The organism is uncultured Spongiibacter sp., assembly GCF_964011655.1.
Lineage (GTDB): Bacteria > Pseudomonadota > Gammaproteobacteria > Pseudomonadales > Spongiibacteraceae > Spongiibacter > Spongiibacter marinus.
Window position 1 is genome coordinate 1 of sequence record NZ_CAXGPO010000020.1, and the last position, 49816, is coordinate 49816.

The 49816-nt window shown below is 55.7% G+C and carries 44 protein-coding genes; 16 read left to right on the forward strand and 28 right to left on the reverse strand.

All coding sequences use genetic code 11. The features are described from left to right. Nucleotides 1-226 (forward strand): hypothetical protein (locus ABNS66_RS10190; protein WP_348655311.1); only part of this gene is annotated, 226 nt, incomplete at its 5' end. Between the two features lie 294 nt (nucleotides 227-520). Here ABNS66_RS10190 and ABNS66_RS10195 read toward each other — a convergent pair. The 5 genes from ABNS66_RS10195 to ABNS66_RS10215 all read right to left on the reverse strand — a co-directional run bounded on the left by ABNS66_RS10195 (nucleotide 521) and on the right by ABNS66_RS10215 (nucleotide 6037). Then, nucleotides 521-1435 carry a Dam family site-specific DNA-(adenine-N6)-methyltransferase gene (locus tag ABNS66_RS10195; RefSeq protein ID WP_348655312.1) on the reverse strand — a complete coding sequence of 305 codons (915 nt, stop codon included), beginning with the start codon at nucleotides 1433-1435 and terminating at the stop codon, nucleotides 521-523. Continuing rightward, entirely contained in the window at nucleotides 1435-2277 is an 843-nt protein-coding gene (locus ABNS66_RS10200) for an EcoRV family type II restriction endonuclease (protein ID WP_348655313.1), read from the reverse strand. Before ABNS66_RS10200 ends, ABNS66_RS10195 begins: the two co-directional genes overlap by 1 nt. 873 nt (nucleotides 2278-3150) lie before the next feature. Further along, a complete protein-coding gene (locus ABNS66_RS10205) occupies nucleotides 3151-3336 on the reverse strand; it encodes a hypothetical protein (RefSeq protein WP_286839719.1) in 186 nt (61 codons plus the stop codon). A 63-nt stretch (nucleotides 3337-3399) separates the two neighbouring features. Beyond that, nucleotides 3400-3804 (reverse strand): nuclear transport factor 2 family protein, encoded by a 405-nt coding sequence (locus tag ABNS66_RS10210; protein ID WP_286839722.1) that lies wholly within the window; start codon nucleotides 3802-3804, stop codon nucleotides 3400-3402. Nucleotides 3805-3865: 61 nt separating this feature from the next. Further along, entirely contained in the window at nucleotides 3866-6037 is a 2172-nt protein-coding gene (locus ABNS66_RS10215; protein WP_286839724.1) for a TonB-dependent receptor, read from the reverse strand. Between the two features lie 149 nt (nucleotides 6038-6186). Here ABNS66_RS10215 and ABNS66_RS10220 point away from each other — a divergent pair, with 149 nt between their 5' ends. Next, on the forward strand, nucleotides 6187-7218 hold the full coding sequence (locus tag ABNS66_RS10220) for an alpha/beta fold hydrolase (RefSeq protein WP_286839725.1): 1032 nt from the start codon (nucleotides 6187-6189) through the stop codon (nucleotides 7216-7218). Here ABNS66_RS10220 and ABNS66_RS10225 read toward each other — a convergent pair. After that, complete coding sequence (locus ABNS66_RS10225; RefSeq protein WP_286839728.1) at nucleotides 7215-8078, reverse strand: CoA ester lyase; 864 nt, start codon at nucleotides 8076-8078, stop codon at nucleotides 7215-7217. The two genes, ABNS66_RS10220 and ABNS66_RS10225, sit on opposite strands and share 4 nt — an antisense overlap. 144 nt (nucleotides 8079-8222) lie before the next feature. On the opposite strand from ABNS66_RS10225, the gene ABNS66_RS10230 reads away from it, so the two are divergent. The 7 genes from ABNS66_RS10230 to ABNS66_RS10260 all read left to right on the forward strand — a co-directional run bounded on the left by ABNS66_RS10230 (nucleotide 8223) and on the right by ABNS66_RS10260 (nucleotide 15959). Next, entirely contained in the window at nucleotides 8223-9452 is a 1230-nt protein-coding gene (locus ABNS66_RS10230; RefSeq protein WP_286839730.1) for an imelysin family protein, read from the forward strand. A gap of 4 nt (nucleotides 9453-9456) precedes the next feature. Continuing rightward, nucleotides 9457-10683 (forward strand): di-heme oxidoredictase family protein, encoded by a 1227-nt coding sequence (locus tag ABNS66_RS10235; protein ID WP_286839732.1) that lies wholly within the window; start codon nucleotides 9457-9459, stop codon nucleotides 10681-10683. Then, nucleotides 10684-11802 carry an imelysin family protein gene (locus ABNS66_RS10240; RefSeq protein WP_286839734.1) on the forward strand — a complete coding sequence of 373 codons (1119 nt, stop codon included), beginning with the start codon at nucleotides 10684-10686 and terminating at the stop codon, nucleotides 11800-11802. Between the two features lies 1 nt (nucleotide 11803). Continuing rightward, the gene (locus ABNS66_RS10245; protein WP_286839735.1) at nucleotides 11804-12925 is read left to right on the forward strand and encodes a DUF1513 domain-containing protein; all 1122 of its coding nucleotides are present in this window, start codon (nucleotides 11804-11806) and stop codon (nucleotides 12923-12925) included. Nucleotides 12926-12938: 13 nt separating this feature from the next. Continuing rightward, nucleotides 12939-14333 (forward strand): multicopper oxidase family protein, encoded by a 1395-nt coding sequence (locus ABNS66_RS10250; protein WP_286839736.1) that lies wholly within the window; start codon nucleotides 12939-12941, stop codon nucleotides 14331-14333. An 86-nt stretch (nucleotides 14334-14419) separates the two neighbouring features. After that, nucleotides 14420-14983 carry a hypothetical protein gene (locus tag ABNS66_RS10255; RefSeq protein ID WP_286839738.1) on the forward strand — a complete coding sequence of 188 codons (564 nt, stop codon included), beginning with the start codon at nucleotides 14420-14422 and terminating at the stop codon, nucleotides 14981-14983. Continuing rightward, on the forward strand, nucleotides 14967-15959 hold the full coding sequence (locus tag ABNS66_RS10260; protein WP_348655314.1) for a diguanylate cyclase: 993 nt from the start codon (nucleotides 14967-14969) through the stop codon (nucleotides 15957-15959). The genes ABNS66_RS10255 and ABNS66_RS10260 overlap by 17 nt, the downstream gene beginning before the upstream one ends. A gap of 88 nt (nucleotides 15960-16047) precedes the next feature. Here the strand turns inward: ABNS66_RS10260 and ABNS66_RS10265 are convergent, their stop codons facing one another. The 14 genes from ABNS66_RS10265 to ABNS66_RS10330 form a co-directional block, all read right to left on the reverse strand. Beyond that, nucleotides 16048-17751 carry a wax ester/triacylglycerol synthase family O-acyltransferase gene (locus tag ABNS66_RS10265; RefSeq protein WP_286695782.1) on the reverse strand — a complete coding sequence of 568 codons (1704 nt, stop codon included), beginning with the start codon at nucleotides 17749-17751 and terminating at the stop codon, nucleotides 16048-16050. 181 nt (nucleotides 17752-17932) lie between these two features. Next, entirely contained in the window at nucleotides 17933-18886 is a 954-nt protein-coding gene (locus ABNS66_RS10270; RefSeq protein WP_286838817.1) for a rhodanese-related sulfurtransferase, read from the reverse strand. 1 nt (nucleotide 18887) lies between these two features. Then, nucleotides 18888-19214, reverse strand: a complete 327-nt coding sequence (locus tag ABNS66_RS10275; RefSeq protein WP_204995833.1) for a BolA/IbaG family iron-sulfur metabolism protein — start codon at nucleotides 19212-19214, stop codon at nucleotides 18888-18890. 30 nt (nucleotides 19215-19244) lie between these two features. Next, entirely contained in the window at nucleotides 19245-19571 is a 327-nt protein-coding gene (locus ABNS66_RS10280) for a TfoX/Sxy family protein (RefSeq protein WP_286695784.1), read from the reverse strand. Then, the gene (locus ABNS66_RS10285; protein ID WP_286838815.1) at nucleotides 19564-20604 is read right to left on the reverse strand and encodes an aminotransferase class I/II-fold pyridoxal phosphate-dependent enzyme; all 1041 of its coding nucleotides are present in this window, start codon (nucleotides 20602-20604) and stop codon (nucleotides 19564-19566) included. The genes ABNS66_RS10280 and ABNS66_RS10285 overlap by 8 nt, the downstream gene beginning before the upstream one ends. Next, entirely contained in the window at nucleotides 20601-21560 is a 960-nt protein-coding gene (gene cbiB / locus ABNS66_RS10290; RefSeq protein WP_286838813.1) for an adenosylcobinamide-phosphate synthase CbiB, read from the reverse strand. Before cbiB ends, ABNS66_RS10285 begins: the two co-directional genes overlap by 4 nt. Nucleotides 21561-21636: 76 nt before the next feature. Then, on the reverse strand, nucleotides 21637-22395 hold the full coding sequence (locus ABNS66_RS10295; RefSeq protein ID WP_204995836.1) for an amidohydrolase family protein: 759 nt from the start codon (nucleotides 22393-22395) through the stop codon (nucleotides 21637-21639). A gap of 115 nt (nucleotides 22396-22510) precedes the next feature. Further along, nucleotides 22511-23761 carry a glycosyltransferase family 4 protein gene (locus ABNS66_RS10300; protein ID WP_286838812.1) on the reverse strand — a complete coding sequence of 417 codons (1251 nt, stop codon included), beginning with the start codon at nucleotides 23759-23761 and terminating at the stop codon, nucleotides 22511-22513. Nucleotides 23762-23781: 20 nt separating this feature from the next. Beyond that, nucleotides 23782-27513: a cellulose synthase subunit BcsC-related outer membrane protein gene (locus tag ABNS66_RS10305; protein WP_286838809.1), complete on the reverse strand. Its 3732-nt coding sequence runs from the start codon at nucleotides 27511-27513 to the stop codon at nucleotides 23782-23784. Next, entirely contained in the window at nucleotides 27510-28625 is a 1116-nt protein-coding gene (gene bcsZ, locus ABNS66_RS10310) for a cellulose synthase complex periplasmic endoglucanase BcsZ (RefSeq protein WP_286838807.1), read from the reverse strand. Before bcsZ ends, ABNS66_RS10305 begins: the two co-directional genes overlap by 4 nt. Beyond that, nucleotides 28622-30889, reverse strand: coding sequence for a cellulose biosynthesis cyclic di-GMP-binding regulatory protein BcsB (gene bcsB / locus ABNS66_RS10315; RefSeq protein WP_286838805.1), 2268 nt, complete (start codon nucleotides 30887-30889; stop codon nucleotides 28622-28624). Before bcsB ends, bcsZ begins: the two co-directional genes overlap by 4 nt. After that, nucleotides 30886-33435, reverse strand: a complete 2550-nt coding sequence (gene bcsA, locus ABNS66_RS10320; RefSeq protein ID WP_286838804.1) for a UDP-forming cellulose synthase catalytic subunit — start codon at nucleotides 33433-33435, stop codon at nucleotides 30886-30888. The genes bcsB and bcsA overlap by 4 nt, the downstream gene beginning before the upstream one ends. Beyond that, on the reverse strand, nucleotides 33432-34175 hold the full coding sequence (gene bcsQ / locus ABNS66_RS10325; RefSeq protein ID WP_286838803.1) for a cellulose biosynthesis protein BcsQ: 744 nt from the start codon (nucleotides 34173-34175) through the stop codon (nucleotides 33432-33434). Before bcsQ ends, bcsA begins: the two co-directional genes overlap by 4 nt. Nucleotides 34176-34261: 86 nt before the next feature. Beyond that, entirely contained in the window at nucleotides 34262-34504 is a 243-nt protein-coding gene (locus tag ABNS66_RS10330; protein WP_286838802.1) for a hypothetical protein, read from the reverse strand. 172 nt (nucleotides 34505-34676) lie between these two features. On the opposite strand from ABNS66_RS10330, the gene bcsE reads away from it, so the two are divergent. From bcsE to bcsG, 3 genes are read left to right on the forward strand one after another with little or no spacing between them, the layout of a single operon-like run. Then, on the forward strand, nucleotides 34677-36254 hold the full coding sequence (bcsE, locus tag ABNS66_RS10335) for a cellulose biosynthesis protein BcsE (protein WP_286838801.1): 1578 nt from the start codon (nucleotides 34677-34679) through the stop codon (nucleotides 36252-36254). 6 nt (nucleotides 36255-36260) lie between these two features. Further along, the gene (locus ABNS66_RS10340) at nucleotides 36261-36458 is read left to right on the forward strand and encodes a hypothetical protein (protein WP_204995845.1); all 198 of its coding nucleotides are present in this window, start codon (nucleotides 36261-36263) and stop codon (nucleotides 36456-36458) included. Continuing rightward, on the forward strand, nucleotides 36455-38071 hold the full coding sequence (gene bcsG / locus ABNS66_RS10345) for a cellulose biosynthesis protein BcsG (protein ID WP_286838798.1): 1617 nt from the start codon (nucleotides 36455-36457) through the stop codon (nucleotides 38069-38071). The genes ABNS66_RS10340 and bcsG overlap by 4 nt, the downstream gene beginning before the upstream one ends. 43 nt (nucleotides 38072-38114) lie before the next feature. Here bcsG and ABNS66_RS10350 read toward each other — a convergent pair whose 3' ends face one another. Together ABNS66_RS10350 and ABNS66_RS10355 are read right to left on the reverse strand one after the other, a co-directional pair. Then, complete coding sequence (locus ABNS66_RS10350) at nucleotides 38115-38486, reverse strand: TM2 domain-containing protein (protein ID WP_204996051.1); 372 nt, start codon at nucleotides 38484-38486, stop codon at nucleotides 38115-38117. 85 nt (nucleotides 38487-38571) lie between these two features. Continuing rightward, a complete protein-coding gene (locus ABNS66_RS10355) occupies nucleotides 38572-39252 on the reverse strand; it encodes a class I SAM-dependent methyltransferase (protein WP_286838796.1) in 681 nt (226 codons plus the stop codon). Nucleotides 39253-39370: 118 nt separating this feature from the next. Here ABNS66_RS10355 and ABNS66_RS10360 point away from each other — a divergent pair, with 118 nt between their 5' ends. Then, the gene (locus tag ABNS66_RS10360; RefSeq protein ID WP_348655315.1) at nucleotides 39371-40324 is read left to right on the forward strand and encodes a 2Fe-2S iron-sulfur cluster binding domain-containing protein; all 954 of its coding nucleotides are present in this window, start codon (nucleotides 39371-39373) and stop codon (nucleotides 40322-40324) included. 47 nt (nucleotides 40325-40371) lie between these two features. Here ABNS66_RS10360 and ABNS66_RS10365 read toward each other — a convergent pair whose 3' ends face one another. The 3 genes from ABNS66_RS10365 to ABNS66_RS10375 form a co-directional block, all read right to left on the reverse strand. Beyond that, complete coding sequence (locus ABNS66_RS10365) at nucleotides 40372-42546, reverse strand: 3-hydroxyacyl-CoA dehydrogenase NAD-binding domain-containing protein (protein WP_286838793.1); 2175 nt, start codon at nucleotides 42544-42546, stop codon at nucleotides 40372-40374. Between the two features lie 65 nt (nucleotides 42547-42611). Further along, nucleotides 42612-43811: an acetyl-CoA C-acetyltransferase gene (locus tag ABNS66_RS10370; protein ID WP_286838791.1), complete on the reverse strand. Its 1200-nt coding sequence runs from the start codon at nucleotides 43809-43811 to the stop codon at nucleotides 42612-42614. Nucleotides 43812-43962: 151 nt separating this feature from the next. Continuing rightward, nucleotides 43963-45018, reverse strand: coding sequence for an AraC family transcriptional regulator (locus tag ABNS66_RS10375; RefSeq protein WP_286695799.1), 1056 nt, complete (start codon nucleotides 45016-45018; stop codon nucleotides 43963-43965). Between the two features lie 197 nt (nucleotides 45019-45215). Here ABNS66_RS10375 and ABNS66_RS10380 point away from each other — a divergent pair, with 197 nt between their 5' ends. After that, nucleotides 45216-45689 (forward strand): hypothetical protein, encoded by a 474-nt coding sequence (locus tag ABNS66_RS10380; RefSeq protein WP_204995852.1) that lies wholly within the window; start codon nucleotides 45216-45218, stop codon nucleotides 45687-45689. A 49-nt stretch (nucleotides 45690-45738) separates the two neighbouring features. On the opposite strand, the gene ABNS66_RS10385 is transcribed toward ABNS66_RS10380, so the two are convergent. Then, nucleotides 45739-47136, reverse strand: coding sequence for a HAMP domain-containing sensor histidine kinase (locus ABNS66_RS10385; RefSeq protein ID WP_204995853.1), 1398 nt, complete (start codon nucleotides 47134-47136; stop codon nucleotides 45739-45741). Then, on the reverse strand, nucleotides 47123-47800 hold the full coding sequence (locus tag ABNS66_RS10390; protein ID WP_027873707.1) for a response regulator transcription factor: 678 nt from the start codon (nucleotides 47798-47800) through the stop codon (nucleotides 47123-47125). Before ABNS66_RS10390 ends, ABNS66_RS10385 begins: the two co-directional genes overlap by 14 nt. A 200-nt stretch (nucleotides 47801-48000) precedes the next feature. Between ABNS66_RS10390 and ABNS66_RS10395 the strand changes: the two genes are divergently transcribed. Both ABNS66_RS10395 and ABNS66_RS10400 read left to right on the forward strand, forming a co-directional pair. After that, entirely contained in the window at nucleotides 48001-48474 is a 474-nt protein-coding gene (locus ABNS66_RS10395) for a hypothetical protein (protein WP_204995854.1), read from the forward strand. Nucleotides 48475-48546: 72 nt separating this feature from the next. Continuing rightward, nucleotides 48547-49026: an RDD family protein gene (locus ABNS66_RS10400; protein WP_286838789.1), complete on the forward strand. Its 480-nt coding sequence runs from the start codon at nucleotides 48547-48549 to the stop codon at nucleotides 49024-49026. A 9-nt stretch (nucleotides 49027-49035) separates the two neighbouring features. Here ABNS66_RS10400 and lptG read toward each other — a convergent pair. Then, a partial coding sequence (gene lptG, locus ABNS66_RS10405) for an LPS export ABC transporter permease LptG (RefSeq protein ID WP_348655316.1) occupies nucleotides 49036-49816 on the reverse strand: 781 nt, incomplete at its 5' end.

The following is a 49816-nucleotide window of genomic DNA, read 5'->3' on the forward strand; positions in this document are numbered from 1 at the left end:
GGTTAACTGGAAATCTCATCTTGGTCATGGTTCCAAAATCGGGGGAAAGGTCACCTGCTGGAAAATTGCTAGACAAAGCCCCAGACCAAATAAGTATGTGCCGCAAGCACCGATAAAGCGCATGGGGTTGGGCTTATCCATTGTTTTAGGAAGCAAGATTCCTGCGGCAAAAAGATATCTGCAACCTGTAACGAGAACCACAAACCACCAAACCCAACTTGGTTGAGGAGACAGGCTGAGAATATAGATAATAACCATTAAGGCGGGGGCAAACTCGGCCGTATTTGAGTGAGCACGAACCCATTTGTGCAAAGTATCTTCTGGGTCAGGGGAATGACCTATGAGTGTGTCAAACTTTCCTCGTCCAACTGTGACGACCCCCCCAAAATTATAAGCAATAAAAACAGCAATCCAATGCAGGTATAGTACGTGTTCACTGTGACTCCCTTCAGTGTTTATGCATAACGCCTTGCTCACCGGAAAATTGGCAGCGGAAAATTAATCCGAGTGCAGCGCCTTGTTATGCGCCTTTGTAATGAAGCTTTGGCTCGAGCAGTGTTAGCTGCTCTTGCTTTGGAGCCTCGGGATACTCATATAGCTTTGTATCAATTGTTGTAACTATTGCTTCTATCATTGGATTTCGATTCTTCTCACTACCACCAACATGATAAAAGTGCTCTCTGGTAAGAATGTTAAATTTGTTCCAATGCGATTCTATATACTCGTTCTTTCGATAATCATTGTGATGCCATGTTGATAGAATAAAGTCACAATGTGCCTTCGAAAGGCTTTCAAAAAGAGATATTTCGTGTGACTCATCCCAAGAATTAAAATAGTCAACATGTCGATCTATATATGGAGGGTCACAATATATAATGTCGCCAGTCTTTGCCTCTGAAATCGTTTTATCAAAAGATTGACACTTAAAATCAAAATCTTTAGCGGCGATCACTCTGCTAACATTTGACACTTGATTTACAATTTTAGTGACATATGCTTGAGCAAAGCGGTTGGGCTTTTTACAGAATGGAATATTAAACCCGCCTTTTCGGTTGAACCGAATCATCCCATTAAAACCTGATCGATTTACGAAAAGAAAATCTAAGGGGTTGTGGCTTTCATTAAATCTTTCCCTAATACTGTAATAATGTTCATCTCCTTTCTCTAAAAGCAATGCACCCTCTTTGACTAGATAACTTCGAACTATTTCTGGTGTGATTTCTCCCGACTTAATGGCAGAGTAGAAATTAATTAGGTGAGGGTTTGTGTCGCACATCAACGCTTTATCTGGGGCCACATTGAAAGCAACCACACCGGTTCCCATAAAGGGTTCGACCCATCGACCTTTGAACTCTTCTGGAACTAAACTTTTTATCCAAGGAACCAACTTTGTCTTTATTCCTTGCGATTTAATAGGTGGTACTGAAACCTTCATTACTTCGCCTTCTTAGGTGTGCCATTGTGTTTTGGCACGATTAAAGATGTATCGCCTTTTCTATAAGCAACAAAATCTTTGAGATTTGTAATTTTTTTAGTTCCGCCTTTACCATCAGGAATTGTGATCTTTTTATAGTTCATCCAATAATCATCGAACCACTCTTCTCCGAGCTTGGAGAACATTCCCTTGCCTTCGACAATATCAGCAATATTATTTATGCTGCCAATATTTGCTGTATTTCCACTTCCACTCTTATCGCTGGCTATTCGCCACTTCTCGGCAACGAAAAAGCTGAAGTTACCCACCACTGATGTAATAGATGTTAGTGAGTCCAAACTGTATATTTTAGTCTCATCTATATCACGAGAATCTACTCTGTCATATATAATTCCTAAGCAGTAGTGCCCAGAATAGGTTCCATAGGGAAACTGGATATTTTTTGTGCTAGTCCTGTCCTCAAAATATTTACCATGAGACCCCAATGTAAAACCATTGCATAAGTGAGGCTTGTTGGGCTGACGATATGTCGTTTTAAAATCGACAGCGAATCGAACAGAATCATCGTCATTATCAACGAATGATATATCTGGATAGTAGTTCTGATGATCAGCGAGGACAATTTTGTAGCCATGCTGTTCTGAAAGCTCCAGCAACTTTGGAAAGATGTGTATCTCAAGTATTTTTGAAATAATTTTAGTGTCTGAAGAAATTGTGTAGACATTCTTATATATGTCTATAAAACCTTTTATTGTCCATTGCCCATCCTCGCTACTTATATAGCCTTGCAGGGTCGTTACAAACTCTTTCAATGCTTTTTCAAAATCTGACTTTTTACTCACGTAACGATTCCTAAAGTTAAATTTATGATCATTCTACTATGAATTCCGATTTCGTTGGATGACGCATAACAGCCTGTTTATGAGGCCGGTTCGGCCTCATAATAAATATTACCGGGAGGCCATCTATCACGTTTCAGTTTCCTCCCAGGAAAGGTCTATCCCATTGTAGGGAAAGGACTATTCCTAAAATAAATCGCCTCAAATCCCATTAACAGGGTCGGTGATTTTGCCGTTAAGCCTGTTAAGTGGGTCGAGCTGTTTCTACAGAGGAAGTGGTGAGAAAATTGCTGGAATAACACACCGCTCCATCGGTAGCGGGGCAGCACATCCATCACTGCGTTGAGCGCTTAAGATAAATTTGCAGGCCGCCCGAAGCAAGCGTTTTCATTAAATGCTAACGTGGCACAGACAACAATCCCCTCAACACTGCCGAGCACGTCGGGAGCTGTACGGGAATTGCGCGAGGACTGTTTGAGCGAAGCGAGTTCCGCAGCGCCCGCAAAGCTCTCGTCGCGCGCAGGGGATCGACGGCGACAGCCGACGACAGTGATGCGGGGTGCGCTTTTTGTTGCCTACTTATTTTTTCGCACAAAAAATAAGTAGGTCGCCCAGCAGGGCGAAAACATCGCTACCAGCACCTACGATAATGAGCACTTCGCCGTACCATCAGGCAACTTCATCGCGGTTGACAGCGTGCCCCGCGACCGCAGGGAGTGCTTTGGGTAAACCGCTCCTACAACCACTCTGCTCCATAGCTGGGTCGGTCGCAGTCAGGCCCGCTCCTACAGGTCGGGGCACACAGCCCTCAACACCGTGCGTAGAAATCAAAGCGGAACCAAGAAAGATACACCGGCTATCGGTGAATAAGGCCGCTTAGCTGCCCTCTTCCCCATCCCTCTCATAACGCTGCCGCCGAGCCCGATCCGGCGTAATATGTATACGCATTTCCGTCTCACACTTGGGGCATTCCCAACAGGTAAACCCCTCGGGGTTAATGGCATCCGGGTCGTGAGGGTGACCACAGCGCGGACAGATAAAACCGGCAAGTTCTTCACGCATAGACTAGCTCAGCATCCTTACAAGCGATGAGTAATGAATAACGATGCTGCGCTGAAGTGGTCGCTATGCCATCTGCGCCATGACCGCATCGTAGTCCCAGTAGGCTTTCAACGAGGTGATTTTACCCTCGGCATTAGCGGTGTAGACCACCACCATGTCCACGATAATTTTCATATCGCCGGGCATGGTGTTCTCCATATGAACAACGTTGGCACATTCGTCGCCCGCTGGGTGAGAACTCAGAATGGTAAAATCGATACTGCCTGGGGCAATGATCATATCCCAAAACGCGGCGATCGCGTCTTTGCCTTTGTGCCCCAGCCCTGTTGGGTCCAGTGGGGAGACGCCGACCGGGTCCTGTACGACGGCATCGTCGGCAAACAATGCCAGCCACGCCTCGCGGTTACCCGCCGCCACGTATTCGCCCGATTTACGACTGGCTTCCAGCGCTAACTTTCCGTATGACATATCTTCTCCAATAAAAAACGCCGCCTGAATAAGGCGGCGATATCACAAACAGCTAGAAATATTAGAAGCTCAGTTTTACATCAACACCGTAGCTTTTCGGCTCGCCAAAATAGGCGGCCTGGTAGGCGCCGAGGCTGATGGAGTGAACTTTGTATTCCTCGTCGTCGAGGTTACGTCCCCAGAAGGCAACTTCCAGCTCGGTGGAGCCGATGGTCATGCCAGACAGTGCAACGCGGCCATTAACAACGCCGTAATCGTCGAGGAAGTAACCCTCAACATCATCATTAAAGGCGGTGCCGTAGCGCTCATCGGTCCAGCTGTAGTCCAGCGATGCGGTCAGCATTGAGGTGTTAGCGCCAGTGCCTACCGCGCGCTGATACTCCAGGCCAATGGTGTAATTGTGCTCTGGTGCGTAGGGCATTTCCGCTTGGTCAGCAATGTTTTGACCCTGAGTCGGCGCGCCATTGCGCTGGTCGATATACTCAACAAAGTCTGCATCGGTATAACCGTAGGACAGCTGCATGGTTAAGCCAGGTACCAGCACAGCCATCACGTCCAGTTCCAAGCCATCGATTTCAGCTTCACCCACGTTGTAAACGTCGGTGAGGAAGATGGTGGCATTGTTGGTCACCTGCTGAAGCTGCATGTCTTCATATTCGGCGTGGAATACCGAGGCATTGGCGGTGATGCGATTGTTCAGCCAGCTCGACTTCATACCCAGCTCGAAAGAGGTCATGTTCTCTTCGTCGAAGGGTGGCTGGAAGCCGGCTTCCGTACTGCGCACATTGTAGCCACCCGCTTTGTAGGCAGTAACAACTTTGGCGAAGGTGCTGAGGTCATCGCTCCAGGCGTAATCCAGAGTCAGGCTTGGGTTAAAGTTGCTCCACTCATCGCTGCCCGACTGCTCGCCGCCAACAAAGTACACGCTGCTGTCTTTGGTGGCCGAGCGCTTATCCACGGTGTAGCGACCGCCAAGAGTAACGTCTAAGCGCTGCTCCAGCGCTTCAGGCGACCAGGTAATCTGTCCGTAAGCTGCATAGGCCTTGGCGTCAGACTTAATGGTGCGGTCTTCCACGGGGAAAATTGCGAAGGTAGGCGGTACTGGCGCGGTGTCAAACTCTTCTTCCAGGCCGTCTTCTTCAAAGTAGTACAGGCCCGCCACGTAGCGAATATTCGCTCCGGCATCACCAACCAGCTGGAACTCTTGCGAGAACTGGTCCTGGTCGATATCCACGCTTACAGCAAAGCCGGGCGCACCGCCGCCGTAGTTCTGCTCAATGCTCTCCTCCAGTTCACGGTAGCCGGTGATCGACTTCAGGGTACCCACAGCGGTGTCCCAGGTGACGGTCAGACTGTGGCCTGAAATATCGGTATTACTGGGTTTAACGCCGCCAGACCACGAGCCTGTTTCCGAGCGCTGATCGCTGGCATTCGGGTACAAACCGGGTACAAAAGACTCGGTAGGCTGGTAGTACTGCTGAGGGCCTTCGATTTCTGAGAAGTCGTAGGCGTAGTCAACGGTGACGTTTTCGCTGGCGTCCCAACGCACGGCGACACGGCCGGCTTTTTTGTCTTCGGCGCCGAAGTTGTCACCACTGCCGGTGTTCTTCACCCAGCCGTCGTGGGCCGATTCCATGTAGGTGAATTTACCGGCGAATTGACCAACCTTGCCGCTTTCAATTTTGGTGAGCGACTGCCAGTAGTCGCGGTTGCCCACACTGACTTTCTGGCTAACGCCGAATTCGTCAGCGGGTTTTGCAGTAATCAGGTTAATGGCACCACCTGTGGTATTGCGGCCGTACAGTGTGCCTTGCGGGCCACGCAGTACTTCGATGCGCTCCAGGTCAGCAACGTCGCTGCCTAAGCCGATGCTGCGCGCCACATACACGCCATCAATATAGATACCAACAGCGGCATCCTGGGTGGTTTGGCTGTCGTTGTTACCCACGCCGCGCATGAAAATAACCAGGGAGCTGCGGCTGTTGGGGAACGGCGTAATGGTGACGTTTGGTGCTAAACCGGCCACGTCGGCCAGATCGGTAATACCGAAGCGGTCCAAACGCTCATTGGAAAATGCCAGTAGTGAAATGGGGGTGTCCTGAAGCGAACTCTCGCGCTTCTCTGCCGTTACCAATACTTCCTCTAGCGCGAGGTCGTTGGCAACGGCACCAGCCGACATTAGCCCGCAGATTGCGGTTGCCAAAAGTGAACGGCGGCCAAGAATTTTTGTCATGAGTATCTCCCGTGTCATACTGCTTTATTATTTATTGGAAGCGCAGAGTGTGCATCCATGCGCTACACCAGTAGCCGCCTATAGTCGCAGTTCCAAACCAGCACGGCCTATCGTCCATTCGGCTTAGCAAAAATCGAGTAGTTTCAACAATGTCTCACACCAGTGAATTTGCCCCACCCGCGCTACTGCAAAACCCCCATGTGCAATCGCTGCTGGCCTCGACGGCGCCGCGCAAAATACGCTTGATGCCACGGGTTCGCCAATTGCAGAGTGCCAGCAAGTCGGTGATTCTGGACTGCGGCAATGGCAGCCAATTGCTCGGTGAATACAGCCCTCAGCAACAGGGCCGCAGTCGCGGTTTAATCACCCTGATTCACGGCTGGGAAGGCAGCTCGCGGTCGACCTATTTGCTGTCTGCTGCCAGTGCCTTCTACCGCGCTGGCTATGATGTGTTTCGATTGAATCTTCGCGACCACGGCCCCAGCCACCATTTAAACCGAGAGCTTTTCAATTCAACCCTGCTTGAAGAAGTGCTGGGCGCATTGCGCGCCATACAGGCCAACTACCCTCACGACTGGCAGTTTCTCGCCGGCTTTTCACTGGGCGGAAACTTTGCCCTGCGACTGGCTGCCGCGGCCACCGAGGCGGGCATTCACATTCACCAAACCATTGCGATATGCCCGGTAGTCGACCCGGTAAAAACCATGGCGGCCATTGAGCAGGGCTGGTGGGTGTACGAGCAATATTTTGTGCGCAAGTGGAAGCGCTCGCTGAAAAAGAAACTGGCGCTCTACCCCGAGCTTAACTTTTCTGAGCAACTGCACGGCATGAAACGACTGCGGGACTTTAACGATTATTTTGTTCCCAACCACACGCCGTTTAACGAACCCGACGAGTATTTTCGCGCCTACGCCCTGAGCGCAGACTTGCTGAGTACACTGAGCAACCCCGCTCATATTATCGCCGCCCAGGATGACCCAATGATTATTGCCGAGGACTTCGAGCAACTGCGCGGGGTAAAACCGCTGAGTATAGAAACGCCGCGCTTTGGCGGCCATTGCGGCTTTGTTAAAAACTGGCGGCTGGACAGCTGGGTCGATGACCGAATGCTGGAGATCATCCAGCTGCGAAAGCAGCAGCCTCGACAGGCTGCCAGCACCGAAGCCGCAACAATGACCTAACGCGCCGCCAGCGCATCGCCAATGGCAAGGATTCGCAGCGCTTCGTCAACATGCAGCGACTCCACCAGGCGGCCATCCACAACAACCACGCCCAACCCCTGGGCCTCGGCTTCTACCCAGGCTTGGTGAATTTTTTTCGCTTGCGCTAATTGTTGCTCGGACGGGCCAAAGGTTTGGTTAGCCGCGGCAATCTGTTTCGGGTGGATCAGCGTTTTGCCATCGAAGCCCAATTGCACACCCTGCTCACAGGCTTGCACAAAGCCCGCCTCATCGTCGAGGTTAAGGTGCACGCCATCGAGCACATCCAAACCGTGGGCGCGCGCCGCCAGCACGCATTGGCTAAGCGATACCTGCAGGCCCAACCGGTCCGGAGTGTGCGGTACGCGAAGCTCCTTGGCCAGGTCCGAGGTGCCCATCACGATGGCCTCAAGCCGCGAATGGCTGCCCGCTATCTCGTCGATGGCCAATACGCCTCTGGGCGTTTCTGCCATTGCCCAAAGCTTGAGCGTCTCCGGCGCTTGTTCCTGAACAAGTAGCTGCACCACGGCCTGCACTTCGGCGGCGGATTCCACTTTCGGCAAGCACAGGGCGGAGATCGGCGCGTGAGCAAAGGCGGCAATTTCTTCTCGGCCCCAGGGCGTATCAAAGCCGTTAACGCGCACCACCAATTCGCGGTGACCGTAGCCACCTTCGGCGAGCGCATCCAGAATGTGTTGGCGGGCCTGTACCTTTTGCGACGGGGCAACGGCATCTTCAAGATCGAGGATCAATACATCGGCGTCGAGGCTTCGCGCCTTTTCCAGGGCACGGGTATTAGCGCCAGGCATGTATAACACTGATCGACGGGGAAGGTACGCCATTGAGGTCACTCCGCAAAAAAACGCCAAGTCTAGCATAGGGCTGAACCGGCGGATCGCCCAGATCAGAGGAATTACAATTGCGAATCATTTTCAATTAGCGCAAAATATCCCGCTGCTTTACCGTCGCCAACTTGAGGACTCTTCATGACTAAGTATGTGCTAACACTGCTGTTGCTGTGCCAGTTTGGCGTTGCGCAAGCCGCGCCGGACAACCGCCGCGCTATCGTGACGCACTACACCAATTTGGCACACGCGGTGTTCGACGATGCAGAAACGACAGCGCGAACGTTGCTGAGTCGTGTTGAGGCCCTGCTCGCCGAGCCATCAGAAAAAACCTTAATGACGGCGCGCCAGGCTTGGATCGCCGCGCGCATCCCCTACCAGCAAAGTGAGGCCTTTCGCTTTGGCAACCCAGTGGTTGACGACTGGGAGGGGCAGCTCAATAGCTGGCCGCTGGATGAAGGCTTGATCGATTACGTGGACCAAAGCTACGCCGCGAGCCTGGGCAATATCGCCGCCGACATGAATATCATCGCCAACCCCACTATTACACTGGGCGGCGGCGCGATAGACGCCACCACGATCACCCCGGCGTTATTACAGGACTTACATGAACTGGCCGGCAATGCCGCCAACGTGACCAGCGGCTACCACGCGATTGAATTCCTGCTTTGGGGCCAAGACCTTAACGGCCATCAAGCCGGTGCGGGCGAGCGCCCCTACACCGACTTCAGTAAGGGTGAAGCCTGCACAAACGGGCACTGCGAGCGCCGCGGTCAATATTTGCTGGCCGCGACACAATTACTCGTTAGCGACCTCGCCTACATGACCCAGCAATGGGCCGCCGAGGGCGACAACTATCGGCGCGAATTACTGTCTCTGCCCACCGAACAGGCACTGGCGCGCATCTTCTACGGCATTGGCTCACTGAGTTTGGGCGAGCTTGGTGGCGAGCGTATCAAGGTGGCCCTGGAAGCCAACTCAACCGAGGATGAGCACGACTGCTTTAGCGACAACACGCACTGGTCCCACTACTACAATGGCCTGGGCATCAGCAATGTGTATAAGGGCGAGTACCAGCGCATAGATGGCAGCTGGGTTCGCGGCCCCTCGCTAAGCCAAGCGGTTGCCGCATCGTCAGCGCAGGCTGACAAAGCATTAACGGCCGCCCTGAACACCACCATGGCGCGCCTGCAATTGCTAACGCAAGTGGCCGAACACCCGGAGCGCCCACAAAAATTCGATATGCTGATCGCCCCAGGCAATGCGCAGGGTCGCAACTTGCTCGGCAGTATTCTGCAAGCGCTGACAAACCAAACCCGCGCCATCGAAGACGCCGCAGCGAGCCTCGGCGTCAACCCCAACGCGATTTGACGCCTTGCCACGCAACCGTTTTTTCACCCTTGTCGCCCTGGCACTGATACCACTATCGAGCTGGGGCACTCCAGCCCTTGAGCGGCCGGCGCCTGAACTGAGCCTGCAGCAACAACTTGACTGGGCCGTCGGCCGCAGCTTTGCCCACCGCCCGTGGGTGTCGTCACCGGCAACCACAACCGCACGCGATGGCCTCGGCCCGCTATTTAATGCGCGAAGCTGCGCCGGCTGCCACCCAGGCAATGGCCAGGGCCAACTTCCCGTAAAAGGTCTTGGAACGGTACTGAGGCTGCCGAAAGACAGCCTGTTTGGCAGCCAACTGCAAGACCGCGCCCTGCCCGGTTTCACAGCGGAAGGCCGAATTGCCTGGCGAGTATCCCGCCATGCGCCCCGCCCCCACCGGCAATACCTTATCGCCGAGTATCGGCAGCTTTCAGCCTCGGCACGCTTGGCCCCCATGCTGATCGGTTTGGGCAAACTCGACGCCATTGATCGTGCCCAGATCCTGGCCTGGGAAGATGTCGATGACCGCGACAATGACGGTGTTTCCGGCCGAGCGGCCACACTGGATAACGGGCAGCTTGGCCGCTTTGGCTGGAAAGCTTCCCAAGCCTCGCTGCGCGAGCAAATTGCCCAGGCCTTTGCTGAGGACATGGGCATCGACAGCGCAATACGTCGCGCCACCCGCTGCGACCAAATTAGCGCGGCCGCTTCTGAGAACGACAGAATGGTTACCCGCGCCCGCTGTGAGCGCGCCTCTGGCGCCGACCAGCCCGATGGCAGCGAAATCAGCCCGAAGATTCTCGGCGCGGTTGAACACTACATTGCCAATTTAGCGATCCCCGGCAGCAGGGCTGACCACCATGGCCCCGCCGCCAGAACCTTTGCCGAAATCGGTTGCGCAAGCTGCCACCGTCCAACATTCGCCACCGCCAGCGGCACGATTTATCCCTACAGCGATTTGCTGCTTCACGATATGGGCAACGGCCTGAATGACGGCGTCGCCGAGGGCGCGGCACGCCCCGAAGAATGGCGCACTGCGCCACTGTGGGGGCTTGGCATCCGCAGCGCAGAGGCGGACAATACCCGACTGCTCCACGACGGCCGCGCGAACAGTATTCGCGAGGCGATTGCCTGGCACGGCGGCGAAGCCCGCGCCGCGAGGCAGCGTTTCAACGCCTTATCGCAAGCACAGCAGGCCCGTCTACTCGAATTTTTAAAGGAATTGTAAATGTCTACCCCAGCGACCCTGATACAACACTGCCGGAAGTGGCTGTTGCTGCCCTGTTTCAGCCTGCTCGCTGCCTGCACCCCGCCCCCCGAACAACAGCTGCTTGAAGACACCGCGCAAACCAGCTTGCTGCCCGCTCACCGGGATTTTGCTCTGGCGGCAAAGCAGCTTTCTCAGGCCACCCAGGCATTTTGTAAATCGCCTGACGACGCGGGGCTACAAGCGGCCCGCGAACATTGGCGACACAGCGCGGTAGCGTGGTCGGGGCTGCAAGTAAAAAGCTTCGGCCCCCTGATGGAAGACAATCTAAGTTGGCAAATCCAGTTTTGGCCAGATCGTAAAAACCTGGTCGCTCGCAAGCTCGAGGGCCTGATCGCCGAGCATGCCGACGCCACCTCCTTCACCGCCAGCACGATCGCCGACGCGAGCGTAGTGGTACAAGGCTTAAGTGCGCTGGAGTATTTACTGTTCGATGAAAAAGCGGCTCAGCTTGATCGTTATCAAACCGCCTCGTTGCGTTGTCAGGTGCTGAGCGCTATCGCCGAACATCAGAAAACGTTAAGCAAAACACTGCACGAAGCCTGGCTTCCCGATCACGGAAACTACCTTGGCACCTTTGCGCAGCCCGGCCCTAAAAACCCGGTTTATCCCGACCGCCAACAAGCCATTGCGGCGCTTTTGGAGTCGCTGGTTGCCGGTGCCGAATTGATAAAACGCGATAAGCTTGAGCGGCCTCTGGGCTTTGCCAACAGCCGGGGCCTAAGCCAGGTGTATCTGCTTGAGTGGTGGCGTAGCCGCTTCTCTCGCGAAGCCATTATTGGCAACCTCAATGCGTTGCAGCGCCTTTATCTGGCCGATGAACTATACGGGATCGACGACTATCTGCGGCAGCATCAGCACAGTGAGCTGGCAGAGCAAATTACCAGCACCTTTGAAAAAACCATTGTCGCTGCGCAGGCGGTTGAGGGTGACCTTTTCTCGGCCGCGACTGATCCAGCGCAAAAACCTCAGTTGCTCGCACTTTATGCTGAGGTACAGCAATTACTCGACTTGCTAAAAAATGCCCTGCCGGATGCTCTGGGTATCACCCTGAGTTTTAACGGCGCCGACGGAGACTAGTATGCAACGCCGCACCCTGATCGCTGGTGCACTGGGTTTACCCGTGGCTGCAGCACTTTGGCAGTTCACATCCGCCCCAGCGCAGGCCAACTATAGCCCGGTGTGCAGCGCGGCAAACAATGCCGAGGGCCAGCCAATACTGGGGGCAATGCACGGTGATCACTGGGCTTTTACGCTGCCGGGTGACGAGCGCGGCCACGATAGCTGTGTACACAATGAGCGAGCAGAAGCGCTGTTTTTTGCGCGTCGCCCCGGCACCCACATTTATGTTGTCGACCTGAAAACCGGCAAGCTTCGCCATAAAATCAACGCCGCCGAGGGCTACCATTTTTACGGTCACGGCTGTGTAAGCGGCGATGGCCGCTACCTTTACACCACAGAAAACCACGTTGCGGATGACGGTCGCGGCGTTATTGGCGTCTACGATTGCTACGACCAGTATCGATTGATCAGCCACATGGATTGCGGCGGCATCGGCCCTCACGAACTCGCCTTAATGCCTGATGGCAAGCACATTGTGGTGGCGGTGGGCGGCATTAAAACGCTGCCAGCGAGTGGTCGTAAAACCCTCAACCCCGGAGCGCTTGAACCCGGTTTGAGCTACCTGAATTTGGCGGAGCAGCGCGTCGTCGCATTCATCCCCTCCCCCGACGCCCAACTGAGCTTGCGCCATTTGGATGTCAATACCAACGGGGATGTTGTGGTGGGCGGCCAATATCAGGGAACGACACCCTCCGCCAAGCCACTCATTTACCACCATCGGCTGGGTAGTGAGATGCTTGCACTGGATATCAACACCGAGCTGGCCATGCGCAACGACTATGTCGCCAGCGTCGCCACCGACGATCAGCAAAATGTGCTTTGCAGCTTCCCCCGCGACAATCAACTGGGGTTGTGGTCAATACCCCAGCGCCGCCTGCTGCACAGCTGGCGCTTGCGGGATTGCGCTGGCGCCGTGTATGACGCCGCCAACAAACAGTTCATTGTAAGCAGCAGCTCCGGACAGCTAATGGCTGCCCGCGCCGGTGAAGACAAGCTGTCAACACTGGCCTACCTACCGGGCCTGCGCTGGGACAATCATTTAAGCCTGATCCCACCACATCTGGCCAATACCCTCGGCTAGCCACAGAGACGCTATGAAACGACGCCAATTTGTTAAACACGGTTTGAGCGGCGCGGCACTGACTTGCCTGCCGCGTTTTAGTCTGGCGATGGCCTCGCCGCCAGGCGGCAACAGTGACAACGGCGAGCGCTACGATTACGTGCTGCGCGCAGAGCGAGGTAGCGCGACCTTAGTACCTGGCAAACAGAGCGAGATACTGGGCTTTAACGGGCAATTCCCCGCACCGACCATTCGTGTTCGCCAGGGTGAGAGGCTGCGCCTGCGCTTCGAAAACCACCTGGATGAAGCCAGCACCATTCACTGGCATGGCATTCGCATTGACAACGCGATGGACGGCGTACCGGTGCTGAGTCAGGCGCCTGTTCAGCCCGGTGAAAGCTTCCTCTACGATTTTGTTTGCCCCGACGCGGGCACCTTTTGGTATCACCCCCATATCAACTCCATTCGCCAACTCGGCATGGGAATGGTCGGGGTATTAATAGTGGAAGAGCGGGAACCGCAACCCTACCACGAGGTGATTATCGGCCTGAAAGATTGGCGGCTGGATAAAAACGGCGACTACCTGCCGCTCTCCATTCCCAGAGAGGCCTTCCGCGATGGCACACTCGGCACCGTCAACACAGTGAATGGCCGCCAGCAACCCACCATTGATATTCCCGCCAACCAGGCCACGCGCCTGCGCGTGCTGAATATGGACAACACGCGGGTATACCGACCGCGCCTGGATGGAAATTCGCCGCGCATTCTCGCCCTGGATGGCAGCCCCGTAATCCCTCACCGCCCCTTTGAATTAACCCCACTGGGTGCGGGCATGCGTATGGATCTCGGTTTTGTCGCCCCGGAGCCCGGTAGAGAATTTGTTCTCTACGATCAAAAAGGCCGCTTTGGCATCGAGCTGTGTCGCCTGCGCACGGTAGACAGTGAACCGCCAACACCACAGGCAAACACCGTGACGAGTTTGCCGCCCAACCCGATTGCAATACCCAACCTTGAACAGGCCGAATTACTGCGCTTTGTCTTTGAGTGGCAGGGCGCGCTGTCGCCGCTTGACCGGGATGGAAATGCCGACCACAGCTTTTGGCTGATTAACCGCCGCGCCTGGGGTTCGCACGGCCACCATAGCCTTCCCGAACCACTGGCGACACTGAGCCTTGGCAAAAGCTATATCGCCGAGTTGCACAACGCCACGCCGCATACCCACCCTATTCATCTACACGGGTTGATTTTTACTGTATTGTCTTCTAATAAACGTAAGGTAACCCCCTATCAGAGTGACACCATACTGCTGGAGAAGAACGAACGTGCCCGCATCGCCTTCGTTGCCGACAACCCCGGCCGCTGGATGTTTCACTGTCACGTGATTGAACACATGAAAACGGGTTTAATGGGTTATATTACTGTGACGTAAATTGTAAGGAGCGCTATTGAGAGTTAGCCACCAACGCGGCACTGAGATATCCTTTGCGCACTTGGACACGGACATCCAGTAATCTCATGACGCTTACCCGAAAAGCCACTCTGATTATCGCTAGCACCATGCTGTTTACCATTTTTTCTGGTTTGCTGGCACGTGAGCTAATACTCAACCCTCATCTGAAGAAAATCGAGAACGCTGCCGACCTGCGTGACGTAGATCGCTTCGAGCAGGCGGTTGACCGTTACCGCGCTAATCTGGAGAGCCGCATTGGCAGAATATACGCGGCAGCAGGCTTGCTTCAGGGCCTTGAAGGGCAACTCGATTGGTCCCCGGTAATCTTGCAACTCGCCCATATAGGCGGCTATGGCGAACTGGATTACTTTATCCTCGCGGATGAATCCGGTGAGAACAGAATTGTAAAAGCCGGCGAAATCGCGGAAAAAACCCGTCACCTTCCCGACAACGCCACCCAAGTTGAGATATTTAACGAGGCAGTATCGCGTCTTGACCAACAGGGCAGCGCCAGTATTTCCGGCTTGCTACTAAGCGAGGGAGACGGCCCTCTGATCTATGCTGCTGGCCGAGCCAACTGGACCACGGATAAACTGCCGTCGATATATTGCGGTGCGCCGTATCGATGATGCACTGATCGCATCGCTGGGTGAACGGCTCGGCCTCACCGTGAATGCCATGACTCACGATGAGAGCATCAAGCAACGCGAGCACTATGGCGTCGGGCTGGGCCAGCGCAGTGAAGATGACACCTTGTACTCCCTGCTCAGGAACGACGCCGGCGACGTTATCGTACACATGTGTTTCAAAGCAGCACCGCGCGCCTTTGACGACGAAATTTTCAGCCCAACCATCGTCGCGGCCCTGATCATAGCAACGCTGTCTTGGGCGGTGGTCATCGTGCTTATGAAACGCGCCGTTATCTACCCCATTGAAAACCTCGCCCAGACCATGCGACGAATACGGCAGTCGAGTAACTATCAGCAAAAACTCAATTACAAACACAATGACGAGCTCGGCAAACTGGTCGATGAGTACAATGAGCTCCTGGAACATGTCGCCAACCACACCAGCAAGCTCGAAGCCTACTCTTACAAAGATGCCCTCACCGGCATTGGCAATCGCCGCCTTTTTCAAGAGCGCCTGGACTACCTGTGGAAGCTGGCATCGCGCCGTCAGCTAAGTCTCAGTGCCATTGTTTTCGACCTGGATTACTTCAAACAGTACAACGACCGCTACGGCCACGACGGCGGCGACCATGTATTGCGTCAGTTTTCTGGCTTACTGAAAAAACGCTTCACCCGCGAAACCGATGTGATTGCCCGCACGGGTGGGGAAGAATTTATTGTTCTGCTCTTCGATGTGTCCAAGGCCAATGCCCTGAAGTTGGCGAATAGGCTCGTAGGCGATTTACGCTTATTAGCCATCCCCCACGAAGCCTCGCCGCAATCTGGAGTCGTCTCGGTTAGCGCCGGGGTTGCGTCGTTTACCCCAATCAAAGATAACAGCCCCGACGAGCTGATTAGAAAAGCCGACGAAGCACTTTACGAGGCAAAGGCAGCGGGACGGGATCAGGTGTCTATCAGCCCTGATTCACGCGCTTGACCGCATCACGCCATCTTTCGCGCAAAAGAATTCGGCCATAAAAAAACGGGGGCTTCAACGCCCCCGTTTTTCGTTCGCGCCGCTGTTGTTATTTACCCGACTCTGCACTCAGGCTAACAACGTTACTCGCCGCGCCGCTGCTCACTTCAGCTTCGGGCTTAAGTATCGACTCAACAGGCTCCGCTGCGCCACTGCTCGCGCGACTGCGCTTGGCTGTGGTCGCCGACTTGGTTGAGCTGGCTTTGGTGGATGCCGCACGTGCCTTTTTAACCGGGGCCTTAGCAACAGCACCGCTGCCGGCTTTCTTCACGGCTTTTTTGGCAGGCGCTTTCTTCCGCGCTTTGGGCTTCTTGGCCTCCGCTTCCTGCTTGCTGATATCCGCCTTCACCGCATCCAGCAGTTCCTGGAAGGCTTTCTCGACACATTCGCGGTAGAAAGCAGGGTCCGGCATGCTGTCGCGATCACCTAGAATCGACATGGTCACGACACCGGATGAGCTAAATACCAAGTGGAATAGCCCTACGCCCGGTGTGAGCAGGCCCAGCCCGTAATAGCGCACCATCTGCGCACCCGCGGAATACAGTGGGAACGGAGGCCCCGCGACATTCGACACCACGGAGCTGATACCCAGAGGCAAGTGCTGCGTCAATTCGTTATTGACGTAGGTGTTGACGATGGGCCGCGTCATTGCTGGCGGCATCACGCCGGCCAAGCGCAGCACATCAACCAGGGGCGAGTTTTCTCCGAAGGCCTTGGCGTCCTGGCTGCTTTGATAAATGGCTTTCAAGCGCGCCAGCGGGTCATCCAGCTCGGTGTGCACTTCGACGAACACCGACCCGACCTGGTTATTCTCATCAGACACCCCGCGGCGCGTGCGCATGTTCAGCGGGATGGACACCGCCAGGCTGTCCTCGGGTAATTCGTTGTGGTGCTGCAGGTATTTGCGCATCGCCCCGCCGACCACCGATAACACCACATCATTTATTTTGACGCCGCTATGGTTCTTCACAAGCTTGACGTCTTCCAGCGAGAACTCTGCTGCTTCAAACACGCGGTAGGGGCCAACAGGCGTGTTAAAGCGCGTGCGCGGCGAGGTGATAGACGGCATGGGAATGCGCTTGCGCGCAACGCCCCACGCCAGCTTGCCCAAATCCGCCAGGGTATTGGCGGCGCCGCCCAGCATTTTCACACTGTTTTTCAGCTGATTAACAGCCGTCGCCGTTCCCAGATACAGCGGGCTTGGCGCGATATCGACCATGACTGTTTCCGGTGCTTCCGGCACCGCCTCTGGGTCGGGCTCGAGGTCGTGAATCACCGACATAATTGACGAGCCGCCAGCGCCATCAACCAGTGAGTGATGCATCTTCGTGTAGATAGCAAAGCCCCCTTTCGGCACACCGGGGATATTGTCCAGGCCTTCGATAATATAGGCCTCCCAAAGCGGGCGCGACATATCGAGTGGACGGGCGTGTAGGCGAGCAATCAGGATACACAGCTGGCGCCAATCGCCGGGCTGGGGTAAGGCGAGGTGGCGAATGTGAAACTCGACATCAAAATTGGCATCTTGCACCCAGTAGGGACGGTCAAGTTTACCAGGCACATTCACCAATCTGGAGCGGAAAATTGAGTGTTTCTTTAAACGCCGCTCAAAGTTTGCGATCACACCCTTAAAGCGCACAAAACCACCCGGCGCCGTCGAGGGGTCATAAATACCCATTCCCCCAACGTGCTGTGGTGTATTGGGGTGTTCCAAATTGACAAACGCGGTATCGAGTACGCCTAACTGCTTCATCCTTTAAACCTCATGTTCCTGTATCCGTGCAACGGCCGATCAGTAAATTATTGTTTTGGGGCCACACTGCACACCTCTCCAGCTCAATGCACAGTTTGTTCCAACAGTGTAAAACTGAATGCTGCTCGGCGCTATAGCCTGATGGCCCAATACTGGTGACAGTTTGGGCCAGTGCCCACTCCTAGCTCTGCCCATCCTTGGTGCGGCTGCGCTGACGCTCCGGCGGCGGAGCACCAACATGAGGCACGTTGCGTTGCCGCGCCAGTTCTATCTGCTTTTGGCGATCGCGAAAACGCTGCCGTTGCTCGTCAGTGAGCGTGTCATGGCACGCGGGGCAACTTACCCCCTCTTCATATTTATCGCTCTGCCGGTCGGCATCGGTAATGGGCCAGCGGCAACCGTGGCACAGTGCGTATTCACCCGGCTCCAGGCCTTGTTTCACAGATACTCTGTTATCAAACACAAAACACTCGCCCTGCCAAAGGCTATCGGGCTGGTCGACCTCCTCCAGGTATTTGAGAATGCCGCCCTCCAGGTGATAGACCTCTTCAAACCCTTCGCGTTTCATAAACGCTGAGGCCTTTTCACAACGAATGCCGCCGGTGCAAAACATGGCAACTTTTTTGTGCTTGGCGGGGTTGTAGTTCTGACGTACATATTCCGGAAATTGGCGGAAACTCTCGGTTTTCGGGTCTACAGCCCCCTTAAAGGTGCCAATCTCCACTTCGTAGTCGTTGCGCGTATCGATCAGTACCACATCGGGGTCAGAAATTAAGGCGTTCCAATCTTTTGGCTTTACGTAGGTGCCCACGACTTCGTTCGGGTCGATGCCGTCGATCCCCATGGTAACGATTTCTTTCTTCAGCTTTACCTTCATACGGTAAAAGGGTTGGCTGCTATCGAAGGACTCTTTATGGCTGAGATCTGCCAACCTGGGGTCAGCTTTCAGATAGGCCAATAGACTATCGATGGCCTCGCGGCTGCCTGCGACGGTACCGTTAATGCCCTCTTCGGCCAGCAGCAATGTGCCGCGAATATTCTGGGCAAGGCAATGGTCAAGCAATGGCTCTCTCAGTTTGTGGAAGTCTGGCAGGCTGACAAACTTATACAGCGCCGCTACAACAATGTTTGACATATCAGCCCTTGGCCTCCTTTTTACTGCCACCGAGGCACTGCGGCGAATCGGGAACCGCTGCCGTTTTTTCCTGCCATTCCTCAGGGCTAAACAGGTGAAGGGCCAGCGCATGTACCGGTCCAGCTAATTCCTCGGCAAGTGCAGCGTAGACGGCCTGGTGTCTGGCCACTCGCCGCTTACCGCTAAAGCCCTCGGCAACAATGACAAGCTTAAAGTGAGTTTCAGAGTCTTTGGGCACGCTGTGCATATGACTTTCATTGGTCACTTCAAAGTGAGTCGGCGACAAGGCATCTGTAATTTTGTCGCGAATGGCCTGTTCAATGTGCATGGTGCTCTACTCCTGCTAAATCCTCGCCCATTATACACCGCGAGCACGCCGTGCTGCGGCGACAGCATCGGCAGCCCAAAGAATTAATTCGTCGGCCTCATCAATGAGTTCCTCCGGTGCAAGCCGGTAGCTAAGTTCAACCCATTGATGTCGGCGTTGGTATCGAAACGGCGGCAAATCGCGCTGTTCATAGTTGCCGGTATTGTGTGAATCCACCTTGAAATACAGCTGCTCATCAGCGATCAGCGCGAACATCAGTCCGTCGCAAAAGATGCCGTAGCCGCCAAACATACGCCGCGCGCTAACTGCGCCCAGCGGCTGTAACTGCTCCAACAGGTAGGAAATACCTTCATCCACAGGGCGCCGCCTCAATTAACGCCAGTCGCTCGGCCAGCAAGTCTGCGTTGGCAGCGAGTCCCCAGCGCATATAACCGTGTTCGCCACAGCGATAAACCCGGCACAGTAGTCCCTGCTTCAGGGCCTGCATCGCCCACTTTTCCGCCTGCCCCAGCGGCATTTTTAGCGTGGTAAATAGCGGCGTCACCGCACAGTGCTCGACGTCGCGCCCAAAGCAGCGCAGCAGCTGTTGCGCCTGTTGTTGGGCGGCAAGCGGCAATTGCTGCCTCATCGTTTCCTGCCATTCACGGTCGGCGAATAACTGCTGGCCAATCAGCTGCGCGGCATGATTAACCGACCAGGGCCCAAGTTGCTCGCGCAAGCGGATAATCGTCTCTGGGTGACTCAGCACGGCGCCCAGACGCAGCCCGGGCAAACCAAAGAACTTTCCTACCGAGCGCAGCAGCACAACGCGCTTATCGACCAACAAGGCATTGGCCTGATAGGCCGGCACACAATCCACGTAGGCTTGATCAATTACCAGGCAACCCTCTGGCGGCAGTAGCGCCAACCACTGCGCGACAACGCAGACCGGGAGTTGCTGGCCATCGGGGTTATTGGGGTTGATCAGCACTAAATACCGAATATCTTGCTCGCGAATTTGCGCGGCCACTGCCTCGCTATTATAGTCGCTGAAAAACCGGCAGTGATGCCCCCCCAGCTGCCAGCGGTAGGCGTGTTCTTCGTAGGCCACGGCGGGCAACAGCACATTGCCCTGAGGGTACAACTGCGGCAGCAACTGAATTACCGGTTGGCTGCCACCACACAGCAACAACTGCGCAACATCAACCTGGTAATAGGCCGCTGCCGACGCCTGTAATTGAGGGTTTTCATAGGGCAATTCCGTAAAGCAATGGCTCGGCAAGGCCGGAACCGGCCAGGGCCAGGGGTTGATCCCGGTGGCCAGATTTAACAAGGGCCTCGGCATGCCTTCGGGGTAGTGAAGCTCATTGGGGTCGCCACCGTGGCGAGGCGGCACGATTCGCTCGCTCATAGTAATGCTCCCACCAATGCACTGAGCAACCACACCGCGCAAACCGTATCCACTAAACGCACACTCCGCCGCACATCCCCCGGCTGGGGCAAGCGACCTGCGCCCAGCGTCGCGCGCTGTTGCTGCTGCCCATGGTAATTGGCGGCGCCTCCGACGGTGATGCCCAAGGCGGCGGCGCCGCTGGCCATTACCGCGCCGGCGTTAATGCTCTTCCAACGCCACCCCTGAGAAACCAGGCAGCGAATCGCGCTCGCGGAGAAAGACACCAGCGCAAAGCTCAGCGCGGTGAGCTGAGCGGGAATAAAATTCAACACATCATCGCAGCGCGCCGCCACGCGGCCGAACAAATTAAAACGCGCATTGCGGTAGCCCCACATCGCATCCAGGGTATTGCTCAAACGGTGCACCAGCACCCCGCAAGGGCCCGCCACGGCAAACCAAAACAGCGAGGCAAACAGCGCATCACTGCTATTTTCCAGCGTCGTCTCGATGCTGGCACTGAGCACCTGGGCGTCGTTGAGCTCCGCCGTGTCCCGGCTGACTATGTATGACAAAGCCTGCCTGGCACCGGGAAGATCACGCTGTTCTAACGCCGTTAAAATCGGCTGCACATGCTCGCGCATACTCTGCCAGCCGACGGCCAAATACAAAATGACCACGGACAACAGCGCCTCCAGCAAAGGGGAGAATTCGCTCAGCACAACACTGATGCCATAGAGCATAAGCACCGGAGGCAGCACCGCGACGGTGTATGCCAGAGCACCTGCCCACAATTTGAGAGAGCCACTTCCCCGGTTGAGCCTGGCCTCCAGATAATGCGCAAATCTGCCAAAGCCAACCAGTGGGTGGCAGCGACGCGGCTCGCCCAATACACGATCGGCAAGCAATGCAAGCAGAGCGAGTACTGCGGTGGGTATAGTGAGTTCTGTCATGGTATTGGCGAGCTGCGCGGGCACAGCCATGATCTCAGGTGAGTCGATGCAAGGGGCGGGACTGTAATCAAGGGGCAATCGGCGGTCAAGGTTGGCGCGGTTATTCGCCCTGCAAGCGGTAGAATTCGACGGCGTTTTCCCACAACACACAGCGCGCATCGCTATCGCCCAGTGCATTGCCGATGATCTCAATATCTATTGGATTAAATGGCCTAGGCGAGCGCGTTGAAGGTAAGTCAGTGCCGAACATCAAGGCCTTTGGGTTAATGCTATGAAGGCGTTTGACGACCTGACTGACAGCGAAGTCGACCCGCCCAAAGCCCGTTGCCTTAACCTTGACGCCCCTCTCAACCAAACGATACAGCAGCGGCAACCCGGCCTTACTCAAGCCCAGGTGATCAATGCTTACCGCCGGCAGCGCACACAGCGGCGTTTCCAATTCTTCCAGTGCTGCGCTGTCGCAGTAGATTTCCGTATGCCAACCCAATAGCTCGTGCACCCGGTTCGCAAACGAAAACAGGTGCTGCACCGACTCCGAGCCCCCGCGCCGCAAATTAAAACGAACGGCGCGAACCCGCTGGCGGTCGAGTGCCACCAAAGTATCATCAGGGGTGTCATGGGGCAGCTGGGTAACGCCCACAAAGTGCGGGCCGAGGCTGGCGAGCGCGGCTTGCAGGTAGGACTGATCAAAGCTCTGAAATGACCCAGACACCACTGCCCCGCCGGCAATGCCGAGGTCAGCGGTCTGGTGGATGTAGTCGTCGACGGTAAACGCAGACGGCAGAAAGCCCTGGTTGCTGGTCAATGGGTAAGCGGGATCGATGATGTGCAAATGTGCATCGAAAATAAGATGGTCCATTGCCACTCCGCTCCAACGTTGGGTCGCTGCTCAGGGCCGTGAAGATGCCCGATGAGCTTGATCAAAAATCATACAGCGCATCCAACATGGCAGATGAATAGCCACTTTGCAAACCTCAGTGCGCAGTAGCCAGCTGTGACTTAGCCGCTATCCACTGAGACATATACTGATGACTGCGCAGGCTGTGGTGGCGAAGCATGGCACCGATGAAATTGCCCTGGCGATGAACAGCCAGCTCGCCAGATAGCCGATCAATACGCGACCGGAGCGCTTGGCTTGGCTCTGCGGACGTAAACGGCGCCAGGCAGCGCACGGCGCGCTCTTGGGCACTGCGCCAGTTCGATTCATCGCGGTATAGCGACACCGCTGCCTCAATCAACGCCTGCGGCGAATCCGCAACCACCCCGCCCCAGTTGGCTGGCGTATCCACCATCCCCTCCGCGCCAATGCTTGTGGTTACCGAGGGAGTTGCCTGCTCCATCGCCTCCAGCAGCTTGCCCTTTTGCCCGGCACCAAAGCGCAGAGGCGCAATACAAACACGGGCCTGTCGCATCACGGCGGCGGCATCTTTGGCCCACCCTTTGAGCAAAAAACCCTGTTTTTCACTGTGCAGTTGCTGCGCTTTTGGAGGCGGGTACGCCCCGTACACATGACACTGCGCCGACGGCAGTTGCCGGCGTATCTCGGGCCACAATTCGCTGCGTAAATAACGCAGGCTGTCCCAGTTTGGCTCGTGTCGAAAATTGCCAATACAGATAAAATGGCGCCGCTGCGCGTAAGGCAGCGGCGACGCCGTTCCACCTTCACTGCTAAAAGGCAGGTGATGCAGCAGCTCGGCACTAACGCCGTAGTGGGACTGCAGCAGCGATATCTCGGCAGTAGAAATCATCAAGCTCAGGTCGCATCGCCATATGGATGCCAACTCGCGCAGCGCCAGCTCACTACTCAGTAGCTCGCTATCGGGCCGCATGGTGTTCTGCCCGCGCTTGAGCGCCTGATGGCGGGCGTCGCGCAGGCAGTGAAGGTCCTGAGTATCGAGTATGCACATCGCCTGCGGGCACTCTTTGGCCACCCGCCAGGAAAATTGCTCCTCGGTGAGAAAGCGGTCAAACACAACCAGGTCTGGCTGCATTTTTCTAAGCAATTGATTGAAGCTATCGCAATTTAGCCGAATCTCGACCTCATCCACCGCGATGTCGCTAAGCGGGTAGCGGTGTTCAGACAGTGCCGCCGCACAGGCAAACGTCACCCTGTCGCCAGCGGCTTGCAGACAGCGAATCAGTGACAGTGTGCGCCGCCCCGCCGCAGACGAATTTGGCTCGGGCCAAACGTGGCCGATATATAAAATGTTCTCAGGGGCGCTCAATATCGCCTTCCTTCAGATTGCTAGTCAAAATCGCTGTACGGAATGGGAGGCTCAGGCGGCGTGTAAATGGGCTGCCAGCGATCATCGAACTGGTACTTCACATACAGCGATGCATGATTGGGCTCGTAGAAATCAGCTCGATAAATATCTGCTGCCAACCCTATATACCAGTGGCGACTCACGCGCCGCTCTATCGCCGCTTCCAAAAAATACCCGGGGCCACCGCCAGCGCCGCCGCCAGTGGCGAGTTCATACAAGGGGTCCTCATCGCTCTGCGAGAACGACACGGCTCCGCCGAGCAAGTAAGACCAGTGTTCACCAACGCGACCGAAGTAGCGCACCGGAATGGACAGCGATACGTACTGCTGCGGGCTGTAATAGGCACCGTGTTGCAAGCTGTATTCACTCAGGTTCTTATCGTAGCTCAACCACATGGCATTGAGGCCGATACGCAGGTTGCGGTTCTCCTCGGCGATAATACGGCGGTAGACGCCCCCCAACAGCCCAAGCCGCTGGTTGTCGGCGACATCGTCGCCATGCAATTGATGAACCTGCGCGCTCGACCAGTAGCCGTAGCGGCCGCCCTGGTCATAGTTCAAACCCAATTTAATGCCGCTGCGCAGCACCCCGCCCCACTCCTTACCGGCCCCGGTGGCGCCGTTTGGAACCGTCATACCCGCGTAGGACAGCGCCGTGCCGGTTTCGGGTCGTCGAGACGCCGTGGCAGACCAGCCGAATTTACCCAGTTTGCCGCGAATCGACGCGCCCCCCACCCAGTCTTGTTTGGTAAAACCCAGTGGCGTGGTGCCGATATCCACTTGCCAGTTGCGCGCCTGCCACCCGACACCAACGGCGGTGCCGCTTGCCGATTCCTCAAAGGGTATGCGCGTGATGCCTGGCGGGGTATTGCCATCGGGGTCGAGATAGTCAACCTTCCCGGAATCGATGGACACACGATCGACACGCAGTAGCGCGTGTCCATCGTAGCGGGGAAAGGGCCAGCGCAACTCAATCGGAATTTGCTGCAAGCCCGTTCCGGAGCGACGCTCGGTGAGGTCTATGCCCGCTTTAATGTATCCCGACTGCCGTTCGCGCAGCTCGTCAATGGCGGCCACCACACTGCTACCCAGCCAGTATTCGCGGTCGGCATTGTCATACAGTTGTCGGCGTGCGTCTTCAGACAGCGCCGTATCAACGGGCTGCCCCTGCGCACGCTGCAAGGCGGCGTAGGCATAACGCTGCGCCGCCGACCAATCTTTTGCCGCAATGGCCTGCTGCATCGCCGTGCGCAACTGCTGATCGCTAACATCGCCGCGCTTGGGCAACAGTGCCAGCCACTGCTCGCTTAATGCTTGTTTTCCATACTGGCTTTGCAGCGTCGCCGCCTCTAACACCTGCTCACCCGTCAACCGTGCTCGCATTGAAAACAGCGCTTGCTGATGCTGCGCAAAGGCGCGTTGATCGCCAGATTTCCCGCTCAATCTCAACAGGGCCAGCAATGCCTGGGGGCGGTGTTCACCGCGAATATCAGCGGCATCGCGATAGTAGCGGCGGGCTAGAATAGCCTTGTCACGCTCGGCAAAGTACTGCCCTTTTGCCATCGCATAGCGCGCTGATAAGGCTTCCAACTCGGCATCACTCAAGCCGTTTGCATTCGCCTCGGTACGCAGTGGCCGATACCACCGTTCAAAGGCGTTGAGGTCGCCCATCTCCAACCAGAGCAAAGCCACACGTTGCTGCCTCTCGATACTCTGGGAGCTCATAGGCAACAGCGGCTCAATCAGTCCGCGAGCGCGCTCTTCCTCGCCCTCTTGCCACCAAATTTCCGCCAGACTGAGCTGAGTATCGGCATCATCGCGATAGCGCTCTTCCAGCGCCTGCAGGCTTTGCAATCGGCCCTGACGGTCATCGACAGGCAAGCCTGCCACCGCTTGCGCAAACTCCAGACGCAATAAATTGCTGCGCATGGCATTGCTGCGGCGCGCCCTGGGAATCGAGCGCAGCTGTTCTATGGCCAGGCCAGGTCGCCCTCTGGCTGACAGGTATAAGGCGTAGGCGAAAACGCCTTCAGCATCGCCGCTAACCCCGGGCGTTTTGGCCATATATTGGTCAGCACGCTCGCTATCGCCAAGTTCGATCATGGCCTCCGCGGCATCAAGCCGCTGCCACGGTGAAAGCGGCGGATAGCGCAATAGTTCCTCAAGTGCCGACGACACCGCCGCGCGATCTCCCGACTCACGGGCCCGCGCCAATTGCTCAACACATTGCTCGCGCAGCCACGCTCGCCGCAACGGTGCGACACGAGCACGCTGCGCCGCGCTGTAACGCCGGTAAACCTGCTCAGCTTGTCGCGGGCCACGCCACTGGCGGTGGAGCTGAATTCGCCCCCACAAAGCATCCTGGTTATCGGCTTCATGCGACAGTGCCTGGCGGTAGAAGGCATCTGCACCGGAAAAATCGCCCTCTCTGCGCGCCAGTTCAGCCAAGCCAATCAATGGCTCAACTTCACTACCCTCAATTGCCAATGCGTCGTAAAAGGCTTTGCGCGCACTGGCAAATTGCCCGGCTTCCAGAAGCGCTTCGCCACGGCGAAGTGCGCGCCAATATGCCGCGGTATCTATCAGGGAACGCCAACGCGATTGTTGGTCAGGATCGCGGTTGACGCGTTCCGCATCGCGAAAATAACTCAGTGCCTGTTGGTGCTCGCCGCGCCGCAAATATACAAGCCCCAAGCCACCCAGTACTTCGGGGTCGTTGGGGCGGCCGTTTAGGGCGTAGCGCAATTTGCGCTCTGCCCCGACGAGCTTGCCCGCCTCCAGTAACGCTAAGCCCTGGCTGCGCGCGCGATAGTGAGGGTCGCGCATTAAGCGGCGCTCCTCCTGCCGCATCTCCAATGCCAGCGCTTTGGCCTGTACCGCTGCTATATTGTCGGGAAATCGCTCGGCCAACAGGGTATGTGTGCGTATACGGCTCGGCCCGATGGGCTGCTCAGCAAGGGCCGCTAGCCAACGTTGCACCGCTTGTTGAGCGAGTGAGGGGTCATCGAGCAAATCGCGTAATATACGCTGACCAGCCTGGCTACCCGGATTCTGCGAGAGCAATTGATCTGCCAGCGCTAAGCGCAATGGCGCTACGTTGGGGTACTTGTCGTTCAGCGCGCGGAGCCGGCGTATAACGACGGGCCTTTTTCCGTCGACTCGCGCCAGTATCTGCAGATACTCCAATTCACTGGATAGCAACACAAAGCCGCGAGGGTAAAGCTGTATGAGTTGTTGCGCCGCTTCCTTTACCCGACCGGTTTTCGCCAGCAGAGTCACCTGCTGCATCGCTGATTTTTTGTAGCTGTGCAGAGCGAGGTAATCGGTAAGCTGCAAAAATGTCTGCGTTCCACCAAAACGCGCTTTCAACTCCGAAAGCATGCGCTCTGCGTCCTCAACATTGCCGTCGCGAACCGCAAGCCACACTCGGTACACATAAGCGCTTTGTGCATCTGGGTTGATCACATCCAAGCGCTGCAACTTGGCTCTGACCAAGTCATCCCGGCCCAGTAACTGCGACTCAATCAGCTGTATTTCGATGCTTCTTTGTAAGGACTCATCCACCGTCAGCGAATCAGTGCGCCCACCGGTGACAATGATGTCGGCCGTCGTCGCGCCCTCATCTGCCTCACGCAAATTCAGTGGATCGCGCTGCCACAGCAATACGCCGACCGCGCACGCCAATATAAGCCAGAGCAGGCCTGTGCGGTTCATGAACACCCCGCTTGCCAATTTGGCTGCACCGCGCCACTAGCCGAAAACCGCAGCCGACCCGTCATCCATGCGTCAGCAAATAAATCCAATACCCGATTGTAATAGTCGCGCTGGCCGAGGCTGTCGCTATTGGTTCTGCCATTGCGGACACGTTGCTGCTGCGCTTCCAGTAGCGTCGTTTTGCCGCTGTTCGACAGCATCGGTAATAGTGCAGCTGAGAAGCCCCATGGGCCGTTGCCGCGCGCCGTTGCACTGCCAATATTGACCACCTCGGGAACGTTTTCGCGCTCCTGGGTAAGCGCCAGCATCACGTCAAAGTGATCGCGCAATGCCGCTGCCGCCTTCGCCTCTGGGTGCAACATGCCCACCCAGAGATACACGCGTATCGCGTCATAACTACCCCGTTGCCCGCTTTTGGGGTCTTGTCGCCACGCGCCCTGGCGCCAGGCCACCCAATCGGGGCTCAAGCCATTTGCCGCCGTGTCGCGCAGCAAGTCGGGCAAAGCAGCGGCCAACTCCGGCCAAACGGAGTTGGGCTGCAGCTCAGCAAAGCGGCTAAAGATCTGCGGCATCCAATAACTCGGATTGAGCCGCAATGTATTGTCGCTGGCAAAACCCTCAGGCGCCGGCATCAGCACCCTGCCAACGGTGTCGATGACACGCGTTTCCTGCTCGGCGATATGCCTGGCTAGAAAATACCCCTGCGAGCGATAGTGGTGATCCCCCCAGAGGCGGCCCGCCTCAGCAAGGGAGTAGGCGATCCAGGTGTCGGAGTCTGCCGCTGAGTTGGCATCCAGCACCGCCCCGCCACTTTCCTGTGAGCGGCCCCACAACCAGGCGGGCAAATGAGTGCTTAAATCGCCCTTGGCAAGGTGTCTCTCTGTCCAGGCGTGGAGGTTTGCAAAGCGCTCCCGGTCGTTTGCCAACAGGGCAAAAAACATTGCGTAGGACTGGCCCTCAGAGGTCGTAATCTGGCGCGGGTCACTGCCATCAATAACCCGGCCATTCTCTATATACTGCTCTGCGAAACGCTGCCATGCGGGCCAGCTACACTCCGCCCAAAGCACGCTCGGGAACATGGCCAGCAATAGTGCCCAACACCGACGAATCACTCGTCCCCCTGTTGCAGGCGGCGACGCGCCACACCACTGAGTAAGCGCCAAAGCACCACGGCCAACATCAATACCACGATGATGCTGATAATACCGAGCAGCATTGGATAGCGAGAGAAGTGGTACCAGATAAGGTCCCAAACACGCAGTTTACCGACATAGTATTTATCGCCGACATTGAAGCTCGCTTGCCCTCCCTCTCGAAATACCACTACTGAGCCATACATCTCGGCAATTTTTCCGCTATCTGCCAGTGCCTCTCGCACCATGGCCATATCACTCGGTTGTGCAGCGAGCACGGCAACAACACTTCTGTCGTCGTTATAGGGAGAGCGCATCCCTAGCAGCGCCGCAAAGGGCCCACTGGCGCGCACTTCCACTTCCGCTGTTGCCGATGCCAGTGTTGGCGCCGCCCCGGCCCAGGTATCGCTTTCAGACACGATGTTCTTGCGCGGTTTCTGCAACATGCGCTCGCTGCGATCAAACAATAACGGCAAATCCTCACCGCCTTGTGCAAGCTGACCATTGGCGGCAATCAATAGCACATCGCGATCCTTTAATGCGGCTTCCTGCCAATCGTCATACAAGGCCATTGCCAACGCCGGGTAACCGGAACTGGCTCCCGCAAAGCCCATTAGCTGCAGGTAGGTTTGGATAATCTCTTTGTTCTTGCTGTCGGGCAGCAGCACAGCCGTTTCTGACAGGTCGGCCATACGCGTAAAGGGATAGGCGGCGTTAGCGAACGCACGCAGATTGGGCATCTCGATGTAGTGCGCGAAGCCGGTAAAATCAACGGTTGAATCGGCATCGACAACAGCGTAGCGCTGGGCGGGCGCCAAGCTTTTACACTCGCCACTATTGATACCGGCAAAATCAAACTTAAACTCCAGCTGATTGCGGCTGCCGACCTTGAAGGCCGGAATACGCAGGCGCTGATTAGCCGATAAGAAGCCATCATTCAGCAAGGGCACACGGAAACGCTTAGCCTCACCGGAGAACCCTTTGCGAGTTAAGTTAAACGCCTCAATAAACTGTTCATTAATGCTCAGGCTCATTTGCGAGCCACTGCCATCTTCAACCGGAGGCGAATATCGGTAATCCAACTCTACGGGAATACCGCGGCTGCGCCAGGTGAACAGATCGGGCGGAAGCTGGAAGCCCACCCTCACTGGTGGCGGTGTGCGCCCTTCAACTTGCAGTTGGTTGAGGTTATCAACCAGCTCGCCAAAGCGAACGGGGCGATCGGTGGGCAGCCAATTCGGCGCATCGTAGGGCTTTCTTGGCTCGCTTTGCACCGCCCGTTGAATCTCTGCGACAGGCCCGGATAACAACTCACTGCCCAGCACCAAGCCCCGTGCCGCCTGAACCAAATCGGCATCATCGCGCCCCTGGATCAACAACAACTTGGCTGCGGGGTTCTCAGGGTGACTGATCATTTGCAGGGTCGGCGCACTGACTGGAGGGAAATCCTGCAGCGCTTTCGGACGCTGTGTATTGGTCATAAACACCAAGGCGTGCTGCCTAGGCAAGCGCTCCGTTTCCACCGGGAAGCTCGCCCCGCGCCAGCTTGCAAGTGCCCCAAACCAGGATGTCACAATACCCGCTGCGTGCAGCCTTTCCAGGCTACCCTCACCAGTGAGCACTACCGGTAATTGCAGGGCGCGGTAATCTCGCCGATCGAAAAATGGCGCCGGCAATTGCTGCAGGTTGTTGGCAACGGGCAGCACGCGGCTGACCGTTCGCAGGCGGGTGTCACCGGTTAACTCTGCCCAAATGCTTGGGCTATCGGGGCTGTAACACTCTTCTGGTGGTTGCCCGACCAGTTGCACACGCACTTGGTTAAAGTCAGCTAAGTAGCGCGTGTTCAGCGGAATACTCACCTTTTGCTGCAAGCGTTTTTCAGGATCAACGGCCACCGCCGACATAAATTCGCCGTTCAGATACACCTTCAGGTGCGATAAATGGGGCACCAATGACGGTGAAAATGAAAAGCCCAAATCCAGCGTGGCTTCTTCAACGAGCTCGTCCAACCGTGAGCCAAAGCTGAGTCCAGCTGAACTTTCACTACCGCGCAGTAATACACTCTGCGGAAAGCCCAACTCAGTCAACGAGTAATCATAGCGTCTCAGCTCTTCAGCCTGCCGCCATTCGGAGGGCGCTGGCATCAGTTGCTCAGCCCACGTCGGCATACACACTGCCCATAGCAGCAACAGCAGCCATCGACAGGTGTTACTTGCTCTCAGTGTCTTGTCACGCTGACTCATGCTTCTTCCACCCTAATTAAAATTGGCTGAGGGCGAAGACTCTTCGCCATCCCCACCAGCGCATTAATTGTAGTCAGTAACTGGGGAAGCGGCCGCGGCCCCGCCCTCAGTAGACGTCGATAGCCCTGTATGCTGATGCTCATTACCGCCGCCATACTGGTCAGGGGTTTATCGACGCTCATATTTTGTTTCCAGCTCACCCAGTTATCAGCGCGTGCAAATGTACACTGCACATAATTCACCATGCTGCTTGGAGACTGATCACACAGACGCAAGCCGACAACCTCTCGCCCTTTAAATACTGTCGTCATGGCGAAACTGTATTCCCTGCCCGCGCGATCCATAATGACATTCACTTGCTGCCCCACTTGCTCTGCAGCATCTGGAGATAGCTCAACCCGCGCACCGCTTAAGGAAAAGTCTACCAATTGCGCGTGCAACAAATGCCCGCTTGGCAACTCCAGCGCTACAGGAAATCTCACCTGCACGCGATGGTCGCTGCGCAGCTGTTTCGCTTCGGCGGCAACGGCCACAGCGCCGCCCAGGATCAATAAGTTGTAAACCACCCAGAACAGGTTGAGTAAGACCGCACTGATCTCATTACTCGGCCCCGCATACAAACGCCACAAGCCAACCAAAAAACCAAAGGCGTTGAGTAGCACCAGCAAGATATACGGCCGGGACATAACCCAGTCGAAATATTTTTCGTGGATCAGCCCGCCTTTAGCGGTGACATTAAAGGTGCCCTTGTGTGGCGCAAACAGCGCCACCGTGGTCGGCCTGGCAATGTACCAAGACAACACCGTTTCGTAGACTTCCCCCCAAAAAGAGTGCCGATATCGCCCCTGAATTTTGGCGTTTACCACCGAGGAATACAGCATATGGGGCAACACATACAGGAAAATCATGATGGCGGGCGCGTAGATAATATAAGTATGCAGCAGCAAAAACGCGAGCGGCGCCAACAGGAATACTAAGCGGGGAATGCCGGATAGAAAGTGCAACATCGCATTGAAGTAACACAGGCGCTGTCGCAGCTTTAAGCCGGGACCCCGCAGGGGGTTATCCAGTCTAAGAATCTGCGCCATGCCCCGCGCCCAGCGAATACGTTGACCGATGTGGGCCGAGAGCGTTTCTGTCGCCAACCCGGCCGCCAGCGGCGCGCGTATGTAAGCGGAGTTGTAGCCGAGCCGGTGCAGCCGCAGCGAGGTGTGGGCGTCTTCGGTGACAGTCTCAACCGCAACACCACCAATTTCCTCCAGCGGGCCACGGCGAATAATCGCACAGGAACCACAAAAAAACGTCCCGTTCCACAGGTCGTTGCCATTTTGTATCAGGCCGTAAAACAAGCCGCCCTCGTTGGGCACTTTTCTGAAGTTGCTGAGGTTTCTCTCAAAGGGATCCGGTGAGAAAAAATGGTGGGGAGTCTGTACCAGCGCCAGCTTAGGATCACCTAAAAACCAACCCATCGACAGCTGCAGAAAGGCGCGGGTGGGAATATGGTCGCAGTCAAATATTGCAACGTACTCGCCGCGCGACTGTTTTAAAGCGTTGTTGATGTTCCCCGCCTTTGCATGGCGGTTATCATCGCGGGTAATGTAGTGCACGCCCACGTCGCGGGCGAAATCGCGGAAGTCATCCCGTCGGCCGTCATCTAAGAGGTAAATTTCCAGCTTGTCTTTGGGCCAATCCAAACCCTGGCAAGCGTAAATTGTTGCCCTCACAACCTCCAGGTCTTCGTTATAACTCGGCACAAAGATATCTACCGATGGCCAGTCCGCAGTATCTTTAGGCAATGATTTTGCCGGTCGGTTGAGCGGCCAGATATTCTGAAAATAGCCGAGTAATAACACCAGCCAGGCATAGAGTTCAGCGAGTAAAAGTACGATGCCAAGTGCCAGACCGAGAGGGTCATCAAAGTTCAGCGTTGAGCTGCAGCGCCACCAGATATAGCGGCAGGAGATCAACAGCGACAGTACGATCATCAGCATCTGCGGGAAACGACCGGGCAAACGGTTGAACACCAGTAGAATGCCAAACAGCGCCGTTGCGAAAACAAACTGGGCCAGCGGATCGAGGGGGACGGTAATACACAGCACCGCCAGCACGGCCGCAAGCGCAATCGTTAGTGGTTGGCGATGGCGCCTGGCAACATCGGCATCTCGCGTCTGCCAGAATGACGGCTGAAGCCAAGCCAAGTTTGCAAGCCCCTGCAAACGGCCCTTGCCCCCGCCGACCACATACCGTAACCGCCGTGGGAATCCCCTTGTACGACTTTTTTGTGGCGGCGTGCGCATAAAGAAGAGCCAGAAAACCTGCACAACTATGCGCAGCGGGTCGAGCAGCTGGGGACGAATTAAGGAAATATGAGGAAAAAACACTTCTGGCAGTCGCCAACTTTCGCAACCCGCAATTCGGTTGCGTAAAAACAGCGCAGAAAAGAGCAACCAACTGACTAACACACACTTTCCGGGCAGCGACACGACCTTAACACCGGCGTAGTACCGATATCGCGCCCGCAAAATAGATGAAAAGTCCTCCTTCATTCTACCCGACTCTGAAACTCGCTCTGGCACCAGAGCGCAAGGCTCTGAAAGTCCTGAGCCGCTTGGCTATCCGGCGCGCGGGCAATAACCGATGCTAATTCGGCCTGGGCCTCGGCGATGATAAGGTCTTCGTGCACCACCCCCGGCACCATTTGCTCTTCAAAATCATCGGCGATCAGGTTGGCAATGGCACCGGCCAGGGCTTGAGCTGGCTGCAAACGGTTGATGAGTATTCGATAATTCGACGCAGGCCAATGCCCCGCATCTTGCTTTAACAAGGCGTAACTCGCGGCATCCGGTGCTGCGACGTATAGGGTCAGGTCTACATTGGGCAGCGAGTAATGCGGCAGGGAGCGCGACGTCGGACCATCAATCAATACGCAGTCCAGCGGCAGTGAGGCCAGATCTGCAACAACGGCGTGCAATGGCGATTGACCTGCCACCAGTGTTGGAAAAAAGCGCGATAGCTCATCGGCATCGAGCTCGCCGAAGGGCAATACCCAACGCCCATCGTCATGCTGCAGTGTTGCCTCTTTCCAGGAAGCACCCTCTAGGCTTGCCTTCGCCCACCCCACCTTTTCCTCGGGGTTTACCGCCAAGGCTAGACGCAGCATATTGTCGACGTTGGCATCGATGCACAAACACCGCAGTCCTTGCTGCTGAAGGGCAGCCGATAGATTCGCCACGACTGCTGTCGTGCCAACACCGCCGTGCATACCACTTACCGTAATCGTCAACATAGTACTGTGCGTTCCACAACGTAGGCCACAACGTAAGTCGCAAGGCGAGTCACAACGTAAGCCACTGGGTGAGTTTCAAGCACGCGTCAGCACTCGCTATTGTCATCGCGGCGATTAAGTGCCTGCAATAGCGGCCAGCGAGTCATCAGCCGCGAGCGTTCATTCACTCTGAAGTTCTCTTTATAGGAAAAGGCCGCGCCCGCACCCAGCGCGCGCATCACCGATCGTATATCACGGCTCAACGGCTCAGCACTGAGCTTGCCAACGCGCTGAGATTCTCGAGCGTGCTCCTGCAGCTCCATCGTTTTTTCCTTGGGCGGAATATCCATACACTAAGTCCCAAATCTAGCCGAAGCTCGCGTCGGCAACCATTGGCAATCACACCTATATTTATAGGGTTTTTGTCAGGCACAGCCGCGATTCCTAGCCATTCTGACGCCCCCTGCGCTATAGTGCAATCACCGCGTATTACGTCCCGAAATATACGAGACAGCACAGCGAATGAGTATTCAGGCGATACAACACAGTTTTGAAGAGACCCTGTCACAGGACGGCTTGTTCTGCTTGCTGGGTCATTCCTACGCCGATTTCATCGCTACACTTTCGCTGCTTTCATCAAGTCACCAGAGTTTTGTCTTTCAAGAAACGCAGAAAAACGTCTTCAATGGCCTGGATGAGCAAGACCAGCAGGCGCTGGCAAATCTTTGCCAATCTCGTTCAGCGGGCTGCTTTTTCAACCACAGTTCGAAGACACTCAATTTAAAGCAACTGCTGCGCGACACCGAAAGGCTCTCGCTACCGCGTAAAAGCGGGCTTTGTGTCGTCCTAAATGAAGACAGCTTCGACCGCTCTTCACCCGCTAAACTTCAGCAGGCGCTGGGCGCGTGGCGCCGCTTTTGTCGGCGCGGCCAATACCGCATCATGTTTCTTGTTTGCGGCCCCTGTGAAACACTGCGGCCACTGTTAAAACGCCACAGCAAAACCTTGTCCGGGATCGCAACACAAACCCGCATGTCCAAGCTGCGCTACTCGCTACTCATTGATCACTGGCTCAGCCCCCAGGGCATGCTGGCACACCAGGAATTTTTGCTAGAGCTCGACAGCCATCATGCGATCGAGCATCTTGAGCAGTTACTGAAGCCACAGGCGAACGCCACGATCGAGAGCAGTGACGTCGACACCATCTACACCGTGCAGCGCCTTAAAGAAGAGCTTTACAAAAGTGCGAATGTCATTGCCGAGCAAAGCGACAACAGCGCACTGCTTGAAAGTCTCGACGGCGTCGTCGCGGCAACCGTCATCTTCGACTGCCAACAGGCCGACGATATCGAAACCCTGGCGTTAATGATTTACCAGCTTCGCGCAAGTGCCGGCGAGCAGCTAAAGATTCTTGTACGCGAGTCACTGCGCTGCCTGCGTGCGGCAGATGAGGCCTACTTGCTTAGAGCTGGCTGCAGTCTAATCATCCCCCATGGGGTCCACGCAAGCGCTGTACACAGCTTAGTGGCAGCAATTCAAGGCCACGTATTTACGCGCAACCTGCCCAGCAGCTTGAATAAACTGATAGAAACGCGCCCCTATTCCAGCGACTACGGCTACACCGAACCGTCTGCCTTCGCTCGCTACGCAAGGCGGGCCTTCGACAACAGCCTGTTCAGTGAACTTCAGCATTTGATTGTTGAACTCATGCCGTTACCAGGCATCAGCATAGAGCAGATTTTTGGTCTGTGCCGCCTGCGACGAGAAGGAGACTTACTTACTGTCGTCGACGGTAAAGTGTACTTTTTTCTCTACGCCTGCTCTTTACGAGACGTAGATACGGCGCTGCGCAACAGTTTAGATTTGCCGGTGAATGATTTATTCGCCAGCCGCCTGCTGCACTGTGATGCCGACGATATTGATGAACTGCTAGACAAACTCTTGCTAGCCTCCCCGTCCATCAATGCACAGCGAGCCCGCAAACTAATGGACCATCGTTCACAGCACCGCCCGCTTGCCCCGGCAGAAAAGCAGCGCGGCGCGGCCGCCTTTGCAAAACGCCGCCGACTGGACACTACAATACAAAGTGAGAGCGAGTAAGCAGCCATGAATATCCATGACTTTATGCTCACTGTGAGCTGCAGCCTGGTCGTCGGACTACTGCTGGGTTATTTTTTTCGCGAGGCGCTGCTGGGTTTTAGTCAATTCATGCATCGCCATCTTGAACCCCGCCATCTTCGCCGCTATCGACCGACGACACCAACGGCCAATGCCCCCTCAAACAAGGATGACGCCCAACAATGAATGGCAAGGTCCGCAAGCTTCAATCGCAGGAGTTAGTGCTACCCGAGCTGGCGATCTGGAACGCCTATTTTTTAATTAAGTTGGTGCTGTATTTTCAGGGAAAAATGCAGTTTCACGTCGTGGAAAATGTCGCATTTGCGATCTTTCTTTTGTTACCGGTTTCTCTTCCTGTATTGCGCGTGGCTCGTCAGATCAGCGCCGTGATCTTCGCGCTATGGCTAATCCACCTGGATTCTAATCTGCCTCCACTGGAACGGTTATTTGCTCAACTCGAACAACTCTCCCACTTTGAGTCGGATTATCTCGTCGAACTCGCCTGGCGTTTTGTACCTGATATCAACCCCCTAATCGCGGTTGTAGGCATTGCCGTTTACCTCATAGCCAACCGCTACTTTCGTTTAACATCATTCGTGCTATTAGCACTTTTCGCAGCAAGCCTTCACAGCCTGAGCCCACAGCCGACCGCCCCCATCGCCAGCCTTCCAGCAGACGGACACGGCGAACATGAAGCGCAGGCGAGTGGCTCGCCGCAGGGCGACGAGGCACTAAACAACTACCTGAGCAGCTTCTTCAGCCGAGAAGCTCGACGCCAGGTTCGCTTCCCGCCTCTCGCGGAAGAACGCCAGGCCTTCGACGTTATTTTCCTCAGCGTTTGCTCCCTCTCCTGGGACGACCTTGATGTCGTTGAGCAGCGACAGCACCCGTTATTGCAGCGCTTTGACTTTGTCTTTGAACAATTTAACTCGGCCACCAGTTACAGCGGCCCGGCTGTTCTCAGGCTAAGCAGAGCGAGTTGTGGGCAGCTACCCCACTCTGGACTCTATGAAGAAACCAGTGACCAGTGCCTGCTAATGACCCAGTTTACGCAACAGGGTTACGACCACGCCCTGTTGATGAATCACGATGGTCACTTCGACAATTTTCTCGAGAGCACACGCCAACTTGGCCACGTCGACGCTGAACTGTTTCCCCTTGCGGGCATCCCCCAAGCACAGAAGGCCTTTGACGGATCGCCGATATACAGCGACCTCGCGGTGTTGGAGAACTGGTGGCAACAGCGGCTACAATCGCCGTCTCCCTCAACAGTCGCGCTGTACAACACCACCAGTCTGCACGATGGCAACCGCCTACTGGACAGTCGGGAAAATCTGCGCGGCGCCCAAAGTTATAAGCGCCGAATGGATCGCTTATTTGGCGATATTTCACGCTTCTTAGACCGCCTTCAGCAAAGCGGCAAAAATGTTGTTGTCGTGCTAGTTCCCGAGCACGGCGCGGGGCTGCGCGGCGACGCCATGCAAATTCCGGGAATGCGTGAAATTCCCACACCGGCGATTACAAAGGTGCCGGTTGCCATCAAGCTCATTGGCCCAAACCTGGAGCGTCAGGGCCCCGCCGCGCGTATTACTCAGCCCAGCAGCTATCAAGCCATTGGCCAACTGCTGGCTGACTTTATGGCTGCCGATATTTTTGCCAATAAGCAATTTAGCACCAGTGACTGGCTGAGCACCCTTCCCCGCACCGAGCCTGTCTCTCAGAATGATGGCAGCACAATGCTCAGTATCGACGGCGAGAGCTATCTGTCACTCGATGGCAGCAGCTGGACGCGCTACTAGAGCCTGTTAAGACTACCAGGGCCTGTGAACAGGCCCATTCAGGCTAGTGGAAGAGGCGTGTATTGTGCTCGCTGATTTGTTCGTTGAGCGTCCAGTAGTCATATATAACGCCAAGCAGAAACACGCCGCCCGTTAGTAAATACACAATCCCAGTCAGCCATTTACCGAGGTAGAAACGATGCAAACCGAAAATACCCAGAAAGGTTAGCAATATCCATGCGACGGAATAGCTGGCAGTGCCTGATTGATAGCGTCGATCGGCGGAGCGCTCCATGGCGGGAATCAACACTAAGTCGATAATCCAGCCGATAAAAAACAAGCCCAGGGTAAAAAAATACAGTGTTCCGCTTATCGGCCGTCCCAAATAGAAACGGTGAGCCCCCATGAAGCCGAATAGCCACAATACGTAGGCAATAACGATATTATGAGTATCACTGCCGGGCGCAGACAACTTAGTAGACACTTCCCCTCCCACTGCTTGCAGTTTTCGTTACGCCACCTTACACGGGGCGCAAATGGAATAGAATGGATAACGGCATCGCACCCTTGCCCGCGTTCGGCTCCTCAACGTTCGCGATGCTATAGCCCGCCCGTTGAAATACTAAAGACCAGTCACCGAGCGTGCGAAAATACCACGGCGGCGCATCCTTAAATTGCTGATGAAGGTGGTCAGGCAAGCCTTCCCAGCTGCCCGTTAACCACCTTGAGTAGTAACTCTCGCCGCGTGTAATAAAACAGGGGTGCAAGGTTTGCACCAATAAATGGCCACTAGCCGCCAAGGCCCGCTTGAGCGACCTCAAGGGCTGCTCGACTGATTCACCCAGCAGAGAAAAGTTACACACCGCCAAATCGAATGTTTGCGGCCATACCACCTCATCTAGCGCCTCATAGGCAATGCACTGGCAATTCTTGCTGCCCCGCGCTATTGCCTCCGCCACCAATTCGGCGACGGCATCAAAACCGGCAACGTCAACACCGTACCCAGCAAGCTCACGCATTAGCCAGCCCTCTCCGCAACCCACATCCAGAACGCGTTGCGGGTGATGGCTCAGCACAGCGTTAACAATTGCCCCATTTGTTACCGCCACCCGGCTGGCGATTGCCTGTTGATCAAGGGCAGCAACCCAAGGCCCCGCATTCCTTTGCCAGCTCTCTACTATCTGTTTCTCGCTGTCAGCCACCGTATTTTTCCCTCCGCTCCATTGCGCTACGCACCGCTATTCGTCCGTTAAAAAGTCGCTGACAGCCCACGCCAGGCAAAGTACCATTTCCGGGTTATCTCGCAGCAGACAACTCACTATGCCCAGCATTCGCTTCAATGATCAAACCCTGGACTACCTGCCAACGGAGACTGTGCTGCAGTGTTTACTGCGTCACCGCCAGCAGATTCCTCACGGTTGCCAAGCAGGTGCTTGCCAAAGCTGCCGAGTCAAAGTAAACGGCCCACTGGCGGCGCAGCAAATGCACCTCGCGCAACAGGGGCTGCGCCCCGATGAGCGAGCCGACGGTATCGCGCTTAGTTGCCAGTTACAGCCCTCAGAAGGCTTAGAAATTCGCGGTATTTCCCCAAAAAATGACCAACACACTGCCAGTATTGTCGCGCGAAGCGCTCTGAACGAACAGGTTTGGGAACTCACCCTGGGCACGCGACTGCGCTGGCAGGCCGGTCAGTACTTTAGTGTGTCAGTAAACGGCGTCGATTACCGCTGCTATTCCGCGAGCAACCTCGCCGACGATGGCAACCTGAGGCTGCAACTTCGCCGCTACGAGGGCGGGCAAGTCAGCGACGCGCTGTGCCGCGCCGAGGTAGGTAGTGAGGTCACGCTGCAAGGGCCACTCGGAGATTTCACACTGCGCAGCGACGCGCGAACCAAGCGTATATTATTACTGGGTAACGGCACCGGCCTGGCGCCGCTCCTTGCCCTGGCCCAACACGCCTTGCAAGAACTCCCCGCCACACCCATTACGTTGATCCACGCCTATCGCTCGACACAGCAAGCCTACCACTGCACGACGCTAGAGGAGCTGGCCAAGCAGGCGGATATCACCGTGGCAAGCGCCAGCTGGGCAGACAGCGCCGCCTCGGAACTGGATGATGTGCTTGATAAGTTGGGAGCGCTATCTGACACCGCCTGCTATCTGAGCGGCAGCACTGACTTCGTCCGGCACTATCAGCGGCGCCTTTTTATGCGCGGCGCGTCGCGCTCTCACATATTCTGCGAGTCCTTTCTGGATTTTACTCAGCGGGCATAAAAAAGGCCGGCATATGCCGGCCTTTACACTCACAAAAAATGCGCGTCTTACAGGAACAGCTCACCACTTTCTGCACGCTGCTCCAGCAGCGCAGGAACGGCAAACACATCGCCGTAACGTGCTTGCAGTTCTTTAGCGCGCGCCACGAATGCCTTCAAACCATAGGCATTAATCGCCTGGAAGACACCACCCGTTTGCGCGGGAAAACCAATCCCCATAATGGAACCGATGTTGCCGTCGCCGACGTTGGTTACCACGCCTTCTTCCATCGCGCGTACGGCTTCTAGGCATTGGCTGAAGACAAGGCGGTCCTTAATGTCTTCGTAGGGCATATCGATGTATCCATTTGGCGCATACGCCTCTTTGAGGCCAGGCCACATGTGCTTTTTGCCACCTTCGGGATACTCGTAGTAGCCGCCACCGTGAACTTTACCGCGACGCCCGAACTCATTCACCATGCGGTCGAGAATGCGGGACGCTGCATTGTCTTCCCACACTTTGCCCTGCGCTTCTGCATCGGCTTTGGCTTGCTGGCCATTTTTGTACGCAGTTTCCTGGCTGATTTCATCGATCGCCGCCAGCGGCCCAACAGGTGAACCATTGTCGCGCGCCGCCGATTCGATAAGTACCGGATTAACACCCTCTTCCAGCATTTCAGCGCCTTGAGATACCGTTTTACCGATAACCCGAGTGGTGAAGAAGCCTGGAGCATCGTTTACAACGATGGGGGTTTTACCCAGCTGCTGGGCCAAGTCGAAGGCTTTCGCCAAGGTCTCGTCACTGGTCTTTTCGCCGCGGATAATTTCAACCAGCGGCATCTTTTCAGCGGGCGAGAAAAAGTGCATGCCAATGAAGTTTTCAGCGCGGCTGCTCGCCTGCGCCAACTCGGTGATTGGCAAGGCTGAGGTATTCGAGGCAAACACTGCACTGGCATCCAGCGCCGCTTCCGTTTCCTGCGTTACCGCTGCCTTGATCTTGCGGTCTTCAAATACCGCCTCAATCACCAGCTCACAGCCTTTCAAGTCTGCGTAGTCAGCGCTGGGCAGAATGTGCGCCATGTACTCCGCTTTCTTCTCTTCGGTCACCTTGCCCTTGCTGATGCCTTTATCAAAGTAGGCTTCGGCGTAGGCCTTACCGCGCTCAGCATTCTCCATGCTGATATCTTTGAGTACGACGTCAATACCTTTCTGAGCGGCCATTGTCGCAATACCCGCACCCATTTGACCGGCACCGATGATGCCGAGCTTCTGGCAGCTGAATTTCTCAGGGCCCTGCGGACGGCTGGCGCCGCGATTCAACGCTTCCATTTGCACGAAGAAGGCGGTCATCATATTGCGGGCCGTTTGATCCAGCAGCAAGCTGAGGAAATAGCGACCTTCAACCTTCTGCGCGGTATCGAAATCGACACGGGCAGAATCAACCACACAGGCAAAGATGGCGTTTTGTGCCGGCATCAGGTTCTTGGTCTGGACCATAACATTGGCGGGGCCAAAGAAGGTCAGTCCCTGGTTGGCTTCCTCTTCAGGGCCGCCGCCAGGCATTTTGTAGCCTTCGCTATCCCAGGGTTGCTTAACGCCGCCCTCAGTGTTGGCATTTTGCTTGATCCACGCCTTGGCTTGGGCGTGCATATCCGCTTCGTCATCGGCCAGGGCATTAACCAGGCCCTTCTCCAAGGCTTTATCCGCCTTCAGGCGTCGGCCCTGGCTAATCAGGCCAATCGCTTCCTGCATACCCAGCAGGTAGGTCATACGCACAACACCACCCGCACCAGGCATCAGACCGATCATCGCCTCCGGCAAGCCCATTTGAATGCCTTTGACAGCCACGCGATAGTGACACGCCAAGGCGATTTCAAAACCGCCACCCAGCGCCGGGCCATTCATACCCACCGCTACGGGCACACCCAGGGTTTCCAGGATACGCAGTGGCGCTTTGGTCGCCATAATGCCGTCGTACATTTCTTTTTTCTTATCAGCAGGTGGATTCAGATCCATCTCCAACATCTCTTTGATGTCGCCACCAGCAAAGAATTGGTTGGGCTTGCCACTGCGCAGATAAATACCGGTAACGCCGCCAGCCTCGACCATACCTTGCAATTCTGCCACGGCTGCGCGCATGGCCTCGTCGTACTCCAGGCCCATGGTATTTACAGTTTTACCCGGCTGATCAAAGATCAATTCAACGATGCCGTCTGCGTCTTTCTCTAAACGAATATATCCCATTGTTCTGTATCTCTCTTTGCCGCTCGGCAGCCAGTGCCGAGCCAAAAATTCACTGTTCCCGCGAATTACACGCGCTCGATGATGGTCGCGATGCCGATACCACCGCCGGCACACAGCGTAACCAGGCCGCGCTTCAGGTCACGACGCTCGAGTTCATCCAACAGGGTGCCGAGAATCATTGCACCCGTCGCGCCAATGGGGTGACCCATGGCGATTGCGCCGCCGTTGACGTTAATTTTCTCATCGGGAATACCAAGGCGGTTTTGGTAACGCAGCACCACCGACGCGAAGGCCTCGTTGAGTTCAAACAGGTCGATATCGTCAACGCTCAGGCCGGCTTTTTTCAGTGCTTTCTGTGTCGCGGGAACGGGACCGTCCAGCATGATGGTGGGCTCACTGCCAACCAGCGCACAGCTAACGATACGTGCGCGCGGTGTTAGGCCCTGCTCTTTACCAGCGGCTTCGCTGCCGATCAGCACCAGACCGGCGCCGTCGACAATACCCGAGGAGTTACCCGCGGTGTGCACGCATTCGATATTTTCCAACTCGGGGTATTTCAGTTTGGCGACGCCGCCGTGACCGAAATCGTTGAACATTTGGAAGGCCGGCTTCAGTTTGGCCAGGCCCTCGGCAGTGGTTTCAGCACGAATCAACTCATCTTGCTCTAACACCACAACGCCGTTCATATCGCGGACGGGAACGATGGACTTGAAGTAGCCATTGTCACGCGCCTGCGCGGCGCGGTGCTGTGAGCGCACGGCGTACGCATCCACCTCTTCACGACTGATCCCATCCATGGTGGCAATCATGTCGGCGCCCAAACCCTGGGAGATAAAATAGGACTTCATCGCCACCCACGGATCGCCGGTTGCACCGCCGCTGGCACCAATACCGAGGCGCGACATGGACTCAACACCACCGGCAGCCACTAGCTCTTCAAAACCGGAAGCGACTTTAGCCGCCGCCATATTCACGGCATCCAGACCACCTGCACAGAAGCGGTGAAGCTGCGCACCGGTAGTAATGTCGTCCCAGCTCGAGTAGACCAGTGCCGCTTTGGCAATGTTCTGTCCCTGCTCCTTGACTGGCTCGCCACAGGCGAGGATCAAATCTTCGACCTTGCTGGTATCCAAATTGAGGCGCTCTTTCATCTCCTCAAGAAGATTCGTCACCAGGTCAATAGGTTTTACTTCATAGAGCGAACCGCCCTGTTTGCCCTTGCCGCGCGGGGTGCGAATCGCATCGTAAATAAAAGCGTCTGCCATGCTGTGTCCTGCCAAAGTAGATTGGGGTTACGTCAAATAGGCAAAGCATGGCGTCTGAGCTGGGATGCGGGCAATAACATATCCGGTCAATGGACTGACATCTATGATATTTCGTTTTATTTAACAGCCACTTAGCCGAAGAAGGCAGGTGTTAGCTTTCGCTATCGCGCTCTCGCTGACGAAACTCGCCCGGCGTGATGCCCGTCCACTTTTTGAAACAGCGGTGAAACGCCGAGGGATCGGTAAATCCCATCAGCGCCGCGACGCCGTTAATGGAGAGCTCTGAGCCACTCAAGTAGGCCATCGCCGCATCGCGCCGACACTCGTCTTTAAGTTGCTGGAAGGTCGTTCCCTCTTTTTTTAGGCGCCGCCGCAGTGTTGGCGCCGACATATTGAGGGCCTCGGTGATCCGTTCAAAACTGGGGAAACCTTGCGAGAAATCCTGGCCGATCATGGCGCGTACCCTGGCGACCAGGCTGCCATCGTCACGACCACTGCTCAGCACCATGAGCGGATAAGGCGCCGTGCGCAAAAACTCTTTTAAGCTGCGCTCGTTCTGCACTAGCGGAAAATTGAGATAGCGCGTGTCGAAGACAAATTCATCACGCAGCTGGCCATAGTACACAGGGCATTCGAACAGCTGCTGATAGCGCACCACACGCGCCCGCTCCCGGGGCGCCTGACCGGCGAAGCGCACTTCTTTTAGCTCGATATTTGTGCCCACCAGCCAGCAAAAGAAACGGTGCCACAAACTCAGGCCATAGAGGTCGGAGGCCTCCACAAAATCGCCGGCAAAGCCCTTCTTTACACTGCCATAACCCACGATGGCACTGTCTCGGCGCGTATCTAACTGAATCTGGGTATCGGCTTCGTAGAAGGTGCGAAAGAACTCGCAGGCACGCTTGATAGCCTTGCCCAGATTGTCACAACCCAGCAGGCAATAACACATCATACGAAACGCACCCGGCGTCACCTTGTGACCGAGCATCAAGCCAAAGGCTTCATCCTGTATCAGGCTCATTACCTGTTGATACAGGCGCGTGTACTGCATCGCGGTGATATGAGGCTGATAGCCGTCACTGCGGCTGTCTATCGGATTGAAGGGAATCTGCGCATATTGCAGAATTTTGCCCGCATCGTAGCCGCGCTCCACCGCTAGGTTGAGCAGAGAGCGAGCAAAACGACTGGGAACAGCTTCAAGATCCATAAACTTCGCTATTAGTGTCGGACAAATGCACAGCTTGTTGGCCCCTGGCACCGCCGCACGACGGAGCAAGACCCAACCAAGTCACAAATTTACCGCCAGAATGTTAACACCCCTCTACACTGTCTGCTAAGTTGTGAAGATAAGGTAATAAACGCAGATTCGCTTGCACAAATGGATAACAGAGTGTCTTAACAGTGATGGAAGAGCAACGTTTCGATCTTTTCTTAACCGGCCACCTGGCTGTTGGCAGCGACCGCGATCGCGCTGTCCAACAGCTGGCCGCGCTGTTTAAGCGCCCGCCCGACCAAATAGACAAACTATTGCGCGGGCGCAGCAGCCGTATTCGCAAGGCGCTCAATGCGGCGGAGGTACAGCGCTTGCAGGCCGGCTTCGACAAAATCGGAATTCTTACTGAAGCGCGGCCCTGCCCCAAAGGCACCCCACAACAGCGCGCCATCGCTGAGAATATTGGCGACAGCCAGGATACCTTGTCACTGTGCCCGACGGGCAGCCCGGTACTGCGCGAAAACGAACGTCGGCAGGTGGATGCTGTCAGTATAGACACAAGCGCCCTCTCTTTGGCGCAAGTGGGCAGTCGCCTTCAAGAGCCCAGAGAGACCGCAGTAAAGGCGCCCAATACCGACCACCTACACATTCTCGACCACGACTAAAACGCTTACATCATTCGCGGCAGTTCAAGGCTTAAAAAGGGCATGCCGCCTACCCCTTTTTACTCACACTGCTCTGGCGAGGCAGGCGCATCACCACTTTGAGGCCCGGCCGATTATCCTCCAGGCTAATTGTGCCGTCATGCAACTTCACCACCGCATGTACCAAACTCAAGCCCAAACCATTACCGGGGTGGCAGCCGCGGCTGCTTTCTACGCGAAAGAAACGCTGAAAGACTTTTTCACGATCTGCATCCGGCACACCGATGCCCGTATCTGCGACATACACGCGGTAGCAATCGGGCTCAACCGATAAGCCCACCTGCACCTCACCACCCTCCGGTGTGTACTTAATGGCGTTATCCACCAGGTTCGCCACCGCTTGAAAGAGTAGGTTTCGGTCCCCGGTGACTTTGCCCACCCTCGCCAGCGCGGTGTTGAACTGCTGGTCTTTCTCCATGGCCAGCGGTTCATAAAGCTCGATAACGTCAGACACAAGGGTGCACAGGTCGACATCGGCGAAACCGGAGCGGCGGTTACCTGACTCCACCTGAGCAATGCGCAGCAACGCACTGAAGGTACCGAGTAAGCCGTCCGCTTCCTCTATTAATGCCTCCACCTGCTCGCGATTGGCGGGGTCGCTGCAGTCGTCGTGTAAATCGCTGAGCTTATTTCTAAGACGTGTTAGGGGCGTTCTCAAATCGTGGGCAATATTATCGGAAACTTGCCGGACCCCGGTCATCAACACCTCAATGCGGTCGAGCATCTGGTTGACGTTTTCCGACAGGCGCCGGAAGTCTCCGGTGCTGCCACTGACATCAATGCGCTCGGAGAAATCGCCGCTCATGATGCGGTGCAGGGTGGTATTGATGTGCTCGATCCGCCGCAAACTCAGCCCAGCGGTGATCGCACCGCCAATCGTCCCGAGGATAATGGTCGCAACCATGGAACGCGTTAATGCCCCAGCGACCAGCTTTGTACTGTTAAGCACATCGGCATAATGACGTGCCACTAACAGGCGCTCGCCACTTGGCAGCTCGGTGGACAACGCAACAAACTCGTTGCCGACCGGGTCCGCCATATTGGTTAAGGACTCAAAGTCGAAACCGATCCAGCCATTGCGGTATTCCTTGGCGTCGGGCCACTCATTGAGGTTGCCGGCTATTTTGCGTTTCTCGGCGTCGCCGACAAAATAAAAAAACCGAATCAGTCGCGTCGGCCCGCTGTGCACCTCGACGAATTCGTCAACGGCTTCGCTACCGCCCTCTTCATAGGCCTGGCTGAGCGCCTCCAGTTCAAGCTTGACCGAGCGATGTACGTCGCTAAAGAAATCGTAGGCGATAAAGGCGTAAATCAACGCCAGTACCATAAATACCGCCACGCTCAGCCACGCGACGTAGCTGACCAAAAACCGGAAGGTAAAGCTGGTAAATATCTTACTCAGAATCATCCAACATATACCCGGCGCCGCGAACAGTGTTGAGCAATTGACGATCAAAGCCCTTGTCTATTTTCTGCCGCAACCGGCTGATATGCACGTCGATAACATTGGTTTGGGGGTCAAAGTGATAGTCCCACACATTCTCCAACAGCATGGTGCGGGTCACGACCTGACCGGCGTGGCGCATCAGGTATTCCAACAGTTTGTACTCGCGAGGCTGCAAGTTGAAGGTTTCGCCGCCACGGGTCACTTTGTGTGCCAACAGGTCCATTTCCAGATCGGCAACCTTGAGGCGTGTCACTGCAGAACTGGACTCGTGGCGACGCAGTATCACTTCAATGCGCGCTAGCAGTTCGGCGAAGGCGAAGGGTTTAACCAGATAATCGTCGCCGCCCGCTTTAAGCCCCTTCACCCGGTCATCTACCTCACCCAAGGCGCTCAGGATGAGCGCCGGTGTGGCGTCGTTGGCTGCTCGCAGGGTTTGAATAATGGTTAGGCCATCCACATTGGGCAGCATACGATCGACAATCAGGGCGTCGTATTCCTCTGTGGTTGCCTTGACCAACCCGGACTTGCCATCGGCCACGTGCTCAACCTGATAACCACTCTCCCGCAGCCCTTTTACAATATATTCAGCGACACTCAGGTCATCTTCGATCAATAGTATGCGCATCGCGTACGGCTTCCCTTGTTCATTATTGTGACTCACTACACAGTTTTTCTTGGCATTCGCTATTGCATCAGCGGTTGCCCACTAAGGGCCTATGGCTAAACCCCTACGGTACATCTACGGATTATTTCCCGGCGCCCCGCTGGATATTCTAAGTCCATGCTCAACAACGATAATTCCAGCATAGCCGAGGATACAAGCACATGATCACGATCACTCAGACCGCAATCATTCCCGCTTCCCTGCAGCGCGTGATCCTGGCCCTCGCCGCCACTCTGCTTTGCACCCTGGCTCACGCCGGTAAAAGCAACAGCTACGATGGCGAGCTCACTTTACCCGCCGACCATCGCCCTGGCTATCAGCCAACCCTGCGTTTTTGCATCGAAAAAGATGAAATGACAGGGAGCTTTATCGCCCACAGCGCCACCGAAGCCCGCTTTAATCGCATCTGGATGAACCAGCACCGCGCTAAAACAGGCAATGCGGCGAAAAAAGAGCTTATCAAACTCGGCGCCAAAGCACTTTACCGCGCTATTCATAAACGTGCATCCATGAACTTTCTTCCCGATGAAAATGGCCGGGTTCGCGTCGCGAAATCCAGCAAGAACTTCGCCGTCGACTACAACCTCCACCTCCGCAGCAGCTCACTGGCCTTCGGGGTGGCCGTAAACTTCTAGACCCAAGGGCAATAAACATCGGCCGCCATAGCTCTGCTACAATGGCGGCCGTTTTTATTTGGGTAGAAAAAAATGACTCAACAGGCTTTTCCCGTAGCCGGCGTTTGGCCTCGCCTCGCCGCCGCTGTTTATGACGGCTTCCTGATGTTTGCCGTGTTATTTGTCGCCTCGCTACTACCGGCACTTCTGCTTAATGCCAAGCAGCTGGGCAACTCACCGGCAACCGATAGCGTGGTGCACGAACTCAATGCCCCATTGCAAGGCTGGGCCTACAGTGCCTATCTGTTAGTACTTATTGTTGCCTTTTACGGCTGGTTCTGGAGAAAAAGCGGGCAAACCCTGGGCATGCAGGCCTGGCGCCTAAAACTGGAGTCAACTTCTGGCGAGCAGGTCACATGGCAGCAAGTGATGATTCGGCTACCTGTGGCAGCGCTGGCTTTTTTCCTTTTTGGGGCCGGATACTGGTGGGCGTGGCTGGATAAGCAGGGAAGAAGTTGGCAGGACATGGCTTCATCTAGCCGCGTGGTACAACTTCCCAAGCATAAGAAATAGAGGCGCTAATTACGTGCGCTTCATCATCAGCAAGCCACCGACCGCAAAGCAGATGATGATCGGACACACACTGGCATAGATGGGGTCGAAGCCATACACCAGGCTCGATGGCCCCAGAATATCCTGCAGGGTGCGGAACACGATACCGACCATCACTCCCACGAAGATACGAAAACCCATTGTCACATCGCGCAGCGGGCCAAAGATAAACGAGATCGCCACAAACACCATGCCCAGTATGGTTACCGGCTGCAGCAGTTTATTCCAAAACGCCAGCTCGTAGTCGCCCGCATTCAGCCCCTGCTTATTCAGGTAACTGGCATAACGCCACAGCCCGCTGATGGAGAGGTCTTCAGGGTCCAACACAAGAACATTGAGCAGCTCCGGTGACAGATCAGACTCCCAGTCTCGCTGCGGGAAAAACTGCTGCTCAGCACGCTGTTCAGTGAAATCAACTTGCCGGACATCCTCAAGCATCCAGCTGCCACCGAGGTAATTGGCCCGTTCAGCATAGGTACTTTGCACCAGCCGTTGCTGGTCATCGAAGCGATAGATGCTTACTCCATACAACACGCCATTGGGCTGAACCGCATTGAAATGCATAAAGGCGTCGCTTTCGCGGTGCCACATTCCGTGCCGCGAGTGGCTGCTGGTCGACTTTTGCAACGCAATCGCGCGCTGACTTTCCGCAATTTGCTGGGCTGCTGGCGCAACGTATTCGGCGACGAACAAGCCAATCAAGGTGATAAATAGCGTCGGCCGCACCACCGCCATCACCAACTTGGCGGTT

Excerpts from the sequence above, each read along its gene's own strand:
- ABNS66_RS10295 (WP_204995836.1), bottom strand. The coding sequence starts at position 22,395 with ATGGACCATCTTATTTTCGATGCACATTTGCACATCATCGATCCCGCT.
- ABNS66_RS10275 (WP_204995833.1), bottom strand. The coding sequence starts at position 19,214 with ATGCACATTGAACAGGCCATTCGCGACAAAATTACAGATGCCTTGTCG.
- ABNS66_RS10330 (WP_286838802.1), bottom strand. The coding sequence starts at position 34,504 with ATGGATATTCCGCCCAAGGAAAAAACGATGGAGCTGCAGGAGCACGCT.
- ABNS66_RS10380 (WP_204995852.1), top strand. The coding sequence starts at position 45,216 with ATGGAAGAGCAACGTTTCGATCTTTTCTTAACCGGCCACCTGGCTGTT.
- ABNS66_RS10215 (WP_286839724.1), bottom strand. The coding sequence starts at position 6,037 with ATGACAAAAATTCTTGGCCGCCGTTCACTTTTGGCAACCGCAATCTGC.
- ABNS66_RS10255 (WP_286839738.1), top strand. The coding sequence starts at position 14,420 with ATGACGCTTACCCGAAAAGCCACTCTGATTATCGCTAGCACCATGCTG.
- ABNS66_RS10220 (WP_286839725.1), top strand. The coding sequence starts at position 6,187 with ATGTCTCACACCAGTGAATTTGCCCCACCCGCGCTACTGCAAAACCCC.
- ABNS66_RS10340 (WP_204995845.1), top strand. The coding sequence starts at position 36,261 with ATGAATATCCATGACTTTATGCTCACTGTGAGCTGCAGCCTGGTCGTC.
- ABNS66_RS10375 (WP_286695799.1), bottom strand. The coding sequence starts at position 45,018 with ATGGATCTTGAAGCTGTTCCCAGTCGTTTTGCTCGCTCTCTGCTCAAC.
- ABNS66_RS10250 (WP_286839736.1), top strand. The coding sequence starts at position 12,939 with ATGAAACGACGCCAATTTGTTAAACACGGTTTGAGCGGCGCGGCACTG.
- bcsG (WP_286838798.1), top strand. The coding sequence starts at position 36,455 with ATGAATGGCAAGGTCCGCAAGCTTCAATCGCAGGAGTTAGTGCTACCC.
- ABNS66_RS10365 (WP_286838793.1), bottom strand. The coding sequence starts at position 42,546 with ATGGGATATATTCGTTTAGAGAAAGACGCAGACGGCATCGTTGAATTG.
- bcsA (WP_286838804.1), bottom strand. The coding sequence starts at position 33,435 with ATGAAGGAGGACTTTTCATCTATTTTGCGGGCGCGATATCGGTACTAC.
- ABNS66_RS10390 (WP_027873707.1), bottom strand. The coding sequence starts at position 47,800 with ATGCGCATACTATTGATCGAAGATGACCTGAGTGTCGCTGAATATATT.
- ABNS66_RS10360 (WP_348655315.1), top strand. The coding sequence starts at position 39,371 with ATGCCCAGCATTCGCTTCAATGATCAAACCCTGGACTACCTGCCAACG.
- ABNS66_RS10395 (WP_204995854.1), top strand. The coding sequence starts at position 48,001 with ATGATCACGATCACTCAGACCGCAATCATTCCCGCTTCCCTGCAGCGC.
- bcsB (WP_286838805.1), bottom strand. The coding sequence starts at position 30,889 with ATGAGTCAGCGTGACAAGACACTGAGAGCAAGTAACACCTGTCGATGG.
- bcsQ (WP_286838803.1), bottom strand. The coding sequence starts at position 34,175 with ATGTTGACGATTACGGTAAGTGGTATGCACGGCGGTGTTGGCACGACA.
- ABNS66_RS10400 (WP_286838789.1), top strand. The coding sequence starts at position 48,547 with ATGACTCAACAGGCTTTTCCCGTAGCCGGCGTTTGGCCTCGCCTCGCC.
- ABNS66_RS10370 (WP_286838791.1), bottom strand. The coding sequence starts at position 43,811 with ATGGCAGACGCTTTTATTTACGATGCGATTCGCACCCCGCGCGGCAAG.
- ABNS66_RS10230 (WP_286839730.1), top strand. The coding sequence starts at position 8,223 with ATGACTAAGTATGTGCTAACACTGCTGTTGCTGTGCCAGTTTGGCGTT.
- ABNS66_RS10205 (WP_286839719.1), bottom strand. The coding sequence starts at position 3,336 with ATGCGTGAAGAACTTGCCGGTTTTATCTGTCCGCGCTGTGGTCACCCT.
- ABNS66_RS10245 (WP_286839735.1), top strand. The coding sequence starts at position 11,804 with ATGCAACGCCGCACCCTGATCGCTGGTGCACTGGGTTTACCCGTGGCT.
- ABNS66_RS10240 (WP_286839734.1), top strand. The coding sequence starts at position 10,684 with ATGTCTACCCCAGCGACCCTGATACAACACTGCCGGAAGTGGCTGTTG.
- ABNS66_RS10265 (WP_286695782.1), bottom strand. The coding sequence starts at position 17,751 with ATGAAGCAGTTAGGCGTACTCGATACCGCGTTTGTCAATTTGGAACAC.
- ABNS66_RS10285 (WP_286838815.1), bottom strand. The coding sequence starts at position 20,604 with ATGAGCGAGCGAATCGTGCCGCCTCGCCACGGTGGCGACCCCAATGAG.
- ABNS66_RS10385 (WP_204995853.1), bottom strand. The coding sequence starts at position 47,136 with ATGATTCTGAGTAAGATATTTACCAGCTTTACCTTCCGGTTTTTGGTC.
- bcsE (WP_286838801.1), top strand. The coding sequence starts at position 34,677 with ATGAGTATTCAGGCGATACAACACAGTTTTGAAGAGACCCTGTCACAG.
- ABNS66_RS10225 (WP_286839728.1), bottom strand. The coding sequence starts at position 8,078 with ATGGCGTACCTTCCCCGTCGATCAGTGTTATACATGCCTGGCGCTAAT.
- ABNS66_RS10305 (WP_286838809.1), bottom strand. The coding sequence starts at position 27,513 with ATGAACCGCACAGGCCTGCTCTGGCTTATATTGGCGTGCGCGGTCGGC.
- ABNS66_RS10210 (WP_286839722.1), bottom strand. The coding sequence starts at position 3,804 with ATGTCATACGGAAAGTTAGCGCTGGAAGCCAGTCGTAAATCGGGCGAA.
- ABNS66_RS10270 (WP_286838817.1), bottom strand. The coding sequence starts at position 18,886 with ATGTCAAACATTGTTGTAGCGGCGCTGTATAAGTTTGTCAGCCTGCCA.
- ABNS66_RS10195 (WP_348655312.1), bottom strand. The coding sequence starts at position 1,435 with ATGAAGGTTTCAGTACCACCTATTAAATCGCAAGGAATAAAGACAAAG.